5 protein-coding genes (2 of these 5 only partly in view) are annotated in these 57,671 nt (G+C 72.2%); 2 read left to right on the top strand and 3 right to left on the bottom strand.

The genetic code is table 11. The features are described 5' to 3' along the window. The 3 genes in view from AC07AG_RS21185 to AC07AG_RS21175 are tightly spaced (each overlapping or abutting the next) and all read right to left on the bottom strand, a layout consistent with a single transcriptional unit that may run on beyond the window. On the bottom strand, positions 1 to 13,668 hold the 5' portion of the coding sequence (locus tag AC07AG_RS21185) for an SDR family NAD(P)-dependent oxidoreductase (protein ID WP_478756641.1). The gene continues 3,987 nt to the left of window position 1, outside the view; 13,668 of the gene's 17,655 nt are visible here — the first part of the coding sequence; its start codon is at positions 13,666 to 13,668; its stop codon lies off the left edge, out of view. Then, entirely contained in the window at positions 13,665 to 27,413 is a 13,749-nt protein-coding gene (locus tag AC07AG_RS21180; protein WP_478756640.1) for an SDR family NAD(P)-dependent oxidoreductase, read from the bottom strand. The genes AC07AG_RS21185 and AC07AG_RS21180 overlap by 4 nt, the downstream gene beginning before the upstream one ends. Then, positions 27,410 to 55,315, bottom strand: coding sequence for an SDR family NAD(P)-dependent oxidoreductase (locus AC07AG_RS21175; protein ID WP_478756639.1), 27,906 nt, complete (start codon positions 55,313 to 55,315; stop codon positions 27,410 to 27,412). The genes AC07AG_RS21180 and AC07AG_RS21175 overlap by 4 nt, the downstream gene beginning before the upstream one ends. A 768-nt stretch (positions 55,316 to 56,083) precedes the next feature. On the opposite strand from AC07AG_RS21175, the gene AC07AG_RS21170 reads away from it, so the two are divergent. Both AC07AG_RS21170 and AC07AG_RS21165 read left to right on the top strand, forming a co-directional pair. After that, positions 56,084 to 57,274, top strand: coding sequence for a cytochrome P450 (locus tag AC07AG_RS21170; RefSeq protein ID WP_478756637.1), 1,191 nt, complete (start codon positions 56,084 to 56,086; stop codon positions 57,272 to 57,274). Positions 57,275 to 57,341: 67 nt separating this feature from the next. Beyond that, positions 57,342 to 57,671, top strand: partial view of a 3-hydroxyacyl-CoA dehydrogenase NAD-binding domain-containing protein gene (locus AC07AG_RS21165; protein WP_478756636.1) — the beginning only. It continues 1,770 nt past the right edge of the window; 330 of the gene's 2,100 nt are visible here — the first part of the coding sequence; its start codon is at positions 57,342 to 57,344; its stop codon lies beyond the right edge, outside the window.

Genomic DNA, 57,671 nt, shown 5'->3' with positions numbered 1-57,671 from the left:
GGTCAGCTCCGCGACGAGCGTCTCCTCGTCCGGGCCCGCTACCGCGACCGTGACCGCGGCCGGAGCCGGGTCCGCGGGCCGGGCAGGGGCGGGGGCAGGGGCAGGGGCAGGCGCGGAGGCCGCTGCGGGAAGCGTCACGGACTGCACGGAACGCCGCGCGGGCGCCTGCGCCTCCACCGCCCTGGGGGCCTGCGTCGCACCGCTCAGCGGTGCGAGGCCGATGCCCCGCGGTTTCGACGTGACGGCCGCGGAAGGCTTCGGCACCGCGGACGGCTCCTGCACCACGGAAGGCTTCGCCACCGCGGAGGGCCTCGCCACCGCGGACGGCTTCGCCACCTCGGACGGCTTCGGCAGCGCGGAAGGCTTCGGCAGCGCGGGCCGCGGGATGTCCACCGCGCTCTCCGGGCGAGTGCTCCCCGGTATCCAGGACCGCTTGCGCGCGAAGGGGTACGTCGGCAGCGCGACGCGGCGCTGCGGAGTCGTGTAGCAGCCGCGCCAGTCGAGGCTCAGCCCGTTGACCCACACCTCCAGGAGCTTGCCGAGCTTGCGCTTGCGGAGCCAGGCGTCGACGACACCGGTCAGGTCCTCGTCCTCGAACAGCGACGACACGGCGTTCGTCGAGCGCTGGGCCCTGCCCCGGTAGAGGCCGGCGGCCTCGCCGCCGTCGACGTGGGCGCGCAGCCCGGCGAGGAACTCCGGCACGGTCCCGGCGGTGAACGCCAGCCGCTCGTCCATGTGTTCACGCCCCACCTGCAGCGTGTAGGCGATGCCGGGCAGGTCGGCGTCGGTGATCCGCTCCTCGTCCGCCCAGTCGAGCAGCCGCTGGGCGTACTGCGTCAGCTGTTCGGCGGTCCTCGCGGAGACGATCACGACGGACGACAGCGGGTCCGCCACCGGTTCCGGGGCGATCGTTTCCGCCGGGACGTACTCCGACACGATGACGTGCGCGTTCGAACCGCCGGCGCCGAACGACGAGATGCCCGCGATGCGCGGGTACTCGCGCGCCTCGCCGTCGGCCGCGATGACCGTCGGCCGCTTCCACTCCGCGGACTCGCGCTGCACCCGGAACGGCGTCTCGGCGAAGTCGATGTGCGGGTTGAGCACCTCCGCGTGCAGCGAGGGCACCAGCCTGCGGTGCTGGAGCTGCAGCAGGACCTTGGTCAGCGCGGAGATCCCCGCCGCGCTCTCGCAGTGCCCGATGTTGCTCTTCACCGAGCCGATCGCGCAGTACTGGCGGTCGTCGGTGTCCCGTGCGAACGCCTTGGTCAGGCCCGCGATCTCGATGGGGTCGCCGAGTTCGGTCCCGGTGCCGTGCGCCTCCACGTAGCTCACCGCGCGGGCGTCGACACCCGCCTTGTCCAGGGCGGACGCGATGGTCGCCGCCTGGGCGTTGGGGTTGGGGACCGTGTAACCGTTGGTCCTGCCACCGTGGTTGACCGCGGTGGACTTGATGACTCCGTAGATCCGGTCGTTGTCGGCGATGGCCCGGTCGAGCGGCTTGAGCAGCACGGCGCCCACGCCCTCTCCCGGCACGTAGCCGTCACCGCCGCTGCCGAAGCTCTCGCACATCCCCCTGCTCGACGCGAACCCGGTCTGCCCGAGCAGCAGGTACTTGGCGGGGTGCAGCGACAGATTGACGCCGCCCGCGACCGCCACCTCGCAGTCGCCGAGCCGCAGGCTCTGGCACGCCAGGTGCAGTGCCGTCAGCGACGACGAACACATCGTCTTCACCGTGACGCTCGGCCCGTGCCAGTCGCAGAAGTACGAGACGCGGTTGGCGATCGAGGCCGAGTTGCCCGGTATCACCTGGGTGTGCTTGCCCTGCTCGTCGGTCCCGTAGAGCTGGTACTCGTCGTACATCACGCCCACGAACAGGCCGACGTTGCCGTCGACGCCGTTCGAGCGGTACTCGCCCAGGGCCTGCCGGGTGTACCCGGCGTCCTGCAGCGTCTCGTAGACGCACTCCAGGAACAGGCGCTCCTGGGGGTCGACCACCTCCGCCTCGCGGGGCGAGATGTTGAAGAACTGCGGGTCGAACCGGTCGATGTCGTCGAGGAACCCGCCCCACTTGCAGTACGTCTTGCCCGGCTTCGAGCCGTCCGTGTCGAGGTAGAGGCTGTGGTCCCAGCGCTCGCGGGGAACCTCGACGACGCTGTCCCTGCCCTCGGAGAGGTTGCGCCAGAACTCACGCAGGTTGCCGGCCTGCGGGTAGCGGCCGCCGAGGCCGATGATCGCGATGTCGGCGGCGGGCGGCAGGGCCGCGGCCGACGCGGCCGGCACCGATGCGGCCGCGGACGAACCGGCCGTGGGCGCCGAGGTGACCGCGGCCCGCGGTCCGGGCTCGGGCACGGGCACGGGCGTCCCGGTCGCGGCCGTGGTGGCGTCGGCGCCCAGCAGCTCCCGCAGGCGGGCCTCGTGCACGGCGAGGAAGTACCCGGCCAGGGCCGTGATGTTCTGGTACTCGAAGAAGAGCGTCTTGGGCAGACGCCCGAAGACCTCCTCCAGCCTTGCGGTCATGGTCAGGGCCATCACGGAGTCGATGCCGTAGCGCTCCATCGGGAGGTCGGCCTCGATGCGCTGCCACGGCACCTTCAGGGCCGTCGCGAGCAGCGACTTGATGTAGTTCACCGCCGCCGGTTCCAGGTCGTTCTCCCGCGGCGTCGGTGCTGCCGTCCTGCTCTCGGCACTCATAGGTCGTATGTCCTCGCTCGGGTGCTGTGCCTTGAGGGCGCTTCGGAAGGCCGCCACGTCCCCCGCGACGACGAGCACTTGGTGATGGCTCATGCGCAGGCAGCGCGCGAAGGCATCGAGCCCCGCATCGCGGCGCAGCGGGGTGATCCCGAAGCGCTCGCGGAGAATCGCCTCGCTGGTGGCGTCGGGACGCATCCCGCCCTCGGCCCACAGCGACCAGTTGATGGACACCGTGCGGCCCCGGCGCGCGCCGAGGGCGACCAGGTGCTGTCGGTACTCGGCGTAGGCGTCCATGAACGCGTTCGCCGTCGCGTAGTCGGCCTGGCCCATGTTGCCGGTCACCGCGGCGCCGGAGGAGAACGTCACGAAGAAGTCGAGGTCCACGTCCCGGGTCGCCTCGTCCAGGTGGACCGTGCCGCTCACCTTGGGCGGCAGGACGCGGCCGAACTCCTCGGCGGACTTCTTGAGGATGAAGTTGTCCTCCCTCACCCCCGCGCTGTGGATGACGCCGTCGAGGCGTCCCGCGTCCCGCAGGGTGGCGGCGACCAGGGCATCGACGCCGGCCCGGTCGGTGACGTCGAGCCGCGTGTAGGACACCCGCGCCCCCGCCGCGCGCAGCTCAGCGAGGAACCCGCGCGACCGCTCGGTCTCCGGAGAGCGGCCGGTCAGCACGAGGGTGACGCCGTCGACCTGCCCGGCGATCTCCTCGGCGAAGATGCGCCCGAGGCCACCGAGACCGCCGGTGATCAGGTAGACGCCCCCGGTCCGCCACGGGGACCGGGGCCGGTCCACCGCACGGTCCTCGTCCCACACGACGACTTCGCGCCGCCCGCCCCGGTAGCGGACCGTCGCGTCCTCGGGGCGCAGCCGCTCGGCCGCGAGGCGGGCCCGCAGGGCGGCCACGTCGTCGTGGTCGTCCACGACGACCACCTGGCCCGAGATCCCCGGGTTCTCCTGGCGCGCGCTCCACACCAGGGCGCCGAGGCCGGACGGCGTCGCCGCCTCCGGCCGGTCCGGCACCACGACCTGTACGAGCGTCTCGGCCCGCGGCCTGTCGCGCAGGATCGCCTTCGTCCTGTCGAAGACCTGCAGCGCGTAGTCGGCGTACCGGCCGTCGACGGTGGCCGACCCCGAGGTGAGGACCAGCACCTCGCACGTCGGGTCCGAGGCCATCGCGTCCGCGAGGGCCCCCTGCTCCACGCAGACCAGCGCGTGCTGCGGACCGCCCGTGTTCCGCGCCGGTTTCGGCAGCTCGTGCCGCTGCCAGCGCGGGAACAGCAGGATGCCCGCGTCCTGCGCCGCGCCGCCGGCCGCGGCCCGGACCGAGAAGCCCCTCATCCGTACGAGGACGCGCCCCGTGTCGTCGCAGAGGTCGAGGTCGAGGCGGCGGGCGGACCCGTCGGACCGCCCGTCCGCATCCTCGCGGACCCAGACCCACATGGAGCGCTCCAAGGGGCCGAGCACCTCGACGCGTTCCACGGCGAACGGCAGCAGGGGGCGTGAGGTGCCCGCGGTGTTCCACAGGACCCCCAGGGCGGCCTGCAGGGCCGCGTCCGTGAGCCCCGGGTGCAGCAGGTAGCCGTCCGGGATCCGCTGTGCGGCGGGCAGCACGAGGCGTGCCAGTGCCTGGCCCTCGCCGACCAGGACGCGTTCGACGCAGCGGAACGAGTCGCCGTACTCGATGCCAGCGGCCTCGAACGCGGCGTAGACCTGCGCGGCGTCCAGCTCGCGGACGCCGCACTCGCCACGGAGCCCGGCGAGGTCGACGTGGTCCACGGCGCCTTCCGCGAGCGGGACGATCGCGCCCTCGCTGTGGACGACCGGGGCCGACGTACCGCCGTCGGCGTCCGGCACGGGTGCGGAGACCTCGAAGTGCGTGGTCCGCGCGTCGTCCCGGCGCAGGGTGATGTGCAGTTCGCGAGGACGGTCGTCCACCTGGAAGGGCCGCGACCAGACCACGCCGGTCAGCGCGAGACCCGTGGCCGGCGTCGCTGCGGAGGCGTCGGCCATCGCCGCAAGCGCCAGCTCCAGGTACGCCGCGCCCGGCAGGACCTTCCGGCCCCGCACGCGGTGACCGGCGAGGAAGTCCTCGTCGCCCGTGAACGTCGAGGTGTAGCGCTGCCCGCCGAACACGGACGTGTTGCGGTGCAGCAGCGGATGCAGCACCGCGCCCGACGTGCTCGTCGCACGCGGCTTCGGCTCGACCCAGTACCGCTCCTCGGCGAAGGGGTACGTCGGCAACGGCAGACGGACGGGCGCGGGGGCCGCGTACAGCGCGGGCCAGTCGACGGCGCAGCCTTCGGCCCACGCCGCCGCGAGCGCCCGGAGGTCCTTGTCCGCGGTCCACGTCCGCACGCGTGCCTGCTGCCGCTCGTCGTCCTCCTGGCGGGCCAGCTGATCGGGCGTCACGCGTCCGCGCACGAGCGCACCGTCGTCCGCCCGGTCCAGATGCGCCCTGAGTCCGCGTACGACCTCCGCGGGCGAGCCCGCCACGAACGCGAGGCGCTCCTCCATGGCCTCCCGGCCCACCTGGAGCGTGTGCGCGAGCCGCGTCAGGTCGGCCCCCGGCCCGTCCTCGACGAAGGCGAGCAGGTTCTCGGCCAGGTCGTCCAGCTGCTCCCCGGTCCTCGCGGACAGGACGACGACGACGGGCCCGGACACTGCCGGGGAGCCGCTCGCCGCGGTGCGGTACTCCTCGATCACGACGTGGGCGTTGGTGCCGCTGAACCCGAACGAGCTGACGGCGGCGCGCCGCGGCCGGTCACCGGACGGCGTCTCCCACGGCTCGGGGGCCGTGACGACGCGGAAGGGCGAGTTCTCGAAGTCGAAGTGCTCGTTGGGCGTCTCGAAGTTGAGGGACGGCGCCAGCGTGCCGTGCCGCATGCTCAGGAGCACCTTGTGCACGCCCGCGACCCCGGCGGCCTCGGACGTGTGCCCGATGTTGCTCTTCACCGATCCGATGGCGCAGGAGCGCGCCGGGACCCCCGACTCGCCGTACACGGTGCCCAGCGCGGAGAGCTCGATCGGGTCGCCCAGCTTGGTGCCCGTGCCGTGCATCTCGACGTAGTCGACGGTCGCCGGGTCGATGCCGTGGCGGTCGTAGACCGTGCGGACGAGGTCCATCTGGCTCGCGGCGCTCGGCGCCGTGATCCCGTTCGTCCTGCCGTCCTGGTTGATGCCGGTGGCCGCGACGACGCCGTGGACGTGGTCGCGGTCGGCCTCGGCGTCGCTGAGGCGCTTGAGCACCAGGGCGCCGACGCCCTCGCCCGGCACGAACCCGTCGGCGCCGTTGTCGAACGTCCGGCACCGGCCCTCCGGCGAGAGCATCCCCGCCTGGCACATCCCGACGTACGTGTCGGGGAGCAGGTAGAGCGAGACACCGCCGACGAGCGCCATGTCGATCTCACCGCTCAGCAGCGCCTGCCGGGCGAGGTGCAGCGCGACCAGCGAGGACGAGCACGCCGTGTCGACGGCGACGGCCGGGCCCTTGAGGTTGAGGAAGTAGGCAATGCGCGAGGCGGCGATGGCGTTGCTGCTGCTCGTCGCGGACGCCGCCCCTCCGTCCTGCCCGAACACCAAGAAGCTGTACTCACTGCCGCTGATGCCCAGGTAGACGCCGCACTTCCGGGAGGCGAGGGACTGCGGGTCGTACCCCGCGTCCTCGAACGCCCGGTAGGCCTCCTGGAGGAAGAGCCGGTGTTGCGGGTCGATCCCTTCGGCCTCCAGCGGCGAGATGTTGAAGAACAGCGGGTCGAAGTGGTCGGCGTCCGCCAGGTGCCCCATCCACTTGGAGTACGTCTTGCCCTCCTGGCCGGGCCGTGGGTCGTAGTACCGCGAGACGTCCCAGCGCGACGGCGGGACCTCGGTCACGCAGTCGCGGCCGTCGCGGAGGTTGTCCCAGTAGGCGTGCAGGTCCGCCGCGTCGGGGTAGCGCCCGGACATCCCGACGACGGCCACCTTGTCGCTGTCGCGAGGGGCGGACTGCTCGGGTTCGGCCACCGCAGGGGCGGTGACCGTGACAGGGGCGGTGACCGTGACAGGGGCGATGTCCGCGGCAGGGGCGGTGACCTCTTGCGGCGTGGCCGCCGGGGGCACCGCGGCCGTCTGCACCAGCGTCAGCAGGAACTCGGTGAGCTTGCGCACCGTGGGGTGGTCGTACAGCTGTGTCGCCGTGAGCGACGTCCCGTGGTTCTTGTTGAGGCTCTTCACCCACTCCACGCCGACGATGGAGTCCATGCCGAGCTCGACGAAGTTGCGGTCGGCCGCGATGTCCTCCGGGGCGAGGAACAGCACGTCGGCGAGGCTGTCGCGCACACCGTCCAGGAGCGCGGCCTTCGAGACCCGGGGGCGGTCCGGGGCCTGTGGAGCTGGGGCCGGGGCCGGGGCCACGACAGGCTCCACGGGCGCGGGCCGGGCGGGCACGGCCTTCTCCGGTGCTGCCACCTTCGGTGCTGCAGTCTCCGGTGCTGCCACCTCCGGTGCCGAGGCGGCCAGTTCGCCCTGGACGAAGTCCGCGAGTTCGCGCACCGACGGATGGTCGTAGAGCTTCGTGGCGCTGAGGCCGGTCCCGTACCGCTTGTTGATGGCCTTGACCCACTCCACCCCGAGGATGGAGTCCAGGCCCAGGTCCATGAAGTTGCGGCCCGGGTCGATGTCGCTCTCCGGCAGCTGCAGGACGTCGGCGAGGCCGCTCCTCAGCTCACGCCGCAGCTCGCCCACGGCCTTCACGGCGGGCGGCGGGGCCACGGATGTCCGGACCGCCGGAGCGGCGGGCCGCTCCCCCAGGTCGGTCAGCCGCACGTTCCTCGGCTTGGCGGCCACCGGCGCCGAACCGGCCATCGCGTCGGCCGGGTTCCGCAGCGTGATCCGGCCGCGTCCGGCGGGAGGACCCGCAGGCTCCTTGTGCTCCGGCCGCGTCACCACAGGGCTGGGCGGCACGGCCTCGTCGGACACCGGCCGCGTCACGGCGGGGTTCTCCCGGTTCACCCAGTACACCTTGCGCGAGAAGGGGTAGCCCGGAACGGCCACCAGCTGCGGATCGTCGGCGGCGAACAGCACCCGCCAGTCGGGGGCGGCACCCCGGCAGTAGAGCTCCGCCAACTCCAGGAGCACGTCCCGGTGTTCGCCGGTGCCCGCCGCCGCGAGCCTCGCGAACAGCGCATCGCCGTCCGCCTCCCGCGGCCGGTCCCCGCGGTCGCTCGGTACGTCGCCGAAGCGGACCCCGGTGTGCTGCTCGCCGCGCTCCGCGGCGCCCAGCACGGAGACGGCCTCGTCGAGGTCTGTGACGACGAGCGCGCACCGGTGGTCGAAGTGCTGCCTGCGCTCCAGGAGCGTGTGGCTCACGTCGGTGAGGGAGACCGCGTCACGGTCCGCTGTCCGCAGCGCATCGCGCAGGTCACGGACGCGGTCGCGCAGCGCCCCCTCGGTCTTCGCGGACAGGACGAGCAGGCGGGCGGGGGCGTCGTCGGCGGGCCGCGCCACTCGCGCACGGCCCCGGTGACTCTCCACGACCATATGGACGTTGGTGCCGCTCATGCCGAACGAACTCACGGCACCGAGCCGCGTCCCGTTCGGGTTCTCCGGCCACGCCCGCAGGGTCTTGTTGACGTAGAAGGGGCTCCGCTGCCAGGCGATGTAGTCGCTGTCCTGCTCGCAGTGCAGGCTCGGCGGGATGGCGCCGTGGCGCAGCGACTGGACGAGCGCGATCAGGCTGACGATGCCGGAGGCGGCCAGCGTGTGACCGACGTTGGGCTTGGTGGAGGTGAGCGCGCAGAACCCGGTCCTGTCCGTGTGCTCGGCGAACACCTCGTTCAGGGCGTTGACCTCGACGGGGTCGCCGAGCCGGGTGCCGGTGCCGTGGGCGACGACGTGGCCGATGTGCTCGGGGTCGATCCCGTGCCGCTCGTAGACGGCGCGGTAGAGGCGCGCCTGCGCAGCGCCGTTCGGGGCGGTGATGCCGTTCGTCCTGCCGTCGTAGTTGATGCTGCTGCCGCGGATCACGGCGAGGACGTCGTCACCGTCGGCCTCCGCCTGCGCCAGGCGCTTGAACATGACGACGGGGATGGCCTCGCCGAGCACCATGCCGTCCGCGCGCCGGTCGAACGCGAAGCAGGCGCCGCTCGCGGAGAGCATGCCCGCCTTGCTCGTCTCGGCGAACACACGGGAGGACGCCGCCAGGTTGACCCCGGCGACGATGGCGGCGTCGCACTCGCCGTTGCGCAGACTGGTGCAGGCCTGGTGGGCCGCGGCCAGGCCCGAGGAGCAGGCGGTGTTGACGGCGAGCACGGGTCCTGTGAAGTCGAGCAGGTAGCCGAGCCGGGAGGCCAGGATCGCCTCGTGGTGCCCCGTGAGCGTGCCCTCGCCGCCGCCCAGGTGCAGGTAGTCGCCCTGCTCCGCGCCGACGAACATGCCGATCCGCTCGTCGCGCAGCTTCCGCTCGCCGTAGCCCGCGGCCTCAAGAACGTGCCACGCCTCCTGCAGCAGCAGACGCTGGCGCGGGTCCATGGTGCGCGCCTCGCGCGGCGATATCTCGAAGAAGGTCGGGTCGAACTCGCCGATCCCGGGGACGAAGCCGCAGCGTGCCGTGGCGGGGTCCGGGGCCTGCGGGTCGCTCCAGTCGGGGCGCCGGTCCTCGGGGACGGCCGAGAGCACGTCGCGCCCCTCAGCGAGGATCCGCCAGAACTCGTCCACCGAACGGGCAGCGGGGAACCGGCCGGTCATGGCGATGACGGCGATGGGTTCAGGTCCCGGTTCCGGGCTCGGCGGTGCCGGGGTCGCGGCTGTCGCCGGTGACGGTGCCGGTTCCGTGACTCCGGCACCGCCGGGCTCCTCCCGCCCTCGGTTGCCGAGCTGGTCCGGGTGTTCGGACACCAGATGCGCCACCAGCGTCTCCGGGGTGGGGTGGGAGAAGAACACCGAGGGGAGTACCTCGACGCCGAAGTGCGTGGTCATCGCGTTCGCGAGCCGGACCAGGGTGATCGAGTCGAACCCGAGCTGAGCGAGGTTCTCGTCGGCGTGGATCTGGTCGCGCGGCACCCGGACGGTCTCGACGATCAGCGTCTCCAGCTCGGCCAGGACGCGGGCGGCGAGGTCCTCGCGGTCCGGTACGGCGGCCGGAGCACCGGCGGTGGCGGCGACCGAGGCACTCGGCTGCTCGGGCCCCGCGGCGGATACGGCAGACACGGCAGGCCCCGCGGACACGGCAGGCCCCGCGGGCGCCGCGTCGATCCCCAACAGGCGGTGCAGGCGCTGCGGTTCGCCCGCCATGACGAGCCCCTGCGGCGCGCCCTGGCCGATGAGCCGCTCGAAGAGCAGGGTGCCCTCGGCGTTCTCCAGCAGGCGCTGGCCGCTGGAGGTGAGGTACAGCTCGGTGGCCCGCACGTCGTCGAAGCCCATCTCGCCGCCGCGCCACAGCGGCCAGTTGATGGCGACGGTCGCGCCCGAGCGCGTTCCCTGGCGGACGCACGCGTCGCGGTGGTGGGCGTACAGCGTCTGGAACCTGTTGCCGACGGCGTAGTCGCAGCCGCCGAAGTCCCCGAGCTGCGCGGAGGACGACGAGAAGTAGCAGACGAAGTCCAGGGGCTCGTCCGCGAGGACCTCGTCGAGCACGAGCGTGCCGTCCACCTTGGCGGCGAGCAGCCCCTGGAAGGCGCGGGCGTCGCCGGCGAGCACGCTGGCCGTGCCGGGGACACCGGCGGCGTGGATGACGCCGTCGATCCCGCCGAAGCGCTCGCGCGCCGAACGGACGACCTCCCGCATGGCCCGCCGGTCGGCGACGTCCGCCTGCTCGTAGTGGGCCTCGCCGCCCAGTGACCCGATCCGGGCGATCAGCCGCTCCCGGTCCGCGTCGAGGGGCGAGCGGCCGGTCAGCACCAGCCGTGCCTTGCGGGTCCGCGCGAGGTGCTCGGCGAACAGCAGCCCGAGCGCCCCCAGGCCACCGGTGATCAGATAGGTGCCGCCCTGCTTCAGCAGGTCCTTGCCCGCACCGGCGGTGGCCGGGCGGACCCGGCTCACGTGGCGCGTGCCGTCGCGGTACAAGGCGCTTGCGGGCTCGGCGAGTTCGGCGAGTTCGGCGCTCAGGCGCGCGAACCAGTCGGTCATGGTCGTCCGGGCACGCGTGCCACGGGCGTCCTCGATCACCGCGGCGAACTTCACGCCGGGCAGGACCTGGCCGAGGGACCGCTCGAACCCCATCCACGACTCGGCGTAGGCGCGCTCGGTCCCGTCGCGGAACTCGCCCGCCTGCAGGACACGCCGTACGCCCGGCTGCGCCGTCGCCACGGCCTGCAGCAGATGGACCGTGTCGGTGAGGGACCGCGGCCCCGCCCCCTCCTCGACCGGCCACAGGTTCAGCACGCCGTCCACGGGGCCGAACCGCTCGTGGATCTCCGAGAAGACGCGGATCCAGTCGGTCTGCTCCCCCGCGTCCACCACCCAGCGGCGCCGGGCGGCATCACCCGCTGCCGGTGCCCGCGAGACGAAGACGAGTGTCGTCCCGGGGTCGGTCGCACCGGCGGCACGCTCCAACTCCGCCTGGTTCGCGGCGTCGGAGCACAGGCACACCAGGGTCATCGGTCCGGCGTCCTCGCGGGCCGAAGCGCCCGCGGGCTCCCAGAACTCCTCGAACACGAGGGCCCCGGGGCCGTCCTGCCGCACGGCACGGGCCGTGGCGGAGGTGTCGATCCAGTGCCGCTCCCTGGCGAACGGGTAGGTCGGCAGGGCGATGCGCGGCGGCGTCTCGTCGCCGTGGAGCGGGGACCAGTCGACATCGGCGCCCCGCACCCACAGGTCCACCGACGCGGCCGGGTCGCCGGACACCGCGGCGCCCGATGGGCCGTCGGAGCCCTGGACCGCCTGGCCGCGCGCGATGCCGTCCTCCGAGCCCCCGACGAAGTCCCTCAGCCGGGAGAGCAGTTGGGCCATGGAGTCCGTGACGATGCCGAGCCGCTCCCGCATGGCCTCCCGGCCGACCTGCGAGGTGTGGGCGAGCGAGGGCAGGTCGGCGGACGAGAGCTTCTCCCTCTCGATCCAGTCGGCCAGGTCGGCGGCCTTCGCCCGCAGCCGGTCGGCACTGCGCGCGGAGAGCACGACCGCGACGGGCCCCCGGGGCGCACGGACGGCGGGCGGCTCGGCCCGGTACTCCTCGACGACCAGGTGCGCGTTGGAGCCGCCGGCCCCGAACGACGAGATCCCCGCGACCCGGGGCAGCTCCCGCTCCGTTCCGTCGACCACCCGCACGGGCCGCTTCCACTCGGCCAGCGTCTGCTGCACGGAGAAGGGGCTGCTCGGGAAGTCGATGTGCGGGTTCAGCTCCGCGGAGTGCAGCGACGGCGCGAGCTGCCCGTGCTTCATCTGCAGCAGCACCTTGGTGAGGCCGGAGATGCCCGCGGCGCTCTCCGCGTGCCCGATGTTGCTCTTCACCGAACCGATCGCGCAGAACTGGTCGTCCTGGGTGTGCTCACGGAAGGCGCGCGTGAGCCCGGCGATCTCGATGGGGTCGCCGAGCGAGGTCCCCGTGCCGTGCGCCTCGATGTAGCTCAGCGCGCGCGGGTCGACCCCCGCCTGCCGCCACGCGTCGGAGACGGACCGGGCCTGTGCCTGCGGGCTGGGGACGGAGTACCCGTTCGTCCGGCCCCCGTGGTTGACCGCGACCCCCTTGATGACTCCGTGGATGCGGTCACCGTCACGCACGGCCTGGGCCAGCGGCTTGAGCAGGACCGCGCCGACGCCCTCACCGGGGACGTAACCGTCGCCGCCCTTGCCGAAGCTCTCACAACGGCCGTTGCTCGACACGAACTTGCCCTGCCCGAGCATCAGATACTTGTTGGGGTGGACCGAGAGGTTCACCCCACCCGCGATCGCGACGTCGCACGCGCCGGACTCGATGCTCTGGCACGCGAGGTGGATGGCGGTGAACGACGACGAGCACATCGTGTCGACGCTCATGCTCGGACCGTGGAAGTCGAAGAAGTACGACACCCGGTTGGCGACGGCCGAGGGATTGCCGGACAGCGCCACGGGGTTGCCGAGTACCTGCTCCTGCGCTCCGTAGAGCTGGTACTCCTCGTACATCACACCGACGTACACGCCGACGCGCGTCCGATTCGCCTCGTCGGTCGGGGTGTTGAGCCGGTCGGGGGTGTATCCCGCGTCCTCGACGGCCTCGTAGGCACACTGCAGGAACAACCGCTCCTGCGGGTCCATCAGCTTCGCCTCGGGCGGTGAGATGCGGAAGAACAGGGAGTCGAACTCGTCGACGCCGTCGACGAATCCGCCCCACTTGCTGTACGTCTTGCCGGGCGCGTCCTTGTCGGCGTCGTAGTACACGCTCTGGTCCCAGCGGTCGGCCGGGATCTCGGTCACGCAGTCGCGGCCCGCGGCCAGGTTCTCCCAGAACTCGTCGAGCGTACGGGCCTTCGGGTAGCGCCCGGCAAGGCCGATGATCGCGATGTCGAGCCCCGTCGTCGGGCTCTGCGGCGCGGGCGCGAGGGCGGGCGCGGGTGCGGCAGTGGGCGCGGGTGCGGCAGTGGGTGCGGCCGGGAGCGCGGGCTGCTCGTCGAACCGCGTCGACCACCTGCCCGCCCTGAGCGGCTTGCGCGCGAAGGCGGCCCGCCCCGGCGCGGCGTCCCTGCCCCGGGTGGTCGCCGGGGCGACGGGGGCAGCAGGGGCCTCCGCGGGCCCGCTGCCGGACTCCTCCGCGCCCAGGTACCGGGCCAGCTCGGGCCCGTGGGCGGCGAGGAAGTGGCCGGTGAGCGCACGGATGTCGCGGAACTCGAAGAACAGCGTCTTCGGCAACGACCCGAAGACGGCCTCCAGTTCGTCCGTCATCTTCATCATCATCACCGAGTCGAGGCCCAGGCTGTCGAACGCCGCACGGGCGTCGATGCGGTCGGCCGGGAGCTTGATGACCTCGGAGAGGACGCCCGTGAAGAACGCCGTCGCCTTGGCTTCGAGGGTGCTCGTGTCGTTGTGCGTCACTGATTCGTCCCGGCGGCAGAGGAGGAAGAAGAAGAACTCTGGTACGAAGCGGACGAGCCGGTGTCCCCGGCTCCCGCGCGGCCCGGGCCAGAAGCGACCATGACCTGACTGTGTGGCGAGGCGATCATGCGGTGGAAGGCCGAAACCCCGGTCGCCGTGTCGAGGGGGACGACGCCGTGACGGGAGCGCAGCATCGACCGCACTTCCGGTGACACGCCCATCCCCCCGTCCTCCCACAGCGGCCAGTTGACGGACAGGCTGCGCCCGGAGCGCTCCCCGCGGGCCACGAGGTTCCCGCGGTGCCAGGCGTAGGCGTCCATGAACGCGTTGGCCGCCGCGTAGTCGGCCTGCCCCGCGTTGCCGAACGCCCCGGTCGTGGACGAGAACGTCACGAAGAAGTCCAGCGGCAGCGTGGACGTCGCCCTGTCCAGGTTCACCACCCCGGACACCTTCGGTGCCAGGACCTCCGCGAAGTCCTTGGCGCGCTTGGTCAGGATGAAACCGTCCCGCGTCACCCCGGCGGCGTGCACGACGCCGTCGATCCGGCCGTGCTCCTCCACCAGGGTGTCCACCAGGGCGTCGACCTCGGCCTCGTTCGCGACGTCGACCTGCAGGTAGTGCGCAGCCGCGCCGTGGGACCGAAGCTCCCGCAGGGCTTCGCGCACCCTGGGGCCCACCGGGGAGCGCCCGGTCAGGACCAGCGTGGCGCTGCGCGTCCGCGTCGCGATCTCCCGCGCGAAGACCAGGCCCAGCGCTCCCGCCCCACCGGTCAGGAGGTAGACCCCGTTCTCCTTCCACGGAACCGGCGGGACGTCGGCGGCGCCATCGCCGTCCTCGATCCAGGCGGGCACCTCACGCCGCGCGTCGGTGTACCGCACGATCGTGTCGTCGAGGTGCGCTCGGTTCTCCCGCACGCGCTCGGCCGCGGTCTCGGGCGTGTCCGTCTCCTCCAGGAGAATGACCTGCGTCGAGACGTTCGGGTTCTCCATCGTCGCCGTGCGCAGCAGCCCGACGAGTCCGGACAGCGGAGCCGATGCGGGGCCCTGGCCGATGACCAGTTGGATGCTCGCCCGGCCCGCCGACGCGCCGCGCAGCACGGAACGCACGTGTTCGAGCGCCTGCAGCCCGTACGCGGTGTACTGCCCGTCCAGCTCCTTGTCCCCGGAGGTCAGCACGACGGCGTTGTCGTGCTCGGACAGCAGCGCCGCCACCTCCGGCATCTCGACGAGCAGCACGGTGCGCCGCACGTCGTCGCCATCGGCGTCATCGTCGTCATCGGGCAGGGCGTCCGTCACGGGCCGCGCCTGCCACTTGGGGTGCAGCAGCGCCCGTCCGTCGGCGGACTCCCGCGTACCGCTTGCTGGTTCACCGTGCACCGGCGGCCCGTCGACGGCGCGGAAGGACAGGCCACCGATCCGGACGCGCACGCGGCCCTGGTCGTCGGCCAGGTCCACGTCGTACTTGTGGAGCGCGGCGCCGTCCGGCTGCTGCGCGCTCGGGCGGACCAGCGCCCACATGTCGGCCGTGCTGCTGTCGAGGACGAGGACGTCGTCGACGGCGAAGGGGACGAGGAGACCGCCTTCCCCTGCCCCCGGGCCGCCGATGACACCGATGCACGCCTGCAGCGCCGCGTCGACGAGACTCGGGTGCGCCGTGTAGTCGCTCCGCGTGCCGTGGACCGTTGCGGGCAGCACGAGCTGCGCGAGCGCCTGGTCCTGACCGACCCAGATGTGCCGGACGCCGCGGTGCGCGGGGCCGTAGGTGATGCCGGCGGCGCCGTACGCCTGGTAGCACTGCTCGGAGGTGAGTTCCGCGCGGTCGCAGGCGTCGCGGAGGGACGGCAGGTCGAGCACCGCTTCCGCGGCGCCCTCCGCCAGGTAGACGGCGCCTTCGCCGTGCACGACCGGTTCCGCGTCGTCGGCGGTGCTGTAGACCCGGAACCCGATGTCGCCGTCGGCCTGCGGGTGCAGGCCGACGTGCACTTCCCGCGGCGCGCCGTCCACCTGCAGCGGCTGCGCGAGGACGACGTTCTTCAGTGCCACCGGCGCCGACGGCTCGGCCCGGGTCCGCAGGGTGATGCAGGTCGCGGCGACGGCCATCTCCAGGAGGGCCGCGCCCGGCAGGAGTTTCGCGCCGTCGACGACGTGGTCGCGCAGGAACGGCTCGTGCCCGGTGAACACCGAGGTGAACCGCTGCTCCGCCAGGTCCGACGTGTTCTCGTGCACCAGGGGGTGCAGCACGCGCGGCCCGCGGGTGTCCACGCCCCGGTCGTCGAACGGGAAGTAGCGCTCGCGGCTGAACGGATAGGTGGGAAGGGCGACACGTCGCGGTGTCGCACCGCCGGGGTAGAGGCGGTGCCAGTCGACGGGAACGTCGTTGACCCACAGTTCGAGCAGCTTGGCGTACTTCCCCTTCTCGGCCCAGGTCGTGATCAGGGTGTCGAGGTCGGAGTCCTGGGCGAACAGCGCGGAGACGGTGTTCTGGTCCCTGTCCCCGCTGCGCACGACGTCGTCGGCGGCGGTGCCCGCGAGGACGTGGTGGAGCTTGTCGAGGAGGTCCGCAGCCGATGTGGCCAGGATGCCGAGACGCTCCGGCAGCGGCTCCCGTCCGACCTGCAGCGTGTACGCCACGTCCGCGAGGTCGAGGTGGGCGCTGTCCGGACGGGTCAGCCACGCGGCGAGATTGCGGACCACGTCGCGCAGTTCGTCCCCGGTGCGCGCCGACAGGGGCACGACGGCGGGCCCCGCGGCCACGGGGGCGCGCTCCTCCGGTGCAGGGAGGTACTCCGAGACGATGACGTGGGCGTTGGAGCCGCCCGCGCCGAAGGAGGAGATCCCGGCGATCCGCGGGGCCGCCGGGCCGGGCGTCGGCCAGTCGGCGAGTTCGCGCTGGACGCTGAAGGGAGTGCCCGCGAAGTCGATGTTCGGGTTCAGCGTCTCCGCGTGCAGGGACGGGGCGAGCTTGCGGTGCCGCAGCTGGAGCAGGACCTTCGTGAGACCGGCGATCCCGGCGGCGCTCTCCGCGTGCCCGATGTTGCTCTTCACCGATCCGATGGCGCAGAACTGGTTGTCCTGGGTGTGCTCGCGGAAGGCCTTCGAAAGGCCGGTGATCTCGATCGGGTCCCCCAGCGCGGTGCCCGTGCCGTGGGCCTCGACGTAGCCGACGTCGCGGGCACCGACCCCCGCGGACTTCAGCGCGTCGGCGATGGTCCCGGCCTGGGCGTGCGGGTTCGGCACGGTGTAACCGTTGGTCTTCCCGCCATGGTTGAGGGCCGTCCCCTTGATCACGCCGTAGATCCGGTCCCCGTCGGCGACGGCCTTCGCCAGCGGCTTCAGGAGGACCGCGCCCACGCCCTCGCCCGGGGTGTAGCCGTCGCCGCCCGCGCCGAAGCTCTGGCAGCGTCCGGAGCTGGAGACGAAGTTGCCCGTGCTCAGCAGCAGGTACTTGTTCGGGTGCAGCGACAGGTTCACGCCGCCCGCGACCGCCACGTCGCAGTCACCCCACCGGATGCTCCGGCACGCCAGGTGGATCGACGTCAGCGACGACGAGCACATCGTGTCCACGCTCATGCTCGGGCCGTCGAAGTTGCAGAAGTACGACACCCGGTTCGCGATGGCGGCGGCGCTGCCGCTGACCGCGAGGGGATCGCCGAGCGCCTGGCTCTGCGCGCCGTGGAGCTGGTACTCCTCGTACATCACGCCGACGAAGACCCCGACCCGGCCGTCCAGCACGTTGCCGGTGCGGGTCTTCACCGACTCCCGTACGTACCCGGCGTCTTCGAGGGTCTCGTACACGCACTGGAGAAAGAGCCGCTCCTGCGGGTCCATGATCTCCGCCTCGCGGGGGGAGATGTTGAAGAACAGCGGGTCGAAGTCGTAGGCGCCGTCGACGAATCCGCCCCACTTGCTGTACGTCTTCCCCGCGGCCCGCCGGTCGGCGTCGAAGTGGCGGTCGTGGTCCCACCGTTCGGCGGGGATCTCGGTGACGCAGTCCTTGCCTGCGGCCAGGTTCTGCCAGAACGCGTGGACGTCGTCCGCCTGCGGGTAGCGGCCCGCGAGGCCGATGATCGCGACGTCGAGCGGCCCCGAAGGAGCCGTGCCCGCCGCGGGCGCCACGGCCCGCGGGCGCCTGCCGCGGTTCCGCCGTGCGACCGCCTCCTGCCGGGGTGCGATCTCGCGGCCGGTCCTGTCGTCCGCCGCGACGGCCCGTGCACCGCCGCTCCCGGTGGAGACCAGTGCGCGCACCTTCTCCGGGTGGGCGGTGACGAAGTGCCCGGCGAGGGCCTCGATGCTCTGGTACTCGAAGAGCAGGGTCTTCGACAGCGACCCGAAGACCTCCTCCAGGGCCCGGGTGAGGTCCATGGTCATCACGGAGTCGATGCCGTAGTCCTCCAGCGACGCCTCGGGGTCGATCCGGGCGGCGGGCAGGTTGATCACCGACGACAGCAGCTTCGTGAGGTAGGCCACCGCCGCGCGCTCGACGCCTTCTCCCACGGGGTCGGACTCGGCCGGGGCGGCGGCGGGCACGGCAGGTGCGGGCGCGGCAGGTGCGGGCGCGGCAGGTGCGGGCGCGGCAGGTGCGGGCGCGGGCCCGTCCGCCGGGGCGCCGACGAGAGCCGCGAAGCGCTCGGTGTCGCCCTCCAGGACCATGACCTGGTCCTCGTCGGTGGCCAGCGCCCGGTGCAGGGCGCTGATGCCGGTGCGGGTCCGCAGCGGGACCATGCCGAAGTTCTCGCGCATCGCCCGCTCGGTCGCGGCGTCGACGCCCATGCCGCCATCGGCCCACAGCGGCCAGTTCACCGACAGCGTCCTGCCCTGCCGTTCGCCCCTGGCCACCAGGGCGTTGCGGTGCCCGGCGTAGGCGTCCATGAACGCGTTGGCGGCCGCGTAGTCGGCCTGCCCCACGTTGCCCGACACACCGGCGACCGACGAGAAGAGCACGAGGAAGTCGAGTCCGACGTCCCGGGTCTCCTCGTCCAGGTTCACCAGGCCCGCCACCTTCGGCGCCAGAACGGCGCCGAAGTCCGCCTCGGTCTTCTTCAGGATGAAGCCGTCCCGGATCACACCCGCACTGTGCAGAACACCGTCCAGGCAGCCATGCGCGTCGACGATCCGCCGTACCAGCGCGCCCACTTGGGCCCGGTCCGTGACGTCGACCTGTTCGTACGTCGCCTCGGCGCCCGCCGACCGCAGCTCGGCCAGGACCGCGTCGCGGCCCTCGTCGAGCGCCCCGCGGCCGGTGAGCACGATCCGCGCGCCCCGCGCCCGTGCGGCGATGTCGCGGGCGAACAGCACGCCGAGACCACCGGCACCACCGGTGATCAGGTACACCCCGGCGTCCTTCCACGGCACCACCACGTCACCGCCCGCGGCGGCGCCGGACAGCTCGCGCCACCGCAGCACCTCACGGCCGCCACCGCGGTGGCGCACCACGGCGTCGTCCGTCACGGCACGGTCGGCCGCCACCCACGGGGCGATCCGCTCCGGGTCCTCCCACGGTTCCACCAGGACGACCTGGCCCTTGACCCGCGGATTCTCGAGCCCGGCGGTCCGCACGACTCCGGCCAGCCCCGACCACAGCGACGCCTCCCCGTCGGCGGGCACCACCACCTGCACGCACACGTCGTCCCGCGAGCGCTCGGCAAGTACCTGGCGCACCACGCCGAAGAGCTGCGACGCGTAGTCCGAGAACTGGCCGTCCACACCCGCCGCGTCGGACTCCATCCGCACGACCCGGGCCCCGCCGCGCGACGCGAGCGCGTCCGCGACCCCGGGCAGACCGGCGACCACCGTCACCGCCGCGGCCCCGTCCTCGGGCGCACCGCCGCGGAGTTCCTCTCCGGCCCAGTGCGGCGCGGCGAGGAACACCCCGTCCTTCCCGGCCGAATAGGCCCGCAGGGAAAGGCCCTTGAGCCGGACGGCGACCGTCCCGTCGTCGTCGCACAGGTCGATGTCGAGACGGCGGACCGCGGAATCCTCCTGACGTCCGGAGCTGAGGCGCACCCACGCCCACATGGACCGCGCGCAGTCACCGGTGATCTCCACCTCGTCGACCGCGAAGGGCAGGTGCGGGGTCCCGCCGTCGTCCGTGGTGACCCCCACGGCGGCCTGCACGGCCGAGTCGAGCAGGGACGGGTGGAGGCCGTAGCCGTCCAGGGTCGCCGCGACGGTGTCGGGCAGCACGAGACGGGCGAGGGCCTGGCCCTCCCCCGCCCACAGCCGCTGGATTCCCCTGTGGCCGGGGCCGTAGACGATGCCGTGTGCCGCGAAGGCGCCGTAGACCTGATCGGCGTCCAGCTCCGCGTCCCGGCACTCCGACCGCAGGACCGACAGGTCGACGGTGGTCCGGGGGTCGCCGCCCGCCGCCGCGGGAGGCACGAGCGCCACGCCCTCGCTGTGGATCACCGGCTGCGCGGCGGGGTCCTGGCCGGGGTGGCTGAAGATCTCGAAGCCGATGTCGTCGCCGTCGCTGCCGCCGTCTCCGTCGCCGGGAAGCAGGCGCACGTGCACTTCGAGGGGCTGCTCCCCCACGATGACGGGCCGCGTCCAGGCGACATTGGTGAGGCGGATCGTGCCGTGCGGCTCGCCGTCCAGGGACACCGCCACGGCCGCCCGCACCAGCTCCAGGCACGCCGCCCCGGAGAGCACCCGCTGATCGCGCACCTGGTGGTCGCGCAGGAAGAACTCGTCCCCGGTGAACACCGAGCTGAACCGCTGCCCGGCCAGGCTGGACGTGTTCGTGTGCACCAGTGGGTGCAACCGCGCGGCGCCCGACCGCGGCGCCCGGTCCTCGTCCAGGGTCGGCCAGTGGCGCTCGCCCTGGAAGGCGTAGGTGGGCATGGAGATCCGGCGCCGCGTGCGGGGCCGGTGGAGCTTGGCCCAGTCCACCGCCAGGCCCGCCACCCAGAGTTCGAGCAGCTTGCCGTACTTCCTCTTCTCGATCCAGGCGTCGAGCGCCTGCGCCATGTCCTCGTCGACGGCGAACACGCGCATGCTGTCGTCGGTGCCGCGGCGCTTGGCCTTCCCGCGGTACAGGCCCGGAACGTCCTCGCCCGCGAGGAACCCCCGCAGCGCCTTGGTGAGTTCGCCGGTGCCGGCGACGACGAAACCGAGCCGTTCCTCGAACGCGTCCCGGCCGGTCTGCAGGGTGTAGGCGATGTCGGGCAGGGCCTCCGCGGCCCCCTCCCGGGCGAGCCAGTCCAGGAGCTGCTCGGCCTGGTCGCGCAGACCGGGGCCGGTCCGCGCGGACAGCACGATCGCCACCTCGGCGTCGGGCTCGGCGTCGGGCTCGCGGACGGCGCGGGAGGGGAGGTACTCCTCCACGATGACGTGGGCGTTCGACCCTCCGGCGCCGAACGAGGACACACCGGCGATCCGCGGCGACTCGGTGCCGTCCGCGGCACGGGGGCGGGTCCACTCGGCCAGGGACTGCTGGACCCGGAAGGGGCTGCCCGGGAAGTCGATGTGCGGGTTCAGTACCTCGGAGTGCAGCGAGGGCACCAGCGTGCCGTGCTTCATCTGCAGCAGCACCTTGGTGAGACCCGCGATACCGGCGGCGCTCTCGGCGTGGCCGATGTTGCTCTTCACCGAACCGATCGCGCAGAACTGGGTGCCCTCGGCGGATTCCCGGAACGCCTTCGTCAGACCGGCGATCTCGATCGGGTCGCCCAGCGACGTGCCGGTGCCGTGCGCCTCCACGTACGACACGTCCCGCGCGTCCACACCGGCCTCGCTCAACGCCCGGCCGATCACCTTGGACTGGGCCCGCGGGTTCGGCACCGAGTACCCGTTGGTCTTGCCTCCGTGGTTCACCGCCGTGCCGCGGATGACGCCGTAGATCGTGTCGCCGTCCGCCTCCGCGCGGTCCAGCGGCTTGAGCAGGACCGCGCCCACACCCTCACCGGGGACATAGCCGTCGCCGCCGGCGCCGAAGCTCTCGCACAGACCGCGGCTCGACGCCCACTTGCCGCTGCCCAGCATCAGGAACTTGTTCGGATGCAGCGACAGGTTGACGCCACCGGCGACGGCCACCTCGCACTCGGCGTTGGAGAGGCTCTGGCAGGCCAGGTGCAGCGCCGTGAGCGACGCGGAGCACATCGTGTCCACCGCCATCGACGGGCCGTGCAGGTCGAAGAAGTACGACACCCGGTTCGCGATGGAGGAGGGGTTGCCGGACAGCGTGACGTTGCGGCCCCGCGCCTGCTCCTGGGCGCCGTACAGCTGGTACTCCTCGTACATCACACCGACGAAGACACCGACGTTGCCGTCGAGCCCGTCGGCGCGGTGGCGGCTCAGCTCCGACCGCGTGTACCCGGCGTCCTGGAACGTCTCCTGCACGCATTCGAGGAACAGCCGCTCCTGCGGGTCCATGAACTCCGCCTCACGCGGGGAGATGTTGAAGAACAGCGCGTCGAAGCGGTCAGCGCCGTCCAGGAACCCGCCCCACTTCGCGTAGGTCTTGCCCGCCGCATGCTGGTCCGCGTCGTAGTAACGGCCGTGATCCCACCGGTCCGCCGGGATCTCGGTCACGCTGTTCCTGCCGTCCGCGAGGTTCCGCCAGAACTCCCGCACGTTCGACGCACCCGGGTACCGCCCGGCCACGCCCACGACGGCCACATCGGTACGGCCGGCGGCGCGCGGGCGCACCACGTCGCGCGCCCGCACCAAGGGACGCTTGCCCTTCCCCGACGCCGCGACAGGCCGGGCGGCCGGGACCGGGGCTGGGGCGAGGGCCGGGGCAGGGGCAGCGGTCACGTCGGCCGTGCCGAGCAGCTCGGCCAGTCGGTCCTCGTGCGCCGTCGCGAAGTAACCGGCGAGAGCACGGATGCTCTGGTACTCGAACCACAGGGTCTTGGGCAGCGAGCCGAAGTCCTGCTCCAGCTTGTTGGTCAGGGTCATCGTCATGATCGAGTCGATGCCGTACACCTCGAAGGCGTCGTCGACGTCGATCCGGTCGACGGACAGGCGCAGTTCGGTCGCGAGCACCCCGGCCAGGTACGCGCACACGCGCTCGTCCCACGAACCAACCGGCACCGGCACGGACACCGGCTGCGGCTGCGGCACCGGTTGCGGCTGCGGCTCGGGGCTCACGTGTGACGCGTCCGCGGCGACCTGCGGCGCGGGCGCGGGCACCTCGCCGGTGCCGTAGGCGCGGGTGGAGAAGCCGGTGAACCGGCAGGACACCACGCCGTCGTCGTCGCAGACGTCGATGTCGAGTTTGCGCACACCGCTGCCGGGGGTGTCGTCGGCGCTGTACCGCACCCAGGCCCACATGCCGTCGTGCAACGGAGCGAGGATCTCCACCTCGTCCACCGCGAACGGCAGGAACAGCGCGCCGTCCTCGGCGTCGCCGCTCTCGGCGAGCAGTCCGACGGTCGCCTGCAGCGCCGAGTCCATCAGCCCCGGATGCACCACGTACCCACCCGGGGAATCCGCCGCCTCCGCGGGCAGGCGCAACCGTGCCAGTGCCTGGCCTTCGCCGACCGCGACGCTCTCCACCGCACGGTGTACGGGGCCGTAGTCGAGCCCCAACGACCGGTACAGGGCGTAACAGCGCTCCGCGTCCCACCGCGTGCCGTCACAGGCGGCCCGCACGCCGTCGACGTCCACCGCCGTCACCGAGCCGGACCCACCCGGCACCGCCGCACCCTGGCAGTGCACCACCTCGACGTCCGCCGGTCCGGTGGACGTCGTGATCGTGAAGCCCACCTCCCCCTCGGCCTCGACCGCCAGCGTCGTGCGCACCCGCACGGGCTCGTCGGCCACCTTGATGGGCCGCGCCCACACCACGTTGCGCAGCCGCAGTCCGCCCGCGCCGTCCACCGACGCCTCGACCGCCGCCCGCGCCATCTCCACGTACGCCACTCCGGGCAGCACCCGCTCGCCCTGGACGACGTGGTCCCGCAGGAAGAACTCGTCACCGGAGAAGACCGATTCGAAGCGCTGCACGTCCAGGGTCGAGGTGTTCACCTGCGCCAGCGGGTGCACCATGCCCACGCTCCGCGCACCGTCGACGCGCACCGCCGCCGTGCCCACGTCGCCGACCCAGTAGCGCTCCTTGGCGAACGGGTACGACGGCAGGGGCACCCGGCGCACCGCGCCCGCGCGGGGAAGGGTCTCCCAGTCGAACGCGAGGCCCTTGGCCCAGAGGTCCATCAGCTTGGCGAACTTGCCCTTGCCGATCCACGCTCCGACGGTCGCCGCCATGTCGGAGTCGGCGGTGAGCAGGGCCAGGGTCTCCCGGTGCTGCTTGATGTCGCCCAGGTACAGGTCCTCGACGTCGTCGTCGCCGTCGGCGAACGCGGTGAGCTTGTGCGTGAGGTCGTCGAAGGAGGCCACGCGCAGCGCGAGCCGCGACTCCATCGCCTCACGGCCCACCTGCAGCGTGTACGCGACATCGGCGAGGCGCGGGCGCGGGCGCCCGGAGTCCTGGCGGCCGAGCCAGGCCACCAGGTCCGCTGCCCGCTCGCGCAGCCGGGCACGGTCCTTCGCGGAGAGCACGATCACCTGGGGGCCGTGGCCGTCCTGGCCGTCCGGGGTGGTGCCCGCCGTCTCCGCGCCGCGGTACTCCTCCACGATCACATGCGCGTTGGAGCCTCCGGCGCCGAACGACGAGACCCCGGCGACGCGGTTGCGCTCCACGACCGCCCCGTCGACCTCGGCCGTGGGGCGCTTCCACTCGGCGAGCTCCTGCTGGACGCGGAAGGGCGTCGAGTCGAAGTCGATCTCGGGGTTCAGATCTCGCGCGTGCAGGCTGGGGGCGATCTGCCCGTGCCGCAGCTGCAGCACCACCTTGACGAGACCGGCGGCGCCGGCCGCCGCTTCGAGGTGGCCGATGTTGCTCTTCGCCGAGCCGATCGCGCAGTACTGACGCGCGTCGGTGTCCCGCGCGAACGCCCGGGAGAGACCGCCGATCTCGATGGGGTCGCCGAGGGAGGTCCCGGTGCCGTGCGTCTCGACGTAGCCGATGTCGTGCGCCGACACCCCGGCCCTGTCCATCGCCTCGCGCACCGCTTCGGCCTGGGAGGCCGGGTTGGGCACGGTGTAGCCGTGGGTCCGGCCGCCGTGGTTGGCGCTGCTGCCGCGCAGCACGGCGTGGATGACGTCGCCGTCGCGCCGCGCGTCGGCCAGCCGCTTGAGCAGCAGGACGGCCACGCCCTCACCGGGGACGAACCCGGTGCCGCCCGCGCCGAAGCTGCGGCACTTCCCGTCGTCGGAGAGCATCCGCACCCGGGACATGAGCACGTAACTCGACGGGTGGGCATAGAGGTTGACCCCGCCCGCGATGGCAGCGTCGCACTCGCCACGGCGCAGATGCTCCATGGCCTCGTGGACGGCGGTCAGCGACGACGAGCACATCGTGTCGACGGCCAGGCTCGGGCCCTTGAGGTCGAGGAAGTACGACACCCGGTTCGCCACGGCCGCGAACGACGTCACGGGGTGGAGGTTCTCGCCCTGCTCCCACAGCCGTGGCCCGTACAGCTCGAAGCCGGTCTTGGACACACCGGCGAAGACACCGACCCGTCTGCCGTGCAGGTCCGCCAGGCGCGTGCGGGTGTAGCCCGCGTCCTCGATCGCGTTCCAGGACTCCTGCAGGAACAGGCGCTCCTGGGGGTCCATGCTCATCGCCTCGTGCGGCGAGATGGCGAAGAACAGCGGGTCGAAGTCGGCGAACCCCTCCAGGAAGCCGCCCCACTTGCTGTAGCTCAGCCCCTGCGCGACGGCCGCGTCGCGGTCCGCGTGGAAGAAGCCGGCCAGGTCCCAGCGCTGCGGCGGGACCTCCGAGACACAGTCACGCCCCGCGGCCAGGTTCTCCCAGTACTCGTCGAGATTGCGCGCCCGGGGGAAACGCCCGCTCACGCCGATGATCGCGATGGCGTCGTCGGGGTCATCGGCGTCGTCGGCGCCGTCGGCGTCCGGGGTGTCCCGCACGACGGCGGCCGCAGCGGGGGCGGCGGTCGGGACGGGAGCGGGCTCCGCAGCAGCGGCCGCGCCCACGGAGGGCGTTCCGTCGCCGCCGGTCCAGGCCAGGCACTGCTCCCTGTGCTCCGCCACGAAGTGGTCGCCGAGCCTGTCCAGTGACGTGTAGTCGTACAGCAGCGCGGCCGAGAGGCCGGGGAAGACCTCCGCGAGCTTCCGGTTCAGGCGCGTGACGACGATGGAGTCGATCCCGTAGCTCTCCAGGGACGCGGCCGGATCGATCTGCGCGGCCCGCAGGCCGGTGACGCCGCCGAACAGCCTGACGAGCTTGTCGGCCACCCTGTCGCGCAGCTCGTCGTCGTCCATGTCCGCCACCGGGACGGCTGCCGGGAGCGTCGCCGCGGCGTGCACCTGGCCGGACGAGGCAGACGGGCCGGACGAGGCGGACGAGGCGGCGAACGCCTCGCGGATGCGCGGGCCTTCGCCCTCGACGGCCATCACCTGGCTGTGGGTCGAGAGGAGGAACTCGTGCAGGACACGGATCCCGGTCTCCGTGCGCAGCGGCGCCATGCCGAGGTCGGCGCGCAGCGCGCGCGTCGTCTCCTCGTCGACGGTCATGCCGCCCTCCGCCCACAGCGGCCAGTTGACGGACAGGCTTCGCCCCGAGCGCTGTCCCGCGGCGGCCAGACCGTCGCGGTGGTGCGCGAAGGCGTCCATGAAGGCGTTGGCGGCCGCGTAGTCCGCCTGGCCGGTGTTGCCCGTGACCGCGGCCCCCGAGGAGAACGTGGCGAAGAAGTCCAGCGCGAGGTCCCGGCAGGCGTTGTCCAGGTTGACCGTCCCGGTCACCTTCGGGGCCAGGACCTCCCGCAGCGCGTCCGCGCTCTTGGTGCGGATGAGGCCGTCCTTGGTGACCCCGGCGCTGTGGATGATGCCGTTGACCGAGCCGCACTCCTGCCGGACCTCGGCCACGAACGCCTCGACGGCCGCCGCGTCCGCGACGTCCAGCCGCACGTACCGCACCTGCGCGTGCGGGCGGCTCAGCGCCTCCAACGCCCGTGCCCGCTCGGCGTCCAGGGGCGAACGGCCGGTCAGGAAGAGCGTCGCGCTGCGGACCGAACGCAGCAGGTCCTCGGCGAATATCAGCCCCAGGCCGCCCAGGCCACCGGTGATGACATAGGTGCCGCCTTCCTTCCAGGGCAGGTCGGTGTGTGCGGGGGCGGGCAACTCCCGCCAGGCCAGGGCCTCCCGCTCACCGTCGCGCCACCGCACCGCCGTGGAGTCCGCGTGGTCCCGTGCCTCCAGGACCTGCTCGACCACCCGCTCCGTGCGCGCGGCCCGGCCGACGAACACCAGCTGCGGCACGACCTTCGGGTTCTCGAGGGCCGCGGTGCGCAGCATCGCGAGCAGGCCGGAGAGCAGCGCGTCCTCGCCGGTCTCCGGGCAGACGAGCTGGACGAGCGTCCGGGGCAGCGCCGGGTCGGCCAGCAGCCGCTTGACCGTGTCGAGCACCTGGCAGGCGAGGTCCGAGTAGCGCGCCGCGGGCCCGGAGGCCGGGCTCTGAAGGAGGTGGACCGCTCCGGCGCCGTGCCGCGCCCGCAACGCGTCCGCCGCCTGCCGCTGCCCGGCGAGCAGCACGACGTGCCCGGGGATCCGCGCGGCGGCGGTGCCGTCGGCCGCCCGCTCCCAGACGGGGCCGAACCTCACGAGCTCCGGCCCTGACTCCGCGCCCGCCGGCGCCGCCCCGCGGCTCACGGCCTGCTTGAACTCCTCCTTGGAGATGCGGTTCGCCTTGAGATCCAGCAGCAACTCGGCCAGTACGTCGTTCACTTCGCCGCCCTTCCGTTGTCCGTCGTGCGCAGCGGCGCGGTGGTGAACGCCGGGCGGAGCATCTCCGCCGCGGCGGCCAGGTCGAGTGAGCCGTTCAGGTAGTCGTCCAGGACGTCGTCGACCGGCCGGTCGACGACGTCCTCGCCGATCCAGTACCGCTCCCGGGCGAAGGGGTAGGTCGGCAGGGACACCGGGCGCACGTCCGCGCCGGCGTGCAGCGCCCGCCAGTCGATGTCGAAGCCGTTCACCCACAGGTCGAGCACCTTGGCGTACTCGCCCTTGGCGATCCAGGCCGCGACGACCTCGCCCAGGCCGTCGTCGGCGGTGGGCGCGGCGCCACCGGCGCGGTGCACGCGGCTGCGGTGCAGGCCCTCCGCGTGCTCCGGCCGGTCGATGAAGCCGCGCAGCCTCGCGGCGAGTTCGTCGAGGGAGCCGACGACCGTCCCCAGCCGTTCGGGCATGGCCTCACGGCCGACCTGCAGGGTGTACGCGACGTCGGCGAGCGACACCTCGCCCCGTTCCGGGTCGCGGAGCCACCGCAGGAGCCCGTCCGCCTGCTCGCGCAGCCGCTCCCCGTTCATCGCGGAGAGCACGACCACCGCGGGCCCGCGGGCCGGGAGGCGCGGGGCCTCGGGCCGGTCCGGGCGGTACTCCTCGATCAGTACGTGGGCGTTCGCGCCGCCCGCGCCGAAGGACGAGACGCCCGCCCTGCGCGGCACTTCGTGGGCGACCCCGTCGATGTCGACGACGGGGCGTCGCCACTCGGCACGCTCGCGCTGGACGACGAACGGCGACGAAGCGAAGTCGATGTGCGGGTTCACCTCGTCCGCGTGCAGCGTGGGCGCCAGTTCGCCGTGCCGCATCTGCAGCAGGACCTTGCACACGCCCGCCACACCCGCCGCGGCCTCCGCGTGCCCGATGTTGCTCTTCACCGAGCCGATCGCGCAGAACTGGGTGTCCTGGGTGTCGTGGGAGAACGCGCGCTTCAATCCGTTGATCTCGATGGGGTCCCCCAGCGCGGTCCCGGTGCCGTGGGCTTCCACGTAGCTGACCGTTCCGGCGTCGATGCCCGCCTTCTCCAGGGTCCGGCGGATCAGGTCGCCCTGTGCCACCGGGTTGGGGACGGTGTAACCGTTCGTCGTGCCGCCGTGGTTGACCCCCGTGGCGCGGATGACGGCGTGGATGCGGTCGTTGTCCCGTTCCGCGTCGTCGAGCCGCTTGAGGATGAGCGCACCGACGCCCTCGCCCGGCACGAACCCGTTGCCGCCGCTCCCGAAGCTGCGGCACTTGCCGTCGTCCGAGAGCATCTGCAGCCGGGAGAGGCCGACATAGCCCGACGGGTGCAGGTAGAGGTTCACGCCGCCCGTCACGGCCACTTCGCACTCGTCACGGAGCAGGTGCTCGCACGCCTCGTGCAGCGCCGTGAGCGACGACGAGCACATCGTGTCGATGGGCATGCTGGGGCCGTTCAGGTTCAGCTTGAACGACACGCGGTTGGCGACCGACCCGAAGGATGTGTACGGGGAGGTCGTGTCGCCGCGCTGCCAGCGCTCGGGTCCGTAGAGGTTGTGACCGGCGCGCGTGATGCCGACGAAGACCCCGACGCGTCCGCCGTGCTGCTGCTCCAGACGCGCCCGCGTATAGCCCGCGTCCTCGAAGGCCTTCCACGTCTCCTGCAGGAACAGGCGCTCCTGGGGGTCGACCTCCACCGCCTCGTTGGGCGTCATCGCGAAGAAGAGCGGGTCGAATTCGGCGAAGCCGTCGAGGAAGCCGCCCCACTTGCTGTAGCTCTTGCCCTCGTCGGCGGCCCGGTCCTTGTCGGCCTCGTAGAAGCCGTCGAGCCGCCACCGGTCCGCGGGGATCTCGGTGATCGAGTCCCTGCCCGACCGCAGGCCCGCCCAGAACTCGTCCAGGGTGTCGGCCTGCGGGAACCGCGCGCTCACGCCGACGACCGCGATGTCCCCGCCGTGCCGGGGCCGCGCGGCGCGTTCCCGCCGCGGCTCGGGCTCCGGCGCGGGAGTGTCCAGCGGCTGCGGTTCAACGGCTTCCAGCGGCTGCGGTTCAACGGCTTCCAGCGGCTGCGGTTCAACGGCTTCTACGAGACCGACGACGCGGGCGATGTCCTCCTGCCGCTCGGCGACGAAGTGTTCGGCCAGCGCGCCGACGGTGCGGTACTCGAAGAAGAGCGTGCTGCTGACCTCCCCAAGGTCCTTCTGGAGCCCGTTGAGCAGCTGGAGGATCAGGATGGAGTCGATGCCGTACGTGGACAGGGGCTCCCCGGCCCTGATGGAGTCCGCCGGGATCATCAGGGTGCGCGCCACCAGATCCTTGAGATAGGTGAGCACGGCTTCCTTGAGGGCCCCGGGGTCCACCCGGGCAGGCGTGGCGGGGGCCGCCGCCGGTTCGACGGCGGTCGGCCGCACGACGGTGGACGTCCGCTCGGCGGCGGTCGTCGGCCCGACCGCGTCCGGCTGCTCCGTGCCGCGGGTCTGGTGGATCACCCCGTCGCTGAGGGCCACGACGACCTGCTGGCCGAGCACGTGCGCGCCGGTGGCGGGGAACTCGACCGACCCGTACCCCTCCCACTCCAACACTGACTGCCACATCTCCGGCTCCAGCGCGGGGCCGCCCTCGGTGCGCAGCTCCGGGTCGTCGTAGAGCCACCAGCCGTCCAGGAGCGCGAACGTGAGCAGGCTGAACGGCGTGTATCCGTTGATCTCGTTGATGACCATCGCGGCCCCGGGCTTCATCAGCGCCTTGGCGTTGCGCAACGACTCGCGGATGTCCCGGGTGGCGTGCAGCACGTTGGTCGCGACGACGAGGTCGTAGGCGCCCTCGGTGAAGCCCTGCTCCGCAACCGCCTTGCCCGCGTCGAACAACTGGCAGCGCAGGAAGGGGTTTTCGGCGCCGAATTCGCGCGTGCCGTGGATGAGGAAGGCGTTCGACATGTCGGTGTAGCAGTACTCACCGATGTTCCGCGCGTACGGCTTGAGGCGCCGCATGAGCGTGGCGGTCGTGCCGCCCGTCCCCGCGCCGACCTCGAAGATGCGGAACGTGGCTTCGGGGTCCTCGGCGATCCTGCGCTCGACGAGTTCGACGACGCAGTCGCCGACGACGTCGTTGAAGTGGTCCGCGATCATGTTCCGCTTGTAGATGCCCTCGACGAGGTCGAGCGAGGACCCGGGGAAGATCACCTCGACCGCCGACGCCGTTCCCGTCAGGATCCCGGTCAGCACGCGGAAGGTCCGGTCGACCAGGTCGGCCGTGGCCCGGAGCTCGGGATCAGCGAGCCACACCCGCTTGCCGCGCTCCCACTCCCGCTCGGCCTCCCGCGCGTCGAACCCGCTCTCCGTGGCGGTGAAGGACCCGGAGCCGGTCTCCTTGATGTGGCCGAAGCGCGTCAGGACCGCGAAGCACTCCCGCACCCACCGGTCGAACCCGTCCAGGATCCCGTTGTCCCGCATGAAGGACGCGACGTCGAAGACCTGCCCGCCGAACCAGCCGCGCTCCCTCAGGTCGCACCACAGCAACTTGGCCAGGACCTCGTCCAGTTCCATCGCCTTGGCCTTCGTGCCGGCGCGGACGGCCCGCACCTGGTCTGCACGGGACGGCAGCGCCGGGGCGAGCGCGGGCCTGCGCGCCGCGGACCCGAGGACGCGGACCGACTCGCGGCCGTCGTACGACTCGAACTTCCGCGGCTTGCGTGTGTTGAGGTGGGCCACTTGCACCAGCGGCGACGCCAGGAGCCGCTCGACGGTGGCCAGGGCGAGGGCCGGGTCGATGTCGGCGAGGCCCTCCTGCTCGTAGAGACGCTCCCTGATGTGCTGCGGCACGTCGAGGCCGCTGCCCACCGCGCCCCAGTACCCCCAGTTGACCACCCGCACGGGGTAGGGCCGATCGGCGGAAAGGCGGTGCGAGAGGGCGTCCTCCACGGCGCTGCCCGCGACGTAACTGCAGTAGCCCATGGCCGGGTTGAGCGAGGAGACCGACGAGAAGAACAGCATGAAGTCCAGGTCGCCCGCGTCGAAGACCTCGGCCATCCACGCGCTCGCGTCGAGCTTGGCGCTCAGGCCGAGCCGGAACCGCTGCTCGTCGGTGTTGGGCAGGCCCTGGTCCACCAGGCCGAACACGGAGTGGACCACGCCGTTGACCGTGCCGAAACGCTGCTTGATGCGCGCGTGGGCGGCGGCGAGGGACTCGCGGTCAGCGGCGTCGGCGCGGACGTACACGGGTGCGGGGCCCAGCGCGGCCAGCCTGTCGATCTTGCGCTGGATGTCGTCGTCCCGCTCCCGCCTGCCGATCCACACGACCTGGGCGCCGAAGCGCCGGATCATGTCCTCGCTCCAGAGCTCCCCGAGGCCACCGGCCCCGCCGAGGACCACGTACACGCCTCCCCTGGTGTAGGGGCTGCGGGACGGCTCGGCCAGCGCCGCGGGCGCGAGCCGTTGCCGGAACCACTGCCCGCCCCGCACCGCCCTGACCGGCTGCGAAGCGGCGCTGAGCAGGGTGGGAACGGGCAGGGCGTCGTCCGCGCCGAGGTCGAGCGGGTTCACCCGCCAGTTGGGGAGTTCCTTCCCCATCACGCAGGCCAGGCCCAGCACGCCCGCGTCGGCGGGGTGGACCCGCTCGCCCCGCAGGACGGGCTGCGTCTGCCGCGTGACGACGGTCCAGGTCAGGTCCGAACCCGCGTGCCCCAGCGCGAGCAGCGCCTTGACGAGGCGGAAGAACGCGACCACACCGGCATCGGTCCGCCGGAGCAGCGCGGCGGCGTCCGTGTCCTCCCCAGGCCGCGAGATCCAGACCAGGTGCCGGATGTCCCCGACGCTCCGCAGCCGCGCGGTCAGCGCGTCCAGGCCGGACCCGGGCTCGACGTCGAGGAAGACCGGGGAGCCGAACTCGGCCGCGATTGCGGCGCGTTCGGCGGCGTCCGCACCGAGGACGACCACGCCGGCCCGCGGGGAGAGCTCCTGCTCGGGGGCCCGGTCGCGGACCCACACGGGCGCCAGCGTCAGGTGGTTCCCGTCCACCGGAGGCGCCGGGCGCTCCACCGGCACAGACTCCACCGGCACGGACTCCGCCGACACGGCCTCAGTTGGCGCGGGCGCTGCGGATGCGGGATCCAGGCGCGCGGCGGACGGCCTGCTCGGGGCCTCGACCGCCTCGGGCAGCCAGTACCGCCCGCGCAGGAACGGGTACGTCGGCAGCGGCGTCCTGCGGTGCGCACCACCGGCGAACAGCTGCGCGTACTCCAGTTCATGGCCCTGGAGGTGGAGGTCGCGGACGACCGTGAGGTGCTCGACGCGCTCGCTCTCCGGCGCACCCGAGGCGCACTGCCGGATGAGGGAGTTGCCGCGCCGCTCCTGCGCGGCGTCCCCGCCCGGACGGCTCTCGGACAGGTCGGCGACGCGCACGTGCGTCTCGCGTCCGGTCGAGAGCCACTCCCGCAGCCGGTCCGCCAGTTCGTCGGTGGTCCGCGCGACACAGGCGAGCCGGACCGCGCAGTGCCTGCGCCCGAGCAGCAGCGTCAGGCTGACGTCGCCCAGGTCGGTGTCGGGGTGCGCGCGCAGATGGTCGGCCAACTGCTCGGCCTGAGTGCGCAGTTGATCGTGGGAGAGGGCGGAGAGGGCGATGAGGTGGACGGGCGGGCGCGCCCCGTCACGTGGCCGCACGGGCGCTTCCTCCACCACCACATGGGCGTTGGTCCCGCTGAACCCGAAGGAGTTCAGCGCCGCGAGCCGCGGGCGGCCGGCCTCGGCGGGCCACTCCCGGTGGACCGTGTTGACGTAGAACGGGCTCGCCGCGAAGTCGATGTGCGCGTTGCCCTGCTCGAAGTTCAGGGAGCGCGGGATCTCGCGGTGCCGCAGCGCGAGCAGGATCTTGATGAGCCCGGCCACGCCCGCCGTCGGCGACGTGTGACCGATGTTGGTCTTGACCGAGCCGATGGCGCAGTACTCCCGCTTGTCGGTGTAGCCGCGGAACGCCCGGGTCAGCGCCTGGAACTCGATGGGGTCGCCGAGCCGGGTGCCGGTGCCGTGCGCCTCGACGAGCCCGAGGTCGGCGGGGTCGACGCCGTACTTGTCGTAGACGGCCCGCTGCAGCTGTTCCTGGGACTTGGCGCTCGGCGCGGTGATGCCGTTGGAGGTGCCGTCCTGGTTGAGGCCGGACCCGCGGACGAGGCCGTGGATGTGGTCGCCGTCGGCGAGCGCGTCGCTCAGGCGCTTGAGCACGACGAAGCCGACGCCGTCGCCGGGTACGAAACCGTCCGCCCGCTCGTCGAAGGTGTGGCACCGCCCGGTCGGGGAGAGCATCCCCGCGCGGTGGGCCTGCAGGTAGTAGTGGGGCGCGCACTGGACGGAGACACCGCCCGCCAGGGCCATCCCGACCTCGCCCGCGCGCAGCGCCTGGCACGCCATGTGTACGGCGACCAGCGAGCCCGAGCACGCCGTGTCGACGGCGACGGCGGGACCCCGCAGGTCGAGGTGGTACGAGATGCGGGCAGGCATGATCGACTCGGCGTTGCCCCACATGGCCTGCGCCGGGGTGTCCGCCCCCGGCGACGGCAGGTAGTCGACGGGCTGCGTTCCGATGTAGACACCGCAGTCGGTGCTCTGGACGCCCGCTCCGGCGTAACCCGCGTCCTCGAACGCCCGCCAGGACTCCTCCAGAGCGATGCGCTGCTGAGGGTCCATGTAGGTCGCCTCGACACCCGATATCTGGAAGAACGCCGGGTCGAACCGGTCGATGTCGTTCATCAGCGACGCGTGCGAGGGGACGTCCGCGCCGGGCTCGACGAACCGCGACATGTCCCAGCGGGTGATCTCGCCGACCAGGCTCTCGCCGTCGGCGAGGTGCTCCCACAGCGAGTCGACGCTCTCCGCCCGGCCGAACCGCCCGCTCATGCCGACGATCGCGATCGGTTCCAGGTGCGGTTCGGTGCTCGGGGCGCGCACCGCGTCGGCGTCCGCCGTACCCACCACGGGTGCGGCGCCCACCGTGGGGAGCTCGGCCGGCGGGGCCTGCGCGGGGCGCGCCACGCGGGCGCCGATCTGTGCCGGGAAGGTCTCGGTGACGTAGGCGGCCAGCCGCTGGACCGAGCTGTGGTCGAACAGGTCGGTGGGCGAAAGCACCCCGCCGAGGGTCTCGTTGAGGTCCCGGACCAGCTGGACGCCGACGATGGAGTCCACGCCGTAGTCCGCGAACGAGTCCTCGACGTGGATCTCGTCCTCCTCCAGCTCCAGGGCCTTCCGGAGCTGTGCCACGATCTCGCGCCGTACGTACGCGTCGAGTTCGCGCGGATCGGGCTCGTGCGCGTCCGGCGCGGGTACCGCCGCGGCGGCGCGGGCGACGACGACCTGGTGCCCGGCGTCGTGGGCCGCGGCTGCGGGGAAGGACACGGCGGCGAAGCCCTCGTCGTGCAGGACCGCACGCCAGCGGTCGGGCGCGAGCGCGGGGCATCCCTCGATCCGCAGCTCCGGGTCCCGGTAGAGCCACCACCCGTCGAGCAGACCGAAGGTCAGGTGCGAGAACAGGGTGCGGGCGGCCAGCTCGTTCAGTACGAGCGTGCCGTCGTGGCCCAGGAGTTCCCGCGCGTGGCGCACCGCAGCCCGGACGTCGCCGGTGGCGTGCAGGACGTTGGTCGCAAGGACGATGTCGTACGCCCCCTCGGCAAGGCCCTGGCCTGCCGGGCTCCGCTCCACGTCGAAGTGCTCGTACCGCAGGTACGGGTGCTCGGCGCCGAACTCCTTCTTGCCCGTGCGCAGGAAGTGGGAGGAGACATCGGTGTAGCAGTACTCCGCGATGCCGTCCCGGTGACGTCCCAGCGCGCGCAGCACCTTGTCGGTGGTGCCTCCCGTGCCCGCACCGATCTCCAGTACGCGGACCCGGCGGCCGGGGTCCGCCGCGAGCAGGGCCCCGACGCGGTCCGCCACCTGCTCCGCGACGACTTCGTTGAGGGCCTCGGCGCTGTCGGAGCGCCGGTAGATGCCCTCGACCAGCGACGTCGACGCACCGGGGAAGATCACGTCAGTACCTCTGCTGCGTCCCGCGAGGACGTCCGGGCAGCCGCGGATCGCCTGGTCCATGAGGTTGACGTAGGGGTTCGTACCGCCGCTCTCCCGGCAGACGGCCGCCCAGCGCCGCCATGCGGTGCCACCGCCCGCCGATGCCGTCGGGGTCAGCGTGTAGCGCTCCCCGTCCCGTTCCAGGTGGCCGTGCTCGGCCAGGAACCGGAGGCTTTCGTCGAGCCAACGGCTGTGCACACGCCCCGGCTTCAGGCCGTCCCTGAGGTCGGCGACGGAGCCGCTGCCCTCCGCCGCCATGCCGAGCGCCTGCAGCTGCGTGACCAGCAGCCCGCAGAGGAGGTCGTCGTCGAAACCGCGGCCGCTCCCGGAGTCCGCGATCACCCGCCGCAGCCGGACGTCGCCGACACTCTCGGCGGCTTCGGCTTCGGCTTCGGCAGGGGCAGGGGCATCGGCATCGGCAGGCCAGCAACGTCTCTTGGCGAACGGATACCCGGGCAGCGACACGGGAGTCAGGCGCCTGCCGCCGAACAGCCCCCGCCAGTCCAGGTCGTGTCCCTGGCAGTAGAGCCGCGCGGCGCCGCGCAGCGCCTCCGTGAACGCCGACCGGTCGTGGCGCAGCTGGAACGCCTCGCGCACCACCTCGTTGCCGGTCTCCAGCGCCTCGGCCCGCGGGACGAAGCCCTTCGCCACACTGCCGTCGACGACTTCCGGCACCGTCGCGCCGCCGAGCCAGGCGCGGAGCAGCCGCGCGGCCTCGCGCGTGTCCCGGGCCACCACGGCGCACCGGTGCCGGAAGTGGGCCCGGCCGTCGAGCAGCGTCGCGCTGACGTGGCGGGGGCTGTGCCCATCGGTGCCTTCGTCGAGGAAGCCTGCCAGGTCCGCGACCCGCTGCCGCAGCGCCTCCGGGTCCTTCGCCGACACGGCGAAGAGGTGGGCGGGCAACGTCGCGTCGTGCTCGTTGTCGGGCGTCACGAAGCTCTCCACCACCATGTGTGCGTTGGTTCCGCTCATGCCGAAGGCGCTCAGGGCCGCGACGCGCTCGCGTCCCGCCGTGCGCGGCCACTGTCTGTTCGCCCGGTTCACGAAGAACGGGCTGTCCTGCCAGTCGATGTAGGTGCTCTCGCGTTCGCAGTGCAGGCTGGCCGGGATGGTCTCGTGGCGCATGGCCTGCAGGACCCCGATCAGGCTGACGAGCCCGGACGCCGCGAGCGTGTGGCCGACGTTGGGCTTGGTCGAGGTCAGCGCGCAGTACCGCCGCTTGTCGGTGAGGCCGGTGAAGGCGTCGTTGAGCGCGTTGACCTCCACCGGGTCGCCGAGCCGGGTGCCCGTGCCGTGGGCGACCAGGTAGTCGATCTCCGCCGGGTCGACGCCGTACTTCTCGTAGGTCGACCGCAGGAGTTCGACCTGCGCGGCGCCGTTGGGGGCGGTGATGCCCTGGGACCTGCCGTCGTAGTTGATCCCGCTCGCGCGGATGACGCCGTGGATCCGGTCCCCGTCGGCGACGGCCGCCGACAGCCGTTTCAGCACGACGACGGCGACGGCTTCGCCGACCACCATGCCGTTGGCCCGCTCGTCGAAGGCGTAGCAGACGCCGTCTTCGGACAGCATTCCCGCCTGCCGCATGTCGGCGAGCTGCCGGGGTGTGGTGATCAGGCTGACGCCCGCCGCGACGGCCGTGTCGCACTCGCCGTCGCGGATGCTCAGGCAGGCCTGATGGGCGGCCACGAGCCCGGACGAGCAGGCGGTGTTGATCGCCAGGACCGGGCCGGTGAAGTCGAGGAAGTGGGCGAGCCGCGCGGCGAGTACACCGTCGTGGTTGGCGGTGATGCTGCCCGTGCTCTCGGCCAGGCCCTCGTAGTCACCGTGCTCGACGCCGACGAACATGCCGACCTTGTCCGGCGAACCGGGCTTCCACGCCGCGTCCTCCAGCGCGCGCCACGACTCCTGCAGGAGCAGGCGCTGACGCGGGTCCAGAGCGCGGGCCTCCTTGGGGGAGATCTCGAAGAACAGCGGGTCGAACTCCTCCGGCCCCGAGAGCTGACCGCAGCGGAAGGCGCCGAGCGGTCCGTCCGTCTCCTCGCCCCATAGCGCGAGCCGTTCGGCACCGACCGGGCTGACGACGTCGCGGCCCTCCGAGAGGACGGACCACAGCTCGTCGACGTCGCCCGCACCGGGGAAACGTCCGCTCATGCCGATGACGGCCACGGCGTCGTCGCCGCCCGCCGCGGACCGCGCCCGGGGCGCGGGGCCGGCCTGCGCGTCCGGCGCCGTCTCCTCCCGAACGGGCACGACGGACTCGACGGCCTCGAAGGCCTCGACGGGCACGGCCGGGAGTTGGGCCGGGAGTTCGGCCGCCGACGACGCACGTGCCGCGCCGTAGAGCACCTCAAGGACGTCCTTGTGCTTGCCGACGAGGTGGCTGCGCAGCTTCCCGAGCGTGGGGTGGCTGAAGAAGACCGACGGTGTGATCTCGACGCCGATGTGCCCGCCGATGCCGGTGGCCAGTTCGACGAGGCTCACGGAGTCGAAGCCGTACTCGGAGAGGCTGTCCCCCTCGTGGATCCGGTCGGGCGAGACCTTGACGACGCGGCAGATGATGTCCCGCAGGTCCTGGTCGAGGACCTGCTCCAGGTCCAGGTCAACGTCCAGGTCGAGGTCCCGGTCAAGGTCCGGGTTCCTGTCGACGGGCGCGGCGACCGCCTGCCGTGGCGGCAGCAGGCCGAGGAAGCGGTGCACCCGCCCCGGCTCCCCGACCACGACCATGTGCTGTACGGCGTCCTGGGCCAACAGGGCCTCGAACAGCCGGAGTCCGTCCTGCGTCTCCAGGAAGTCCTGACCGCTGGAACGCAGGTACAGGTCCGTCGCGTCCTCGTCGAGGCCCATGCCGCCCTCGCGCCACAGCGGCCAGTTGATCACCGCCGTCTTGCCGGAGACCTCCCCGGCGGCGCCCTGTTCGGCGCGGTGGGCGGCGTAGGCCGTCTGGAAGCGGTTGCCGAACGCGTAGTCGCAGGTGCCGAAGTCACCGATCACCGCGGAGGTCGACGAGAAGTAGCAGACGAAGTCGAGGACCTCGCCGGCCAGCACCTCGTCGAGCGCGAGGGTGCCCGCGACCTTGGCGGCCGTCGTCCGCTCGAAGGCGGCCACGCTCTTGTCCAGGATGCTCTCCCCGCCCGCGACCCCCGCGGCGTGGATGACGCCGTGCACGGATCCGAACCGCTCACGTGCCTGCGCCAGTACGCGCTTCATGTCGCCCGCGTCGCAGACGTCCGCCTGTGTGTACAGGACCTTGTCCGCGCCGAGTTCGCGCAGCTCCTCCTGCCGCCGCGCGTCCGGCGCGGAGCGGCCGGTCAGCACGACATTGGCCCCGTGGCCGCCGATGAGGTGCCTGGCCACGATCAGCCCGAGGCCGCCGAGACCGCCGGTGACGAGGTAGGTCCCGCCGCGCTTGAAGACGCTGGGTGCGTCGGTCACCTCCGCCTGCCGCACGCGGCTGACGAAACGTCCGCCGTCCCGGTACAGGGCGCTGGACGCGGTCTCCTGGCGCACTTCGGCGACAAGGCGCTCGGCCCAGCCCGCGACACCGGCGGGCCGCCGCGGATCAGCGGCGTCCTGCAGCACGACCGTGAACGCGGTCTGCGGCAGTACGAGCCCCAGCGAGCGCTCGAACCCCATGGCCGCCTCGATGTGGGCGCGTTCGACACCGTCGCGGTACTGGCCCGCGAGCACGAACCGGCGCGCGGAGACCTCCGCCCGGTCCAGGGCCTGGAGGGCGAGGACGACCTCGCTGACGTCGTCGGGGCGCGCGCCCGGTTCAAGGCTCCACAGGTCGAGGACGGCGTCGATGGCGCCGTGGCTCGCGGCGATGGCGCCGAACGCGTCCGCGTAGTCACCGGCCTCCGCCGTGCGGATCTCGTACGAGTCCGGGGAGATCCGGCGGAAGGCGGCACCCTGCCCGACGAAGGCGACACGGACGTCGGGGTCGAGCGCGCGGACCGCCCGCGCGAACTCGGCCTGGCGCTCGGCACCGCTGCACAGGCAGATGATGCTGCCGAGCTTCCGCGCCGGGGCTTCGAGCAGGGGCTCGGGACTCCACTCCTCGACGAAGACGAGCGGCCGCGCGCGCTCGGCGGGCGCACCGGCCGGGGAGCCTGCAGGACCGGCGTGCTCCGCGGCGGTGAGCGGCTGGCCCTCGAAGGGGAAGTAGCGCTCGCGGGCGAAGGGGTAGGTCGGAAGGCCGATGCGGCGCGGGGTCCGGCCGTCGTAGAGGACGCTCCAGTCGACGGGCACACCGTTCGCCCACAGTTCAAGGAGCTTGTCGTACTTCCCCTTGCCTGCCCAGGTCGAGATCATCGTGCTCAGATCCGCGTCGGCGGAGAGCAGCGTCCGTACGGCGCTGTCGCTCCTGGCCGAGCCGCGCACCACGCTCCCGCCGCCGTCGTCGGCCGAGGCGAGGAATCCGCGCAGCCCCGCCGCCAGGTCCCCGACGGACGCGGCGAGGACGCCGAGGCGCTCCTCCATCGCTTCCCGCCCGACCTGCAGCGTGTACGCCACGTCCGCGAGGCCCACGGCCGCGTTCTCCGGCCGTTCCAGCCAGTCCAGGAGGTTCTCGGCCTGCGCCCGCAGCCCTTCCTCGGTCCGCGCCGACAAGGGCACCACCGCGCCGAGCGCGGGGTCGAGCGGGTACACGTCCTCGTGGCCTTCCGGTGCGTACTCCGCGATGACGACGTGGGCGTTCGACCCGCCCGCGCCGAAGGACGAGATCCCGGCGACGCGCGGCAGCTCCGCGCCCGTGCCGTCACCGGCAAGGACGGGCCGGTCCCAGTCGGCGAGTTCGCGCTGGACGGCGAACGGGGTGTCCGCGAAGTCGATGTGCGGGTTCAGCGTCTCCGCGTGCAGGGAGGGCGCCAGCTTGCCGTGCCGCATCTGCAGCAGCACCTTGGTGATGCCCGCGATGCCCGATGCGCTCTCGGCGTGACCGATGTTGCTCTTCACCGAACCGATCGCGCAGAACTGCCGGTCACCGGTGTGCTCCCGGAAGGCGTTCGACAGGCCCGTGATCTCGATCGGGTCGCCCAGTGCGGTCCCGGTGCCGTGCGCCTCGATGTAGCTCACCGCACGCGCGCCGACCCCGGCCGTCTCCAGGGCGCGGCCGATCACCTCCGACTGCGCCTTGGGGTTGGGCACGGTGTAGCCGCCCGCGCCGCCGCCGTGGTTGACCGACGTGCCCTTGATGACGCCGTAGATCCTGTCCTCGTCGGCGATCGCCGCGGCCAGCGGCTTCAGCAGGACCGCGCCCACGCCCTCGCCGGGCACGTAGCCGTCGCCGCCGGCACCGAAGCTCCGGCACCGGCCGTCGCTCGCGGCGAACTTGCCCTGGCTCAGGAGCAGGTACTTGTTCGGGTGCAGCGAGAGGTTGACGCCGCCCGCGATCGCCACCTCGGACTCGCCGCACCTGAGGCTCTGGCACGCGAGATGAACGGCCGTCAGCGAGGACGAGCACATGGTGTCGATGCTCAGGCTCGGACCGTGGAACCCGCAGACGTGCGACACCCGGTTGGCGATGGAGGCCGAACTGCCCGCCACGGCCGACGCACCGCCGAGGAGTTGGTTCTGGGCGCCGAAGAGCTGGTACTCCTCGTACATCACACCGACGAACACGCCGACCCGGCCGTCGAGCACATTGCCGGTACGGCTCTTCGGGCCGCCCCGCGTGTACCCGGCGTCCTCCAGCGTCTCGTGGACGCACTGGAGGAAGAGGCGCTCCTGCGGATCCATCGTCTCCGCCTCGCGCGGGGAGATGTTGAAGAACAGCGGGTCGAAGTCGTAGGCACCGTCGAGGAAGCCGCCCCACTTGCTGTACGCCTTGCCGGCGGCGTCCTTGCGCGGGTCGAAGAACTGCCCGTGGTCCCAGCGCGACGCGGGGATCTCGGTGACGCTGTCCCTGCCCGCCGCGAGGTTCTCCCAGAACTCCGCCACGTCGCGCGCCTGCGGGTAGCGCCCCGCGAGGCCCACGATCGCGATGTCCATCTGCCCCGCGGTGCCGGGCACCGAGACGGGCGCGGCGACGGGCGCGGTGACAGGTGCGGTGACGGGCACGGAAGCCCGCCACGGGCGCACCCGCTCGGCGGCGCTCGTCGGGGAGGCGGCACGGACCGCTCCCCCGGCACCGGGGCCGCTCTCCCCGGCGGACAGCAGTGCGCGCATCCGGTCCGGGTGGGCTTCGAGGAAGTGACCGGCGAGGGCCTCGATGGTGCGGTGCTCGAAGAACAGGGTCTTCGACAGCGACCCGAAGACCTCCTCCAAGGTCCGGGTCATGTCCATGGTCATGACGGAGTCGACGCCGTAGTCGTCGAGCGCCGCCTCCGCGTCGATCCTGGCCGGGGGCAGGTTGATCACCGACGACAGCAGCTTCTTGAAGTACGCCTCGGCCCGTCCTGCCAGGCCTTCCGCCACCTCCGGCGCATCCGGCGTCCCCGGCGTCCCCGGCGTATCCGCCGTCTCCGCCGTCTTCGTCGCCTCCGTACGCCGCGGTGCGCTCGTGGCCCCGGGCTCGTCCGCGGCCAGCAGGGTGTGCCTCATCCGGGCCCGGTCGCCTTCGAGGACGAGGACCTGGTCGTACGGAGCGGCAAGCGCCCGGTACAGAGCCCGCACCCCGGTGTCCTCGCGCAGCGGCACCATGCCGAACTGCGCCCGCAGCCACTGCTCGACGCCCGGGTCGACGTGCATCCCGCCGTCGGCCCACAACGGCCAGTTGACCGACACCGTCCGCCCGCTGCGCCTGCCCTGTGCCACGAGTGCGTTCCGGTGGCCCGCGTAGGCGTCCATGAACGCGTTCGCCGCCGCGTAGTCGGCCTGTCCCACGTTGCCGAACGCGCCGGAGAAGGACGAGAAGAGGACGAGGAAGTCCAGGTCCGCGTCCTGGGTCGCGGAGTCCAGGTGCACCAGGCCGGAGACCTTCGGGGCCAGCACGGTGGAGAAGTCCTCGGCCGACTTCTGCAGGATGAAACCGTCCCGGAGCACCCCGGCGGAGTGCAGGATCCCGTCCACCCGGCCGTACGTCCCGCGTATCCAGCCCACGAGCGCCACGACGTCCTCCTCGACGCCGGCGTCCGCCTGCCGGTAGACCACATCGGCGCCCAGCAGCCGCAGTTGCTCCAGGAGCGCGTCCTTGCCCGCGTCCCGCTCGGCACGCCCGGTCAGCACGATCCGGGGCCGGTCCACCTTGGCGGCGATGTCCCGCGCGAACAGCGCGCCGAGCCCACCGGCACCACCGGTGATCAGGTAGACGCCGCCGTCCTTCCACGGCAGCGGGGCCGCGGGGGCGCCCTCGAACTCGCGCCACCGCAGCACCTCGCGCACCCCGGCCCTGTACCGGACCGCCGCGTCCTGTGCGGACACCGATGCGGACCGCTCGGACTCCACGTGGGACGCGGCACGCTCCGGCCCGTCCTGCGGGTCGACCAGGATCAACTGCCCCGAGACTCGGGGGTTCTCCGCCTGCGCGGTCTTGAGGATGCCCGCGAGGCCCGTCCACAGCCACGCGTCCGCGTCGGTGGGGACGACCAGCTGGACGCGGACCGCGTGGTGCGCCCGCTCGCCGAGCAGTTCCTTGACCGTCGCGAAGACCTGCCGGGCGTAGTCGGAGTACCGCCCGTCGACGCTCGCCGAACCGGACTCCAGGAGCACGACCCGTCCGGTTCCGCGTGACCGCAGTGCCTCCGCGACCCCGGGAAGACCAATGAGCAGGGCGAGCGCGGCGGGCGTGCCGTGCGCCTCAAGTGTGTCCGCCCCCCGCGCGTCCGGCGTCCGGTCATCGGCGACCCAGCTCGGCGCGGCGAGCAGCTCACCCATGGGCTGCTCCACCGGGAGCGCCCGCAGCGAGACACCCCTGAGCCGGACGCACACCCTCCCCGCGTCGTCGCAGAGGTCGATGTCGAGCCGGTGGACCGTGGAACCGGCGGACGCCGAAGCGTCGGCGCCACCGCGCACCCACGCCCACATCGAAGCGGTGCACGCGCCCAGGATCCGCACCTCGTCCACGGCGAAGGGCAGGAGCAGTTCGCGCTGCGGCCCCTCTCCCGGCGCCATGCCGACGCAGGCCTGGAGCGCGGAGTCGAGCAGGGCGGGGTGCAGCCCGTAGGTCCCCAGGGTGGTGCCGACGGCATCCGGCAGCGTCAGGCGGGCCACGGCCTGGCCGTCGCCGATCCACAGGCGCTCGATGCCCCGGTGTCCGGGGCCGTAGGAGATGCCCTGCGCCAGGAACCAGTCGTAGACCTGGTCCGCGTCCATCGTGGTGCTCTCGCACTCGGCGCGCAGGCGGGCGATGTCCACCTCGGCGGCCGTGGGGGCCGCGGCGTGCGCCTGCTCCACCCGCACCACGCCTTCGCCGTGGACCACCGGGTCCGCGTCGGACCGCGGGCCGACGATCTCGTAGCCGATCTCGTCCTGTCCCCTGGGCAGCAGACGCACCTCGACGGCCCGATGCCCCTCGCCCACCGTCACCGGCCGCGCCCACACCACGTCGGCGATGCTCAGCGGACCGTGCGGCTCGTCCAACGAGGCCTCGACGGCGGCCCGTACCAGTTCGAGGCAGGCGGCCGCGGAGAGCACACGCTCACCGTGGACCCGGTGGTCGGCCAGGAAGAACTCGTCCCCGGTGAACACGGAGGTGAACCGCTGCCCGCTCAGGCTCGACGTGTTCGTGTGCACCAGCGGATGGAGCTGCCGCGCCACCCGCGGCGCCGCCTCGGTGTCCGTGCTCGTGGCGGGCCAGTAGCGCTCGCGCTGGAAGGGATAGGCGGGCATCGGGATGCGACGCGGCGCACCCCGACGGGGGAGCTTCCCCCAGTCGACCGTCACCCCTGTCACCCACAGCTTGAGCAGCTTGTCGAACTTGCCCTTCTCCGCCCACGCGCCCAGCGTGCGGGCCATGTCCTCGTCCGCGGCGAAGAGCTGCAGCGCGTCGTCCTTGCGCCGCTTGACCGTGCCCCGGTGCAGGCCGGGAACCTCGTCGCCGTCGAGGAAGCACGTCAGCTCGGCGACGAGGCCGGCGGTCGTGTCCACCACGAGACCGAGGCGCTCCTCGAACACATCCCGGCCCGTCTGCAGGGTGTGCGCGATGTCCGCGAGCGACGCATCGGCGCCGTCCTCGTCCGCGATCCACCGGACCAGCTGCTCGGCCCGCTCCCGCAGGGCGTCCGGTGTCCTCGCGGAGAGCACGACGACCGCGGGGCCGTCCTGCGGGAGCTGCCGTGCCCGCTCGGGGACGTACTCCTCCACGATCAGGTGGGCGTTGGAACCGCCCGCGCCGAAGGAGGAGATCCCTGCGATGCGCGGCAGCTCCGTGCCGTCGGCCGCCAGCGGGCGCTGCCATGCCGAGAGGCCGCGCTGCACGACGAAGGGGCTGTCCTCGAAGTCGATGTGCGGGTTCAGCACCTCCGAGTGCAGCGAGGGCACCAGCTGCCCGTGCTTCATCTGCAGCAGCACCTTGGTGAGACCGGAGATGCCCGCGGCGCTCTCCGCGTGTCCGATGTTGCTCTTCACCGAACCGATCGCACAGAAGCCCACGTCGTCGGAGTGCTCGCGGAACGCCCGCGTCAGGCCCGCGACCTCGATCGGGTCGCCGAGCGACGTGCCGGTGCCGTGCGCCTCGACGTAGCTCACCGACCGCGCGTCCACACCCGCTTCCCGCAGGGCCCGGCCGATGACGTCGAACTGCGCACGCGGGTTGGGCACCGAGTAGCCGTTCGTCTTGCCGCCGTGATTGACGGCCACGCCCCGGATGACGCCGTAGATCGTGTCGCCGTCCTCCTCCGCCTTCGCGAGCGGCTTCAGGAGTACGGCGCCGACGCCCTCGCCCGGTACGTAACCGTCGCCGCCCTCACCGAAGCTCTCGCACTGCCCCTTGCTCGACAGGTACTTGCCGCCCGCGAGCATCAGGTACTTGTTGGGGTGCAGGGAGAGGTTCACACCGCCCGCGACGGCCACTTCGCACCCGCGCGTCAGCAGGCTCTGGCACGCCAGCTGGATCGCCGTGAGCGACGAGGAGCACATCGTGTCGACCGCCATGCTCGGCCCGTGCAGGTCGAAGAAGTACGACACGCGGTTCGCGATCGACGACGCGCTGCCCGCCAGCGTGAGGTTCCGGCCCCTGGCCTGCTCCTGGGCGGCGTACAGCTGGTACTCCTCGTACATCACCCCCACGAACACGCCGACGTTCCCGCCGGGACCGCCATCGCCCCGGTCACGGCCCAGCGCCGCACGGGTGTAGCCCGCGTCCTCGAACGTCTCCTGCACGCACTCCAGGAAGAGCCGCTCCTGCGGGTCCATGTACTCCGCCTCGCGCGGAGAGATGTTGAAGAACAGCGGATCGAAGCGGTCCGCACCCTCCAGGAAGCCGCCCCACTTCGAGTACGTCCGGTCCGCGGCGGTGACGTCAGGGTCGAAGTACCGGCTGTGGTCCCACCGGTCCCGCGGAACCTCGGTGATGCAGTCCTTGCCCTCGACCAGGTTCTGCCAGAACTCCCGCACCGTCCGCGCCTGCGGGTAGCGCCCCGCGAGGCCGATGACGGCGACGTCGAGGGGACCCTCGGCCGCATGGGCGGCCGGGGCGGTCCGAGCGGCCTGGGGGCGAGTCCGCGCGAGGCGCCCGGGGGACGCCGCGGCCGAAGGGCCCGTCACGGTCGCCTTGGGTGTGTCCGCGCCGAGCAGGGGCCTCAGCTCGTCCTCGTGGGTCTCCAGGAAGTACTGCGTCAGGGCGCGGATGCTCTGGTACTCGAAGAACAGGGTCTTGGGCAGCGAGCCGAAGACCTGCTCCAGCTTGGCGGTCAGGGCCATCGTCATGACGGAGTCGATGCCGTAGACCTCGAACGCGTCGTCGGCGTCGATCCGGTCCGCGGCCAGGCCGAGCTCCGACGCCAGCAGCCCGATGAGGTACCGGGAGGTCAGGTCGTCGAGCCCGTCGCCACTCACATCTGCCCCGTTCTGAGCCGCACGGTCGTCCTGAGCCGCCCGCTCGTCGTGAGCGATCCGCTCGTCCTGAGCAATCCGCTCGGGCTGCTCAGGACGGGGCCGCGCGGTCGTGCCATCGGCCTCGTAAGGCCTGGCGGAGAACCCCTTGAACCGGCAGGACACGACACCCGACCCGTCGCACAGGTCGATGTCGAGCTTGCGCACCCGGCTCTCGGGCCGGTCGTCGGCGCTGCGGCGCACCCAGGCCCACATCACCTCGCTGCACGGTCCGAAGACCTGCAGCTCGTCCAGCGCGAACGGGATGTGGGCCGCGTCCTCGACAGGCCCCAGACCGATCGCCGCCTGCAACGCCGAGTCCAGCAGGCTCGGGTGCAGCACGAACGCGTCGAGCGAACCGTGCACCTCCGCGGGCAGCCGCAGCCGGGCGAGCGCCTGACCGTCCCCGGCCCACACGCTCTCGATCCCGCGGTGCGCGGGCCCGTACGCCAGGCCGAGCCGCTCGTAGGCCTGGTAGCAGTGCTCCGCGTCGAGCCGTGTCCCCTCGCACGCGGCCCGCAGCCCCGCCAGGTCCACCGGTTCGGCGGGCGCGGGCTCGCCGAGCGACACCACGCCCTGGCCGTGCACCACGGGCACCGCCTCGTCACCGGCCGCATCCGGCACGCCGGAGACCTCGAACGCGACCTCGCCGTCCGCGCCGGGGGTCAGCACCGTGCGGACCCGGACAGGCCGGTCCCCCACCTTCGCGGGCCGCGCCCACACCACGTTGCGCAGGGCGAGACCGTCCGGACGGCTGTCGACCGACTTCGTCACCGCCGCGCGCGCCATCTCCAGATACGCCACACCCGGCAGCACACAGTCGCCCTTGACGACGTGGTCCCTCAGGAAGAACTCGTCGCCGGAGAACACCGAGTCGAACCGCTGGGCCTCCAGGGTGGACGTGTTGGCGTGCACCAGCGGGTGCAACCGCGCGGTGCCTGCCCCGCCGGCCGCCCCGGCTTCGAGCGGTGCGCCGACCCAATGCCGCTCGGGCGCGAAGGGATACGTGGGCAGCGGGACGCGGCGCGGCGGCGTGGCGCGGGCCAGGAGCTCCCAGTCCACGCTCAGGCCGTCCACCCAGATGTCCGCCAGCTCCCTGTGCGCACCGCTCTGAAGCCAGTGCCGCACCTGCCGCTGGCGCTCTTCGTCGGCCTCGAAGTCCGCGAGCGCCTCGCGGGTCCGCCGCGTCCGGCCGCGGCACACACCCTCGATGTCCTGGGCTCCGTCGAGGAACGCCCGGAGTTTTTCGAGCAGTTCGTCCCGGCTCTCCACGAGCAGGGCGAGCCGTTCCTCCATGGCTTCCCTGCCGACCTGCAGCGTGTACGCGATGTCTCCCAGGCGGGCGTCCGCGCCCCCTTCCGGCAGCCGGCGCACCAGTGCGCGCACCTTCTCCCGCAGGCGCTCGGGGTTCCTGGCCGACAGCACCACGAGCTCCGGTGCCGGACCGGGCACCGGCCTGTCGTCCTGCCGTATGTGCTCCTCGATCAGCACGTTGGCGAGGGCGCCGTGGGCACCGAACGAGGAGACACCGGCGATGCGGGGCACTTCGGTGGTCACTCCCGCCACGGTCCGCGTGGGCCGCTTCCACGCCGCGAGCTCCTGCTGTACGCGGACCGGCGAGCCGGAGAAGTCGATGTAGGGGTTCAGCTGCCGCGAGTGCAGGGAAGGCGCGAGCATCCCGTGCCGCATCTGCAGGGCCACCTTGGTGATGCCCGCGATGCCCGCGGCGGCCTCCAGGTGACCGATGTTCGACTTGACCGATCCGATCGAGCAGAACCCCGTCCCGTCGGTGTCCTCGCGGAACGCCCGGGTCAGGGCGGTGATCTCGATCGGGTCGCCCAGCGACGTGCCGGTCCCGTGCGCCTCGACGTAGCTGACGTCCTGTGCGGAGATCCCCGCGTCCCGCAGCGCGGCCACCACCAGGTCGGCCTGCGCCGACGGGTTGGGCACGGTGGTGCCGTTGGTCTTTCCGCCGTGCCGCGTCGCCACGCCCCGGATCACGGCGTGGATGTGGTCCCCGTCCGCCACGGCCCGGTCCAGGGACTTCAGCAGGACGCAGCCCACGCCCTCCCCCGGGACATAGCCGGTGCCGCCCTCGCCGAACGAACGGCAACGCCCGTCCGCGGCAAGGAAGTTCAGCTGGCTGAGCGCCACGTACTTGTTCGGGTGCAGCGACAGGTTCACGCCCGCCGCGAAGGCCATCGACGTCTCGCCGCTCCTGATGCTCTCGCACGCCATGGCGACCGCGTACAGCGAGGACGCGCACGCCGTGTCGACGGTGAGGCTCGGCCCGTGGAGGTCGAAGAAGTAGGAGACGAGGTTGGCGGCCTCCGCACGGTCGGACACGTCCTGGCCGCTGTAGAGCTGGTACTCGTTCCAGGTCATGCCCAGGTACACGCCGACCTTCCCGGCCCCGTCGGCGCTCAGGCCCTGGCGCGTGTACCCGGCGTCCTCCATGGCGGCCCAGGCCTCCTGGAGGACGAGCCTGGTCTGCGGGTCGGTCGCGGCGGCCCGCTTCGGCGGGATGCCGAAGAACATCGCGTCGAAGTTCTCCGCCCCGTCGATGAAACCGCCCCACTTGCTGGTGGTCCTGCCGGGCTTGGTCTCCGGGTCGTAGTACGCGTCCTTGTCCCACCGGTGCGGCGGGATCTCCTCGACGCAGTCCTCGCCCTTGCGCAGCACCTCCCAGAACTGGTCCAGGTCGTCGGCGTGCGGGTAGCGGCCGCTGATCCCGATGACGGCCACGTCCCGGGACCGCCCGGACCCGCCGGAGCCGCCGGACCCGCTCGACGCCGCGTCGACGCGCGCGGTCACGCGGGCCTGCCCGGTCGTGGCCGACGGCACGGCGGCGGGGACCGCTGCGGCGGCCGGGCCGGTGTCGAGCAGTGCCGTCATCCGCTCCGCGTGGTCGCGGACGAAGTACCCGGCGAGCTCGTGGATGGTGCGGTACTCGAAGAACAGCGTGCCGGGCACGGCCTCGAAGTCCTTGCCGAGCAGCCGCAGCAGCTCCAGGATCTGGATCGACTCGATGCCGTACTCGCCGAGTTCGGCGGCGGCGTCGACGCGCTCAGCCTTGATCTTGAAGACCCGGGAGATCATGTCCTTGAGGTAGCCGACGGCCCCGGTGAACAGGTCGGGGGCGGGCACGGCGGACCCCTCGGCGGTCAAGGACCGCGGCTCGACACCGACACTGACACTGGCACCGACGCCGACACCGGCACCGGCACCGGCACCGGCGGTCGCCTCCGCCCGCTCGCGTCCGGCGACGCGCAGCACCCGCTCGATCCTGTCCCGCTCGCCCTTGGCCACCACGACCTGCGTCTCCTCCGAGGCCAGCATCGTCATCAGCGCCCGGATGCCCTCGGCGGTCCCGAGGCCGCGCAGGCCGGAGTGGTCGAAGTAGAGGGCCTTCGACATGGCGTCCTGCTCGATGTCCCCGAGCATTCCGCCCTCGTCCCAGTAGGGCCAGCCGACCGAGATGGTCCTGCCGCGACGCTCGCCCCGGGCGCGCAGCGCTTCCCGGTGGTGGGCGTAGGCGTCGAGGAAGCCGTTGGCCGCCGCGTAGCTGCCCTGCCCGAAGTCGCCGAGGTGGGCGGCGATCGACGAGAACAGGACGAAGAAGTCAAGGGACTCCTCGCGCGTCAGCTCGTCCAGGTGGACGGTGCCGTGCACCTTGGGCGCGAGGACCCCGTCGAAGTCGGCCTTCGACGCGGTCAGGACGTCGGTGCCGCCGAGGACGCCCGCGCTGTGGAAGACCCCGTCGAGCCCGCCGAACCGCGCCCGCGCCGCGTCGAGTGCGGCGCGCACCGCGCCGCGGTCGGCGACGTCGCACCGCAGGTACTCGACCTGCGCGCCCGCCGCCTCCAGGACCGCGATCCGCTCCCGCAGGCCCGCGTCCGGCGCCCTGCGGCCGAGCAGGACGAGCCTCGCCCGGCACTGCTCGGCCAGGTGCTTGCCGAGGTGCCCGCCGAGTTCACCCGCGCCGCCGCTGATGAGGTAGACGCCGTTCTCCTTCAACGGCAGGCCGGACGAGGGGTTCACGCCATCGGTCCAGGGCCGCAGCACCCGCGCGGACCGGACGCCACCGGCACGCCGGGCCTCCTGCCCGCCGCGCGCGGACGTCCCCTCCATGACGCGGAGTTCGTCCAGGACCCCGGCCACCACGGCTTCGGCGTCCCGCACCTCGTCGAACTGCAGGGTGTTCATCCGGATCAGGTGGTTCACCGGCGTCATGGCGCGCGCGAACCCCGAGAGCGGCTGTGCCGCGGCCCCGGCGGGGCCCTGCTCACCCGGTACGACGGACAGGTGCCGGAGTTCGCGTTCGAGCCCGGTGCGGTGTGCTGCCCGGAAGAAGTGGAGCAGGCTCTCCAGCTCGGCCGTACGGTCCGAACCGTCCGAGGCCAGGGGCCAGAGGTTGGCGACGGCGAGCGGTGTCCGCGCCCGAAGGTCCACCGCGGTCAGCAGCCGGTCGAAGTCCGCCTGGCTGTGCCGGTCGACGACGTAGTGGTCGGTGGCGTGCTCCTCGAACGACGCACCGGCCCGCACCTGGATCACGGTTCCCGCATGCCGGCGGCGGAAGAGCGCGACGCGTGCCGGTTCGTCGTCGAAGACGAGCAGGGTCGCCCCGGAGCCCGCTTCGGTGCCTGCGTCGGAACCCGCTTCGGTTCCTGCGTCGGAGCCCGGTTCCGCAGTGGCGGCCGCCACCCAGCGCGGCACGTAGAAGTGCAGGTCCTCGCTGCCGATGCCCGCGGCCCGCGACTGCTCCCCCGCGGGCTCGTCCTGCCCGTCCTGCCCGTCCTGCCCGTCGATCCAGTACTCCTCGCGGGCGAAGGGGTAGGCGGGCAGGGACGTGACCGGCGGTACCCGGTCGCCGAACAGGCCCTCCCATTCCAGGTCGTAGCCCTGGCGGTACAGGTCGGCGAGCGCGCGCAGGGCGTCCTGGTGCTCGCTCCGGACGCCGGTCGGGCCGCCCGCACGCGCGACCAACTGGTTGGCGTGCTCGGCGAGCGCGGTCTGCGGTGCGAAGTCCCTCGGCCGCACGCCCTGGTACGTGTCGGGCGCTTCCCGTCCTTCGAGCACCTGACGGAGCAGTCGCGCGGCTTCCTCGGGCGTCGCCGCGAGCAGCGCGCAGCGGTGCGCGAAGTGATGCCTGCCGACGAGAAGTGTGGCGCTGATCCGGGCGAGACCGTCCCGGTCCTGGCCTCTGTTCTCCAGGAAGGCCAGGAGTTCGGTGACCCTGGCCGTCAGTGCCTCGCGGGTCTTGGCCGAGAGCACGAGGAGGTGAGCTCGCGCCGGATCGCCGGAGTCCCCGGACTCCGGCGCGTCGTAACCCTCGACGACGACGTGGGCGTTCGTACCGCTGATCCCGAAGGAACTGACCGCGCCGAGCCGCTTCTTGCCGGGCCTGGCCTTCCAGGGGCGGGTCTCCTTGTTGACGTAGAAGGGACTCCGCGGCCAGTCGATGTAGTCGCTGTCCTGCTCGCAGTGCCTGCTGGCGGGCAGGGTCTCGTGCCGCAGCGACTGCACAAGGCCGATCAGGCTCACCACTCCGGACGCGGCCAGGGTGTGCCCGAGGTTGCTCTTGACCGAGGTCAGCGCGCAGTACTGCTTCTTGTCGGTGTACCGGCCGAAGGCGTCGGCGAGGGCGTTCACCTCGATGGGGTCGCCGAGCCGGGTGCCGGTGCCGTGCGCCACCACGTGCTCGATCTCGTCCGGGTCGATGCCGAACCGCTCGTACACGGAACGCAGCAGCGAGGACTGCGCCGACCTGCTGGGCGCGGTGATTCCGTTCGTACGGCCGTCGTAGTTGATGCCGCTGCCCTTGATGACGGCGTGGATCCTGTCCCCGTCCGCCTGCGCCTTCGAGAGGCGCTTGAGCACCACGACGGCCACCGCCTCGCCCACGACCATCCCGTTGGCGCGCTTGTCGAAGGGGCGGCAGACGCCGTCGTCGGACAGCATTCCGGACCGGTCGGCGTGCCGGAAGAACTGGGAGGTCGCGAGGATGTTGACGCCCGCGGCGAGCGCGGTGTCGCACTCGCCGGTGCGCAGGCTCACGCAGGCCTGGTGCACGGCGGAAAGACCGGCCGAGCACGCCGTGTTGATCGCGAGGACCGGTCCGGAGAAGTTCAGGAAGTACCCGAGGCGCGACGCCAGGATGCCGTCGTGGGCGGAGGTGAGGGTCTCCTCGCCGCCCGCGATCCGCTGGTAGTCGCCCTGCTCGGCACCGACGAACATGCCCATCGTGTGGTCGCGCAGCTTCCCCGCGCCGTAGCCGGCGTCCTCCAGGGCCCGCCATGACTCCTGGAGCAGCAGTCGCTGCCGCGGGTCCATGGCCTCGGCCTCGCTGGGGACGATCTCGAAGAACAGCGGGTCGAACTCGGCCGCGCCCGGCAGCCATCCGCCCGTGGGTTCCTGGCCGTCGGGTGCACCGGCCCAGTCCCGGCGCCGCCGCGGCGGAAGGGGCCCGACCACGTCCCGGCCGCCCGCGAGGATGTCCCAGAGGTCGTCGGCCGTCCGCGCCTGCGGGAAGCGTCCGCTCAGACCGATGATGGCGATGTCGACCTCGCCGGGGACGGCAGCGGTCCCGGCACCGGGCTCCGGCCGGGACGACAGGGCGGCGTCCTGCCGCACGGCGTCCTGCCGTACGGCGCTCTGCAGCCCGGGTTCCTGCCGCGAGGCCGGCGGTTCCGTGGTCGCCGCGTACGTCCGCTCCACCGCGTCGCCGTGGTCCCGGACGAGGTGTTCCTGGATCATGCCCAGCGTGAAGTGCGTATAGAGGTCCGCCGGAGTGAGATCGATCCCGTAGTACGCGCTCAGTTCGGCGGACAGGCGGGTGTTGCCGACCGAGTCGAAGCCCAAGTCGGAGAGTTTGTGCGCCGGTTGGATGCCGTCCGCGGGCAGCTTGAGGACGCCGCGGGCGATCCTGTGGAGGTCGGCCCTGACCAGGCCCTCGACCTCCGGTCGGCCGCCGGGCTCCGAGGGGAGCCGCTCCGACGGGGAGCCGGACGACGCCGCGTCACCCAGGTCACCTGCGTCGTCTGTGTCACCTGCGTCAGCCGTGATCCAGAACCGCTGCGCGTCGAACGGATACGTCGGCAGCCGGAGCTTCTCGGTCCGGACCGCGGAGAAGAGGTCGTGTCCGTGCAGGTCGGCCCCGGCGGCGAACGACTCGGCCAGGGCGATGAGTTGGCGTACGTACTCGGGCGCGGGCACCTCCGCGCCGATGTGGAAGTCAGGCTGCTCCAGGCGGAGTTCCTCCGCGGACGCACTCCTGTCCCGGCCGAGGTTGTGGAAGCACTTCCCGGCGCGGCCCTTGCGCAGCAGGCGCTTCAGCTTGTCCCGCAGTTCGGCGGCGCTCCCCACGACGAACGCCGCCCGGACGTCGAAGTGTTCACGTCCGAGGAGCAGCGTGGCACTGAGGTCCGTCAGGTCGGCGTCGCTCCCCGCCCGCCCGAGCCAGTCCGCCAGCTCCTCGACCCGGCGCCGCAGCGCCGTCTCGGTCCTGCCGGACAGGCAGATCAGGTACGCGGGCCGGGGCTGCGGCGTGACCGGCTGTCCGGGCGGCGCCTCCTCCAGGATCACGTGCGCGTTCGTCCCGCCGAAGCCGAACGAGCTGACCCCGGCGCGGCGCGGCACGGGCTCGCCCGCCTCCGAGCTCGCTCTCGCCCACTCCCGTGGGGAATCCGCGATGTAGAAGGGCGTCTCTTCCAGCGTGATGGCGGGATTCAGCTTCGTGAAGTCCGGCAGGCCCGGTATCTTCTCGTGCGCCATCGACAGCAGAACCTTGATGACGCCCGCGATCCCGGCGGCGGGCTCCAGGTGGCCGATGTTCGGTTTGACGGAGCCGAGTCCGCAGTAGTTGTACGGTCCGGCGGCGTCGTCGTCGCCACGGGCCTGCCGGAACCCTTCCACCAGTCCGCGGACCTCGACCGGGTCGCCGGTGGGTGTACCGGTGCCGTGCGCCTCGACGTAGCCGACGGTCCGGGGTGCGACACCGGACTGGGCGAAAGCCTTCGAGATGACTCTGGCCTGCGCGTCGGCGCTGGGATAGGTGAGGCTGCGGGTCCTGCCGCCGTGGCTGACGGCGCTGCCCCGGATCACACCGTGGATGCTGTCGCCGTCGCGCAGGGCGTCCTCGAGCGGCTTGAGCAGCACCAGGCCGCCGCCCTCGCCGCGTACGTACCCGTCCGCGCGTTCGTCGAAGGTCTTGCAGGAGCCGGTCGGGGACAGCATCCCGACCTTGGAGAACGAGACGGTCCGCGCGGGCGTGAGGACGAGGCTGATGCCGCCCGCGACCGCGACGCCGCACTCCTTCTGCCGCAGGGACTGCACTGCCAGGTGTAAGGCGTCGAGGGATGCGGAGGATGCCGTGTCGACGGTCACGCTGGGGCCGGTGAAGTCGAAGAAGTGGGACACGCGGTTGGCGATGACGGCACTCGCCGTCCCCGTGGCGTGGTGCGCGGCGGGTTCCCGCGCCCCTGCTTCCTGCAGCCCCTTGTAGTCCAGGTTGAAGGCGCCGACGAAGACCCCGACGTCGCCGCCCGCCAGCTCTCCGGGCCGCACGGCGGCGTCCTCGAAGCAGGCCCAGACGAGCTGCAGCATGATCCGCTGCTGGGGGTCCATGCTCTCCGCCTCCAGCGGAGACACCCGGAAGAACGCGGCGTCGAAGGCCTCCACGTCCGTCAGGAAAGCGCCCCATCTGCTGGTTCCCGGGCCTTCGGTGTCCGCGTACGCCCGCCAGTCCCAACGGCTGCCGGGCACCTCGCCGACATGCGAGCGACCGCGCTCCACGGTGGTCCAGAACTGGCGGTAGTCGTCAGCTCCGGGGAACCGACAGGCCATGCCGATGATGGCGATGTCGTTGCTCTGCACAGAAAAGCCCTCTTTCAACCCCCGACATCCCGATCGCGACAAGCCACGACCGAAAGGTGCGGCGATCAGGAAAGGACTCCAACGTGGTGTGTCGGCCCGAGGCAGATCAGGGCGGCGGCGCAACTCTGCGCCGCGTGGGCTCCGTTGCCCACCGACATCCGCTTGGATCAGACTCTCAGCGTGGTCTCCCTCGAAGCCACGTCCAGTTCACGTTGGCATCGAAGAGTGAGCGGTCGCCTTGCACGACCGAGAACAGTGTGCGCACCGCGAGTGAATTCATCGGCGGTGCGGGGGATTTGCCGGACGTTTGGTCGGACGTCACAGCTCAAAGGCGCGGGGATGCGTTTACAGACCGGTGCGCAGAACGTCCGCGACGTGGCTCCGCGTGTGTCGTTCCACGAACATGCCCTCATCGTCTCCCCCAATTACGCAAGCCTGTTCGGACTGCACGTATAGGCACGATATCCCACGACGGTTACACGTCAAGGAAGTTGAGATGGCTTGATCCAACATGGCGCGGACAACACTTCCCGGCTATGGCCGGGCATCTTCCCCAGGGTTCCAATGCCCGCGTCGTCGCAGGTGGCGGGCGCGGGAGAAGTCGTTGCCCACACAACAAAATCGGGTTCCGGTACGGCGAACGCACCGACATGGAGATGAACCTGCCCACAACCCACCGCAGTTGACCGTCCAGAGGTGCACCGAGATGATCCAGTGTGCCCGGCACAGTTATTGCCGGGGACCGAAATTCGCCTTGGGGGTTCAGACGTGACCGAAACCGTTTCCTTCCCGCAGGATCGATCCTGCCCCTTCCAACCGCCCACCGGTTACCGACCGTTGCTAGAGGAAGGGCCGATCACCCGCGTCAAGCTCTACGACGGGCGTATCGCGTGGTTGGTGACGGGCCACGCAGAGGCGCAGCAACTGCTGACCGACGAACGCCTTTCGTCGGTCAGGGAGAACCCCGCCTTCCCGGTGCCCTCGCCCCGCTTCGCGGCCATCCCGCTCGAACAGCGCCGCACGCCCATGCTCGGCACCGACGGCGCCGAGCACCACGCCCAACGCCGCATGCTGCTTCCGAGGTTCACCAACCAGCGGGTGGCCGACCTGCGTCCGCGGATCCAGGAGCTCGTGGACGGGCTCCTGGACGACATGATCGCCAAGGGCTCGACCGGCGATCTGGCCACACAGTTCGCGCTCCCACTGTCGTCGAGCGTGATCTGCGCGCTGCTCGGCGTGCCCTACACCGACCACGCCTTCTTCGAGGAGCAGTCCTCGCTGCTGCTGCGCGCCACGACCGGCGAGGAGGCCGCGGGCGCAGCCATGCAACTCATGGGCTACATGGGCGAACTGATAGCCCGTAAGGAGAGCGAACCGGGCGACGACCTGCTGGACACCCTGGTCGCCCGCATGCAGGCGGGCGAGCTGGAGCGGCAGGACGCGGTGAGCCTGGCGATCTTCATGCTCATCGCCGGTCACGAGTCGACCGCCAACATGATCACGCTGAGCACCCTGACGCTGCTCGAACACCCCGCACAGCTCGACGCCCTGCGGGCCGACGAGTCGCTCTACCCGAACGCCGTGAACGAACTCCTGCGCTTCCTCTCCATCGTGGAGGGCCTGGCCCGGGTGGCCACCAAGGAGATCGAGATCGGCGATGTGGTCATCCACCCCGACGACGCGGTGTTCTTCGCGACCTCGCTGATCAACCGGGACGCGGACGTCTATCCGAACCCCGACGAGCTGAACCTGGCGAGCCCGGCACGCCACCACGTCACGTTCGGTTACGGAACCCACCTCTGCCTCGGTCACAACCTCGCGCGCGTCGAGATGGAGATCGCGCTGCGCGCCCTGTTCACCCGCATGCCCGGCCTGCGCCTGGCCGCCCCGGTCGACGAGATCCCGATCTCGCCGGGCGACACGATCCAGGGGCCGCCCTCCCTCCCGATCGCGTGGTGAGCCGGGCCGCCGGCATCCGTTCCCGGCCGGCCGTCCGAGGAACCACCTTGATCAGGAAGAACCCACCATGGAGGGGCAAGTGAGAGACGAAGTCGTGACCCGCGCGACCACCCGGGTGGTCCCGGTGTCCGGACTGACGAAACCGGTCGCGCTGATCACCCTGGACAACGGGCTCGACCCCACCAAGCCGAACACGTTCGGCCGCGAGGGGCTCAGCAGCATCGACGCCGCCTTCGACGCCGCGCTGGCCGCGGACCCGGCCGCGATCGCCTTGACCGGCAAGCCCTTCTGCTTCTCCGTCGGCGCCGACCTGGCCGCCGTCGGGATGGACCGCGACACCACGCTGGCCGTCGGCAAGCTCGGCCACGACGCGTTCCGCCGCTTCACCGACTCCGAG

This window comes from Streptomyces sp. NPDC044044 (assembly GCF_056434405.1).
The sequence above is the reverse complement of the archived record's forward strand: the minus strand, read 5'-3'. Positions and strand labels throughout refer to the sequence as shown.